This is a genomic window from Promicromonospora thailandica (assembly GCF_024171955.1).
Classification (GTDB): Bacteria; Actinomycetota; Actinomycetes; order Actinomycetales; family Cellulomonadaceae; genus Promicromonospora; species Promicromonospora thailandica.
In genome coordinates, this window is record NZ_JAMTCS010000018.1 from 1 (window position 1) to 55,904 (window position 55,904).

50 protein-coding genes and 1 riboswitch (1 of these 51 running past the window's edge) are annotated in these 55,904 nt (G+C 72.3%); of the genes, 29 read left to right on the top strand and 21 right to left on the bottom strand.

Annotated elements, in window-relative coordinates; translation table 11 throughout:
* A partial coding sequence (locus APR03_RS23900) for an RNA polymerase sigma factor (RefSeq protein ID WP_253839812.1) occupies window positions 1-426 on the bottom strand: 426 nt, incomplete at its 3' end.
* A gap of 117 nt (window positions 427-543) precedes the next feature.
* A complete protein-coding gene (locus APR03_RS23905; protein ID WP_253839814.1) occupies window positions 544-765 on the bottom strand; it encodes a hypothetical protein in 222 nt (73 codons plus the stop codon).
* Window positions 766-1,357: 592 nt separating this feature from the next.
* Between APR03_RS23905 and APR03_RS23910 the strand changes: the two genes are divergently transcribed.
* Window positions 1,358-3,244 (top strand): leucine--tRNA ligase, encoded by a 1,887-nt coding sequence (locus tag APR03_RS23910; protein WP_253839815.1) that lies wholly within the window; start codon window positions 1,358-1,360, stop codon window positions 3,242-3,244.
* 6 nt (window positions 3,245-3,250) lie between these two features.
* On the opposite strand, the gene APR03_RS23915 is transcribed toward APR03_RS23910, so the two are convergent.
* Window positions 3,251-4,090: an ion transporter gene (locus tag APR03_RS23915; protein WP_253839816.1), complete on the bottom strand. Its 840-nt coding sequence runs from the start codon at window positions 4,088-4,090 to the stop codon at window positions 3,251-3,253.
* A gap of 205 nt (window positions 4,091-4,295) precedes the next feature.
* Here APR03_RS23915 and APR03_RS23920 point away from each other — a divergent pair, with 205 nt between their 5' ends.
* Together APR03_RS23920 and APR03_RS23925 are read left to right on the top strand one after the other, a co-directional pair.
* Window positions 4,296-4,562: a GlsB/YeaQ/YmgE family stress response membrane protein gene (locus APR03_RS23920; protein ID WP_253839817.1), complete on the top strand. Its 267-nt coding sequence runs from the start codon at window positions 4,296-4,298 to the stop codon at window positions 4,560-4,562.
* Complete coding sequence (locus APR03_RS23925) at window positions 4,559-5,482, top strand: hypothetical protein (protein WP_253839818.1); 924 nt, start codon at window positions 4,559-4,561, stop codon at window positions 5,480-5,482. The genes APR03_RS23920 and APR03_RS23925 overlap by 4 nt, the downstream gene beginning before the upstream one ends.
* Window positions 5,483-5,516: 34 nt before the next feature.
* On the opposite strand, the gene APR03_RS25385 is transcribed toward APR03_RS23925, so the two are convergent.
* On the bottom strand, window positions 5,517-6,251 hold the full coding sequence (locus APR03_RS25385; protein WP_308216540.1) for a C40 family peptidase: 735 nt from the start codon (window positions 6,249-6,251) through the stop codon (window positions 5,517-5,519).
* Between the two features lies 1 nt (window position 6,252).
* Window positions 6,253-6,417: riboswitch (cyclic di-AMP (ydaO/yuaA leader) on the bottom strand.
* Window positions 6,418-6,613: 196 nt separating this feature from the next.
* Between APR03_RS25385 and APR03_RS23935 the strand changes: the two genes are divergently transcribed.
* The gene (locus APR03_RS23935) at window positions 6,614-7,507 is read left to right on the top strand and encodes a hypothetical protein (RefSeq protein WP_253839819.1); all 894 of its coding nucleotides are present in this window, start codon (window positions 6,614-6,616) and stop codon (window positions 7,505-7,507) included.
* 136 nt (window positions 7,508-7,643) lie between these two features.
* Window positions 7,644-8,705 (top strand): S8 family serine peptidase, encoded by a 1,062-nt coding sequence (locus APR03_RS23940; RefSeq protein WP_253839820.1) that lies wholly within the window; start codon window positions 7,644-7,646, stop codon window positions 8,703-8,705.
* Window positions 8,706-8,774: 69 nt separating this feature from the next.
* Here the strand turns inward: APR03_RS23940 and APR03_RS23945 are convergent, their stop codons facing one another.
* Together APR03_RS23945 and APR03_RS23950 are read right to left on the bottom strand one after the other, a co-directional pair.
* Window positions 8,775-9,461: a C40 family peptidase gene (locus APR03_RS23945; RefSeq protein WP_253839822.1), complete on the bottom strand. Its 687-nt coding sequence runs from the start codon at window positions 9,459-9,461 to the stop codon at window positions 8,775-8,777.
* A 347-nt stretch (window positions 9,462-9,808) separates the two neighbouring features.
* Window positions 9,809-10,270, bottom strand: coding sequence for an SRPBCC family protein (locus APR03_RS23950; RefSeq protein ID WP_253839824.1), 462 nt, complete (start codon window positions 10,268-10,270; stop codon window positions 9,809-9,811).
* Window positions 10,271-10,318: 48 nt separating this feature from the next.
* Here APR03_RS23950 and APR03_RS23955 point away from each other — a divergent pair, with 48 nt between their 5' ends.
* The 3 genes from APR03_RS23955 to APR03_RS23965 all read left to right on the top strand — a co-directional run bounded on the left by APR03_RS23955 (window position 10,319) and on the right by APR03_RS23965 (window position 13,284).
* Window positions 10,319-11,428 carry a DNA glycosylase AlkZ-like family protein gene (locus APR03_RS23955; RefSeq protein ID WP_253839826.1) on the top strand — a complete coding sequence of 370 codons (1,110 nt, stop codon included), beginning with the start codon at window positions 10,319-10,321 and terminating at the stop codon, window positions 11,426-11,428.
* An 83-nt stretch (window positions 11,429-11,511) separates the two neighbouring features.
* On the top strand, window positions 11,512-12,006 hold the full coding sequence (locus APR03_RS23960; RefSeq protein WP_253839886.1) for a GNAT family N-acetyltransferase: 495 nt from the start codon (window positions 11,512-11,514) through the stop codon (window positions 12,004-12,006).
* 87 nt (window positions 12,007-12,093) lie between these two features.
* Window positions 12,094-13,284 carry a cytochrome P450 family protein gene (locus tag APR03_RS23965; protein WP_253839827.1) on the top strand — a complete coding sequence of 397 codons (1,191 nt, stop codon included), beginning with the start codon at window positions 12,094-12,096 and terminating at the stop codon, window positions 13,282-13,284.
* 47 nt (window positions 13,285-13,331) lie between these two features.
* On the opposite strand, the gene APR03_RS23970 is transcribed toward APR03_RS23965, so the two are convergent.
* Window positions 13,332-14,615 (bottom strand): cytochrome P450 family protein, encoded by a 1,284-nt coding sequence (locus APR03_RS23970; RefSeq protein ID WP_253839828.1) that lies wholly within the window; start codon window positions 14,613-14,615, stop codon window positions 13,332-13,334.
* A 109-nt stretch (window positions 14,616-14,724) separates the two neighbouring features.
* Between APR03_RS23970 and APR03_RS23975 the strand changes: the two genes are divergently transcribed.
* Window positions 14,725-14,976 carry a hypothetical protein gene (locus APR03_RS23975; RefSeq protein ID WP_253839830.1) on the top strand — a complete coding sequence of 84 codons (252 nt, stop codon included), beginning with the start codon at window positions 14,725-14,727 and terminating at the stop codon, window positions 14,974-14,976.
* Between the two features lie 93 nt (window positions 14,977-15,069).
* Here the strand turns inward: APR03_RS23975 and APR03_RS23980 are convergent, their stop codons facing one another.
* The 4 genes from APR03_RS23980 to APR03_RS23995 all read right to left on the bottom strand — a co-directional run bounded on the left by APR03_RS23980 (window position 15,070) and on the right by APR03_RS23995 (window position 17,707).
* Entirely contained in the window at window positions 15,070-15,576 is a 507-nt protein-coding gene (locus tag APR03_RS23980; RefSeq protein WP_253839832.1) for an FBP domain-containing protein, read from the bottom strand.
* 381 nt (window positions 15,577-15,957) lie between these two features.
* Window positions 15,958-16,218: a TipAS antibiotic-recognition domain-containing protein gene (locus APR03_RS23985; RefSeq protein ID WP_253839833.1), complete on the bottom strand. Its 261-nt coding sequence runs from the start codon at window positions 16,216-16,218 to the stop codon at window positions 15,958-15,960.
* A 100-nt stretch (window positions 16,219-16,318) separates the two neighbouring features.
* Window positions 16,319-16,702, bottom strand: a complete 384-nt coding sequence (locus APR03_RS23990; RefSeq protein ID WP_253839834.1) for a DUF3817 domain-containing protein — start codon at window positions 16,700-16,702, stop codon at window positions 16,319-16,321.
* A gap of 63 nt (window positions 16,703-16,765) precedes the next feature.
* Complete coding sequence (locus tag APR03_RS23995; protein WP_253839835.1) at window positions 16,766-17,707, bottom strand: DMT family transporter; 942 nt, start codon at window positions 17,705-17,707, stop codon at window positions 16,766-16,768.
* Between APR03_RS23995 and APR03_RS24000 the strand changes: the two genes are divergently transcribed.
* Window positions 17,706-19,118 carry an aminotransferase-like domain-containing protein gene (locus APR03_RS24000; RefSeq protein WP_253839836.1) on the top strand — a complete coding sequence of 471 codons (1,413 nt, stop codon included), beginning with the start codon at window positions 17,706-17,708 and terminating at the stop codon, window positions 19,116-19,118. The two genes, APR03_RS23995 and APR03_RS24000, sit on opposite strands and share 2 nt — an antisense overlap.
* Window positions 19,119-19,120: 2 nt before the next feature.
* Here APR03_RS24000 and APR03_RS24005 read toward each other — a convergent pair whose 3' ends face one another.
* Window positions 19,121-19,612: a nitroreductase family deazaflavin-dependent oxidoreductase gene (locus APR03_RS24005; protein ID WP_253839837.1), complete on the bottom strand. Its 492-nt coding sequence runs from the start codon at window positions 19,610-19,612 to the stop codon at window positions 19,121-19,123.
* A 143-nt stretch (window positions 19,613-19,755) separates the two neighbouring features.
* Between APR03_RS24005 and APR03_RS24010 the strand changes: the two genes are divergently transcribed.
* From APR03_RS24010 to APR03_RS24025, 4 genes are all read left to right on the top strand, one after another.
* Window positions 19,756-22,737: a glycoside hydrolase family 2 TIM barrel-domain containing protein gene (locus APR03_RS24010; protein ID WP_253839839.1), complete on the top strand. Its 2,982-nt coding sequence runs from the start codon at window positions 19,756-19,758 to the stop codon at window positions 22,735-22,737.
* Between the two features lie 114 nt (window positions 22,738-22,851).
* A complete protein-coding gene (locus APR03_RS24015; RefSeq protein ID WP_253839887.1) occupies window positions 22,852-23,967 on the top strand; it encodes a mannonate dehydratase in 1,116 nt (371 codons plus the stop codon).
* A gap of 78 nt (window positions 23,968-24,045) precedes the next feature.
* Window positions 24,046-24,654: a DinB family protein gene (locus APR03_RS24020; RefSeq protein ID WP_253839840.1), complete on the top strand. Its 609-nt coding sequence runs from the start codon at window positions 24,046-24,048 to the stop codon at window positions 24,652-24,654.
* Between the two features lie 78 nt (window positions 24,655-24,732).
* On the top strand, window positions 24,733-25,815 hold the full coding sequence (locus APR03_RS24025) for an RDD family protein (RefSeq protein ID WP_253839841.1): 1,083 nt from the start codon (window positions 24,733-24,735) through the stop codon (window positions 25,813-25,815).
* Between the two features lie 15 nt (window positions 25,816-25,830).
* Here the strand turns inward: APR03_RS24025 and APR03_RS24030 are convergent, their stop codons facing one another.
* Both APR03_RS24030 and APR03_RS24035 read right to left on the bottom strand, forming a co-directional pair.
* On the bottom strand, window positions 25,831-26,742 hold the full coding sequence (locus APR03_RS24030) for an NADP-dependent oxidoreductase (RefSeq protein ID WP_253839842.1): 912 nt from the start codon (window positions 26,740-26,742) through the stop codon (window positions 25,831-25,833).
* A gap of 49 nt (window positions 26,743-26,791) precedes the next feature.
* On the bottom strand, window positions 26,792-27,877 hold the full coding sequence (locus tag APR03_RS24035) for an alkene reductase (RefSeq protein ID WP_253839843.1): 1,086 nt from the start codon (window positions 27,875-27,877) through the stop codon (window positions 26,792-26,794).
* Window positions 27,878-27,979: 102 nt separating this feature from the next.
* Here APR03_RS24035 and APR03_RS24040 point away from each other — a divergent pair, with 102 nt between their 5' ends.
* Window positions 27,980-28,417: a MarR family winged helix-turn-helix transcriptional regulator gene (locus tag APR03_RS24040; RefSeq protein ID WP_253839844.1), complete on the top strand. Its 438-nt coding sequence runs from the start codon at window positions 27,980-27,982 to the stop codon at window positions 28,415-28,417.
* A gap of 91 nt (window positions 28,418-28,508) precedes the next feature.
* Window positions 28,509-29,330: a DUF1206 domain-containing protein gene (locus tag APR03_RS24045; protein WP_253839846.1), complete on the top strand. Its 822-nt coding sequence runs from the start codon at window positions 28,509-28,511 to the stop codon at window positions 29,328-29,330.
* A 421-nt stretch (window positions 29,331-29,751) separates the two neighbouring features.
* Here APR03_RS24045 and APR03_RS24050 read toward each other — a convergent pair whose 3' ends face one another.
* Both APR03_RS24050 and APR03_RS24055 read right to left on the bottom strand, forming a co-directional pair.
* On the bottom strand, window positions 29,752-30,912 hold the full coding sequence (locus tag APR03_RS24050; protein ID WP_253839848.1) for an AI-2E family transporter: 1,161 nt from the start codon (window positions 30,910-30,912) through the stop codon (window positions 29,752-29,754).
* 183 nt (window positions 30,913-31,095) lie between these two features.
* The gene (locus tag APR03_RS24055) at window positions 31,096-31,524 is read right to left on the bottom strand and encodes an ester cyclase (protein WP_253839850.1); all 429 of its coding nucleotides are present in this window, start codon (window positions 31,522-31,524) and stop codon (window positions 31,096-31,098) included.
* 102 nt (window positions 31,525-31,626) lie between these two features.
* On the opposite strand from APR03_RS24055, the gene APR03_RS24060 reads away from it, so the two are divergent.
* Both APR03_RS24060 and APR03_RS24065 read left to right on the top strand, forming a co-directional pair.
* Window positions 31,627-32,469, top strand: a complete 843-nt coding sequence (locus APR03_RS24060) for a helix-turn-helix transcriptional regulator (RefSeq protein WP_253839852.1) — start codon at window positions 31,627-31,629, stop codon at window positions 32,467-32,469.
* A gap of 72 nt (window positions 32,470-32,541) precedes the next feature.
* Entirely contained in the window at window positions 32,542-33,327 is a 786-nt protein-coding gene (locus tag APR03_RS24065) for an alpha/beta hydrolase fold domain-containing protein (RefSeq protein WP_253839854.1), read from the top strand.
* A gap of 23 nt (window positions 33,328-33,350) precedes the next feature.
* Here APR03_RS24065 and dnaB read toward each other — a convergent pair whose 3' ends face one another.
* Window positions 33,351-34,715, bottom strand: coding sequence for a replicative DNA helicase (dnaB, locus tag APR03_RS24070; RefSeq protein ID WP_253839856.1), 1,365 nt, complete (start codon window positions 34,713-34,715; stop codon window positions 33,351-33,353).
* Between the two features lie 384 nt (window positions 34,716-35,099).
* Between dnaB and APR03_RS24075 the strand changes: the two genes are divergently transcribed.
* Entirely contained in the window at window positions 35,100-36,443 is a 1,344-nt protein-coding gene (locus APR03_RS24075; RefSeq protein WP_253839858.1) for an MATE family efflux transporter, read from the top strand.
* A gap of 18 nt (window positions 36,444-36,461) precedes the next feature.
* Here the strand turns inward: APR03_RS24075 and APR03_RS25390 are convergent, their stop codons facing one another.
* Window positions 36,462-37,298, bottom strand: a complete 837-nt coding sequence (locus APR03_RS25390; RefSeq protein WP_253839860.1) for a winged helix-turn-helix domain-containing protein — start codon at window positions 37,296-37,298, stop codon at window positions 36,462-36,464.
* Window positions 37,299-37,701: 403 nt separating this feature from the next.
* On the opposite strand from APR03_RS25390, the gene APR03_RS24085 reads away from it, so the two are divergent.
* Entirely contained in the window at window positions 37,702-41,790 is a 4,089-nt protein-coding gene (locus APR03_RS24085; RefSeq protein ID WP_253839861.1) for a carboxypeptidase regulatory-like domain-containing protein, read from the top strand.
* Between the two features lie 129 nt (window positions 41,791-41,919).
* Here APR03_RS24085 and APR03_RS24090 read toward each other — a convergent pair whose 3' ends face one another.
* Window positions 41,920-43,011: an inositol-3-phosphate synthase gene (locus tag APR03_RS24090; RefSeq protein WP_253839862.1), complete on the bottom strand. Its 1,092-nt coding sequence runs from the start codon at window positions 43,009-43,011 to the stop codon at window positions 41,920-41,922.
* A complete protein-coding gene (locus APR03_RS24095; RefSeq protein WP_253839863.1) occupies window positions 43,008-43,652 on the bottom strand; it encodes a PadR family transcriptional regulator in 645 nt (214 codons plus the stop codon). Before APR03_RS24095 ends, APR03_RS24090 begins: the two co-directional genes overlap by 4 nt.
* 240 nt (window positions 43,653-43,892) lie before the next feature.
* Between APR03_RS24095 and APR03_RS24100 the strand changes: the two genes are divergently transcribed.
* From APR03_RS24100 to rplI, 6 genes are all read left to right on the top strand, one after another.
* On the top strand, window positions 43,893-46,466 hold the full coding sequence (locus APR03_RS24100; RefSeq protein ID WP_253839864.1) for a transglycosylase domain-containing protein: 2,574 nt from the start codon (window positions 43,893-43,895) through the stop codon (window positions 46,464-46,466).
* A 185-nt stretch (window positions 46,467-46,651) separates the two neighbouring features.
* Window positions 46,652-49,231, top strand: a complete 2,580-nt coding sequence (locus APR03_RS24105) for a transglycosylase domain-containing protein (RefSeq protein WP_308216541.1) — start codon at window positions 46,652-46,654, stop codon at window positions 49,229-49,231.
* A gap of 188 nt (window positions 49,232-49,419) precedes the next feature.
* The gene (rpsF, locus tag APR03_RS24110; protein ID WP_253839865.1) at window positions 49,420-49,710 is read left to right on the top strand and encodes a 30S ribosomal protein S6; all 291 of its coding nucleotides are present in this window, start codon (window positions 49,420-49,422) and stop codon (window positions 49,708-49,710) included.
* A 110-nt stretch (window positions 49,711-49,820) separates the two neighbouring features.
* Entirely contained in the window at window positions 49,821-50,366 is a 546-nt protein-coding gene (locus APR03_RS24115; RefSeq protein WP_253839867.1) for a single-stranded DNA-binding protein, read from the top strand.
* Window positions 50,367-50,445: 79 nt separating this feature from the next.
* Window positions 50,446-50,682, top strand: a complete 237-nt coding sequence (rpsR, locus tag APR03_RS24120) for a 30S ribosomal protein S18 (RefSeq protein ID WP_020013532.1) — start codon at window positions 50,446-50,448, stop codon at window positions 50,680-50,682.
* A gap of 17 nt (window positions 50,683-50,699) precedes the next feature.
* Complete coding sequence (rplI, locus tag APR03_RS24125; protein ID WP_253839869.1) at window positions 50,700-51,149, top strand: 50S ribosomal protein L9; 450 nt, start codon at window positions 50,700-50,702, stop codon at window positions 51,147-51,149.
* Between the two features lie 187 nt (window positions 51,150-51,336).
* Here rplI and APR03_RS24130 read toward each other — a convergent pair whose 3' ends face one another.
* Window positions 51,337-52,662: an MGH1-like glycoside hydrolase domain-containing protein gene (locus tag APR03_RS24130; protein WP_253839870.1), complete on the bottom strand. Its 1,326-nt coding sequence runs from the start codon at window positions 52,660-52,662 to the stop codon at window positions 51,337-51,339.
* 62 nt (window positions 52,663-52,724) lie between these two features.
* Between APR03_RS24130 and APR03_RS24135 the strand changes: the two genes are divergently transcribed.
* The 3 genes in view from APR03_RS24135 to APR03_RS24145 are tightly spaced (at most 47 nt apart) and all read left to right on the top strand, a layout consistent with a single transcriptional unit that may run on beyond the window.
* The gene (locus tag APR03_RS24135; RefSeq protein WP_253839873.1) at window positions 52,725-54,143 is read left to right on the top strand and encodes an ABC transporter substrate-binding protein; all 1,419 of its coding nucleotides are present in this window, start codon (window positions 52,725-52,727) and stop codon (window positions 54,141-54,143) included.
* 47 nt (window positions 54,144-54,190) lie between these two features.
* The gene (locus tag APR03_RS24140) at window positions 54,191-55,087 is read left to right on the top strand and encodes a carbohydrate ABC transporter permease (protein ID WP_253839875.1); all 897 of its coding nucleotides are present in this window, start codon (window positions 54,191-54,193) and stop codon (window positions 55,085-55,087) included.
* Window positions 55,084-55,904: the 5' portion of a carbohydrate ABC transporter permease gene (locus APR03_RS24145; protein WP_253839877.1), read on the top strand. Its footprint extends 46 nt past the window's final position; 821 of the gene's 867 nt are visible here — the first part of the coding sequence; its start codon is at window positions 55,084-55,086; its stop codon lies beyond the right edge, outside the window. Before APR03_RS24140 ends, APR03_RS24145 begins: the two co-directional genes overlap by 4 nt.

A 55,904-nucleotide genomic window follows, 5' to 3' on the forward strand; every position in this document is an offset into this window, starting at 1 on the left:
GCCCAGGCCGGTGGCGATGTCGGTGACGGCCTTGTCGTGCACGTGGCGGTCGAACAGGAGCTGGCGGTCCTCGTCGGCCAGGTCGGCCAGGGCGGTGCGCAGCATGGTGACGTCGGCCTGGCGTTCGGTGTCCAGCTCGGCGCCGTGGGCCGGTGGGGTCAGGTCCTCGAGGGTGTCGTCCTGGACGGGGGTGGTGCGGCCGGCTTCGCGGGTCATGGAGATGGCTTCGTTGACCGCGGCGCGTCGCCAGTAGGGGGCGGGGTCGGTGATGGTGGCGCCGGTGGTGTGCAGGCGGACCATCTTCTCCAGGGCGCGGCTGGTGGCTTCCTCGGCGTCGATGCCGGGTACGCGGGCGGCGACCGAGCGCACGACGTTCCGGCGATGCACCACCCAGTCGTCGATGCGGAGGTCACCGGTGGTCGTCACGCGGCCTTGCCCCTCTCTGCGCATAGTGTCCCGTTTTGACTCGCTGGCCAATGATCGCACCAGGTCTCCGCTTTCGCACATGTCGTCGGAATTGGACATCGGTCGTTTCACCGGCGCTCACCTGCGGCCGCTCGAGAACGCGGTGGACACGGCGTCGAGGCCCTCCGGGCCGGCCGTCGCGTGGATCACCGCGAGGGCGACCTCGCAGGTCGCGGCGATGAGATCGCTCGCTCCCCAGGCGTCGGCGAGCCGGTACAGCTTCACGGCATCGCCCTCGGCATACGCACGCAGATATTGGGCGCCCAGACGAACGAGTTCGGGGTGCTCGGTGTGTTCCATGCCCCCCTGACGCGCGAGCTCTCCGGATGTCACAGCACTTGAGGAAATTTCTTCGATTGCTCCCGTCCTGTCCGGTTGGGCCCCGTCTGACGGCCTGTTGGGGACGGTAGATGCCTCGGGCAGCAGTTCGCCGTGCATCCGGATCCCGTTTCCGGTAAGCCTGTGAACAGGCCGTATGAATCTGCATCGAGAAGTGCTGTGACTTCCGGGACGTGCGCGCGTCTGAGCTGTGACGCGGACGAAGTTCGGACCTCGCTGGGGGCGGGCCGAGCTCCGGCGCGTCGGCGGGACCCGTGGTTCGGAGTGCGCTGGGGGCACGCCGAGCCACGGGCTCCCGTCCACCGGCGCGGGCGCCGGCTCGGACCTCGCTGGCGGCGGACCGAGCCGGTGCTCGCCGTCGGGCCGCCCACCCCGCCCGGACCTTTACCCGGCTGCCCGGCCCCCGTATCGTGGTGCCATGCGCACCGCACGCTCGCTCCTTACCTAGCCGTACCGGTCCCGCCCCTCGATCGGGCACACCCGGTACGGCCGCCCCTCCCTGCGAGGGGCTTTTTCGTGCCCGGACCCGATCGACGCACCGGAGCGAGAACCCATGAGCGACATCCACGCCACCACTCAGGCCACTGCCGCCGACCCCACCGGGCCGGGCGCGTTCGAGGCCGCCGACGACGGCACCCGCCCCCGCCGCTACCTGCTGACGATGTTCCCGTACCCCTCGGGGGACCTGCACATGGGTCACGCCGAGGTGTTCGCGATCACCGACGTCGTGGCCCGCCACTGGCGGGCCAAGGGCTTCGACGTGCTCAACCCCGTGGGCTGGGACTCGTTCGGCCTGCCGGCCGAGAACGCAGCGATCCGTCGCGGCGAGCACCCTGCCGTGTTCACCGAGGCGAACATCGCCACCCAGGCGGCGTCGATCCGGCGCTACGGCGTCTCGTTCGACTGGTCGCGGCGCCTGCACACCCACGAGCCCGGGTACTACCGGTGGACGCAGTGGCTGTTCGCGCGGCTGCACGAGCGTGGCCTGGCCTACCGGGCCGAGGCGGACGTCAACTGGTGCCCCGCCGACCGCACGGTGCTGGCCAACGAGCAGGTGGTCGACGGCGCGTGCGAGCGCTGCGGCACCACCGTCGTGTCCCGCAGCCTGACGCAGTGGTTCTTCCGGATCACGGCGTACGCGGACCGGCTGCTGGACGACATGTCCCTGCTGGAGGACGGCTGGCCGCCGCACGTGCTGACCATGCAGCGGAACTGGATCGGCCGCGAGCCGGGTCCGCACGGCCCGACCTACCGCCTGCACGACTGGCTGGTGTCGCGGCAGCGCTACTGGGGTGCGCCGATCCCTGTCGTGCACTGCCCGGCCTGCGGGGAGGTGCTGGTGCCGGACGACCAGCTGCCCGTGGAGCTGCCCCACCTGGAGGGTGCGGCGCTGGTGCCGGGGGACGTCTCGCCCCTGGCCGGGGCCCGGGACTGGGTGCGGACGACGTGTCCCCGCTGCGGCGGGCCGGCCGAGCGGGACACGGACACCATGGACACGTTCGTGGACTCGTCCTGGTACTTCCTGCGCTACCTGTCGCCCGGGTACGACGGCGGCCCCTTCCGCCGCGAGGACGCCGCCCGCTGGATGCCCGCCGCGCTGTACGTGGGCGGCGTGGAGCACGCCACCATGCACCTGCTGTACGCGCGGTTCGTCACCAAGGTGCTGTACGACATGGGCCTGGTGCCGTCGCCCGAGCCCTACGCCCGGCTGCTGAACCAGGGGCAGGTCATCAACCGGGGCAAGGCGATGAGCAAGTCGCTGGGCAACGGCGTCGACCTGGCGACGGAGCTGGACGCGCACGGCGTGGACGCCGTCCGCCTGGCGATCCTGTTCTCGGGGCCGCCGCAGGACGACGTCGACTGGGCCGACGTCTCGCCCGAGGCGATGCGCCGGTTCCTGACCCGGGCCCTGCGGCTGGCGGAGACGCCCGGCCGGGCCGGAGCCGCCGGCGCGGCGGGCGACCCGGCCGCCCTGCGCCGCGCGGTGCACCGCGCCGTGCACGAGGTCGACGAGCTGGTCGAGGACGGGCGGTTCAACGTGGCGATCGCCCGCCTGATGGAGCTGGTGGGGGAGGTCCGCCGGTCGGCGGTGGCGGGGCCGGAGCGCGCGGAGGCGGTCGCGGCGGTCGCCGTGCTGCTGAGCCTGTTCGCCCCGCACGCCGCGCAGGAGCTGTGGGAACGCCTGGGCCGGACGACGCCGGTCGCGGACCGGCCGTGGCCCGAGGTCGACCCGGCACTGCTGGTGGTGTCCGACGTCGAGGCCGTGGTCCAGGTGGGCGGCAAGGTCCGGGACCGGCTGACGGTGGGCGCCGACGTCACCGCCGAGGCGCTGGAACGGGCGGCGCTGGCACGGCCCGCCGTCGCCCGCGCGGTCGGGGACCGGGTGGTGCGGCGGGTCGTGGTGCGGCCGCCGCACCTGGTCAGCGTGGTGCTGGGCTGAGGGGGCCTAGCCGGCCGTGGGGCCGCCGTCCTCGTCGAGCCTCGTGCGCAGCGCGCGGAGCTCGTCGAGGATCTCCCGGTTCTGCGCCGCGAGGGCGTCGAGGCGCTCGTCCTTCTGCGCGTCGTCCTGGCGCTCCTCCTCGGAGATCTCCTCCATGCCGCTCACGATCACCGCGATGAAGAGGTTCAGCACCGCGAAGCTGACCACCAGGATGTAGAGCACGAAGAAGATCCAGGCGGAGGGGTGCTCGGTCATCACGGCGCGCGCGATGTCGGGCCAGGCCTCGCCCGTCATGGCCTGGAACAGCGTGAACAGCGTGGTCCACAGGTCGCCGAAGTACTCGGGGGCCGTCCTGCCGAACAGGCCGGTCGCGATCACCGCGGACACGTACATGACCAGCACGAGCAGCGCGCCGACGGCGCCCATGCCCGGCACCGCGCGCAGGAGGCCGTCGACCACCCGGCGCAGCGCCGGTACCGCCGAGACCACCCGCAGCACCCGGAGCACGCGCAGCGCACGCAGCGCGGACAGGGACTCCGTGGCCGGCAGCAGCGCGACGCCGACCACGGCCAGGTCGAAGACGGCCCACGGGTCGCGGAAGAACCGCCAGCCCGTGGCCACGAGCCGCAGCAGGAGCTCGACCACGAAGAAGGCGAGCATGACGTGGTCGACGGTGCGCAGCACCTCCAGTGCCGCTCCGGTCACCATCGTCTCGGCGCCGAGCACGAGGGCGTTGGCGAGGATCACGCCGAGCACGAGCCGGGTGAACCAGCGCTGCTCGAGGAACGCCCGGAGCCGGTCCCGCCAGGTTCGCCGCCCTGCGAGCGCGCCGATCTCCTGGTCCATGCGTCGTCATCTCCTCACGTGCCCGGGACCGCCCGGCCCCGGTCTCCCCCACTCGTGCCCGGGCGAACTATAGCCCGTGGACGTCATGACCCTCTTGTACGCAATGTCCCGATATAACCGTGATTCGGCGGGTCCGGTGGCAAGTCGGAACGATCAGTGCTGGAGTAGAGGTCAAGCAAGCCGAACAACTCTGGAGGAAAACGCCATGGGCTTCTGGGCCTTTCTCATCCTCGGACTGATCGCGGGCGTCATCGCCCGAATCATCCTCCCGGGCAAGCAGCCGGGCGGGTTCTGGGTCACGCTGCTCCTGGGCGTGCTCGGCGCCATGCTCGGTGGCTGGCTCGGCGGGCTTCTCTTCAACGTCAGCTTCGACGAGTTCTGGTCGTGGCAGAGCTGGCTGTTCTCGGTGATCGGCGCGATCATCGTCATCCTGATCGTGCAGGCGATCTTCGGCCGGCGTCAGAAGGCTTGATCGCAGCATCCGGCGGCCGCGCCGTCACCGTCGTCCTCGTGACGGCGGTGATCGGCGCGGCCGCCGTCGCGTGCACGGCGGGCGGCCCGGCGACGTCGTCCACCGCCGGCCCGGTGCCCGACGACGTCGTCGCGCACCTCTCCGTCGACGTGGCCCAGGGACGCGAGCAGTACGCCGCGCGGGAGGTCCGGCTCGAGGTGGCCAACGACTCCGCCGAGACGCTGACGCTGCTGTCGGGAGCGCTGGACGCCGACGGCTTCGGGCCGTCGCACCCGGCCAAGGAGGGGCGCGAGCTGGTGCTGCGGCCGGGGACGACGCGCGCCGTGTACGTCGGGCTGGGCGATCCCGTGTGCACGGGGGCGACGCGGCGTCCGGCGTCCGCCACCGTGACGCTCGCCCTCGGTGCGGGCGACGGCCGGGGTCCGGCCACCGACGTCGTCGTCGACGAGGTGGGCGATCCCGTGGGGCATCTCGCGCGCAACCACGAGGCCGACTGCGCCCGGGCCGCCGTCGCGGCGGGAGCGCACCTGTCCGTGGACCGCGAGGTCCGCGTGGAGACGCGCGACGGGGTGCCGACCGCGCTGGTCACCCTGCGTGTCGAGCCGGTGGACGGCGGTCCGCGGGTGACGATCGACCGGATCGCCGGGACGACCCTCATGAGCAACCCCGAGCCGGCGGACGGAGCCTCCGGCTGGACGGGCCGGGACCTGGCGGGGCAGAGCTCCGGCGTCGTGGTGCTCGCCGTCGTGCCGGCCCGGTGCGACGTGCACGCCGTGGCCGAGGACAAGCGCGGCACGTTCCTGCCCGTGTCGGCGACGGTCGACGGCGATCCCCAGCCCACGGTCCACGTGCCGATGCCTGATGCCGCGCGCTCCGCGTTCTACGACTTCGTCGGAGACCACTGCGCCTGGCCGGAGTGATCCGACCAGGCGCAGCGAGGGAGTGCGGGGTGCGTCAGGCGACGCGGACGAACGTCGGGCTGTTCTGCCACATCTCGGTGTAGCGGACGGGCATGCCGGCGGCCCAGGCCTCGATGATCATGCCGTCGCCGGCGTAGATGGCCACGTGGCCCGGCGTCCAGACGATGTCGCCGGGCTCGGGGTAGGTCACCTGGTAGCCGGCGCCGAGCAGCGCACCGGACGAGTGCGGGAGCGAGTAGCCGAGCTGCGCGTACACGTACTGGACCAGGCCCGAGCAGTCGAAGCCCGCGGACGGCGAGGCGCCGCCCAGCACGTACGTGATGCCGAGGTAGTTGAGCGCGATGTTGACGGCCTGCGTGCCGACCGGGACCGGGTCCGGCGCGTCGACCGAGACGACGGCGGGGCCGTCGCCCTTCTCGCCCTCGGCGCCTGCCGAGGCCCCGAGGACCTCCATCTCCATCGGCATCTTCGCGTCGACGGGGACGGTCACGGTGGGGGCGGCGGCGAGGGACTGCTTGGCCACGGCGGTGAGGGACTGCAGGTCCGTCGCGTTGAGCTTGGCGGTCTTGACGTCCGTCTTGAGGTCCATCGCGGGCGCCGCGTGGGCGGTGGTGGCGATGGTCGAGATGAGGACGCCGCCTGCGGCGGCGGCGAGGGCGCCACGGCGGGCCACGGTGCCTGCGTTCTCGGTGGCGGTACGAGCGAGGATGGTCAGCGGAGTCTGAGCGGGCCGGCTGTCGCGATGCCGGCCGCGGGTGGAGTTCGTCACCTAATGTCTCCTGTACCGCCTACGAGGTCAGCTGTCGGGTTCGGGTAGGAGTACTCACCCGGCCGCACGGCTACTGGGGGGTTCCGTCCGGCTTCACCCCGAGGACGACGATCCTGCTGTCGCCCGGAAGTGGGTCCCCCGCTCCTGTCTTGAACGTCTGGTCATGAGCCGGTGACAGGACTCGGCGTCCGACTCACGACTCCACCGATGCGGTGGAGCAGAAGTCAAAGTACACACCTTCACCGAAAAAGTCACGATCGGGTTACGCATTACGGTCTGACCCAACGAAGGCGCAGATTTACGCCCTTCCGGTCTTCTTGCGTTATGACCGACTTCACGTAAATCCGCTACGGTGCGGCGGCATGGGCGACAGCGAGCATCGGATCTCCGCCTGGTGGGTGGTTCCCCTCAGTGCACTCGCCTGGTGGGCGGGAGGCTTCCTCCCGTGGATCGCGCAGGTGTCGTACGAGGTCACAGGCCTGGCCGAGGGCGCGACGGCGGGAGTGCGCGGATTCCTCCCGCTGCCCTTCACCGGTGACGACGCCGTGGTCGGCCTCGTCGTGATGGCGCTCGTCGGCGGTCTTCTCGCGGGTGCGCTGGCGCGCGTCCCGGCGTCGGCCGGTGCGGGCGCGGGTGCCGCGATCGGCGGCGCGCTCCTCGCCATGGCGGCCACCGGCGGCTCGTCCTGGTGGCTCGTGACGCGCGGCGGCCTGCCGGACGACGGGGCCCCGCTCGGCATGCTCGTCGTCACGGGCGTCGCCGGCCTGGTCGGCCTCGGCGCGGGCCTCCTGGCCGGGCTCGGCCCCGCCCCGCTGCGCGGGCTCGCGCTCGCGCTGCCCGTGGTGCTCCTCGACGCCTGGTTCTGGGGCTTCGTGCCAGGGCATCCCGTGGCACCCGTCGGCACCTGGTGGGTCTTCGCCGTCGCGCTGGGCATCGCGTTCGGTCTTGCCGTGGACAGCAGGCCCATCGAGCTGCTCGGGTGGCTGCCCACCGCGGGTGCGGTGTGGGTGCTCCAGGCCGCCGGACCGGCGCTGCTGGCCGTCCAGGAGAACATCTGGCCCGGGTCGCCGCTGTCCGAGGACCCGCTGTCCGCGGTGGGTGTCGTCTGGAGCGAGATGGCCCCGGCGGCGATCGCCTCCGAGGGGCACCAGCTCGGCGCCTGGGTGGTGGCCCTCCTGCTGGGCGCCGCCGTCGCGGCACTGCGCCTCTCCCGGGAGGCGTCGGACGAGGCCGAGCTCTCCGAGGCGTGGGCCTGAGGGTCGCAGCTGATTGCGATTGGGTAAATTTTCACCCCCGCGGCTCCCTCGAGTCTGTCCGGGCCTAGTCCGATACTCCTAGGTTTGCCCCAGTTCGGGGGCAATCCAGCCCTCGTGCGACCACTGGGGGCTTGATATGAGAAGGAAGAAACTCGTCGACGCCGCGGGCACCGCGGCGCTCGCCGTGGCCGTGCTGCTGGCGATGGCGCCGGGCGCGCACGCCGCCACCAGCGACCCGCTCCGGGGCAAGCAGTGGGGCCTGGACCAGGTCGACGCGGAGGCCGCCTGGCCCGTCACCACCGGCAAGGGTGCGGTGGTGGCGGTGGTCGACACCGGTGTCGATCTCGAGCAGCCCGACCTCGCGGGGCAGCTGTTGCCGGGTGCCACCTTCACGGGGTGCGCGGACGTCCGCCCGTGCGGCAACGGGGACTTCCGGGGGCCGGACGGCAGGAACGACGGCGACGAGCACGGGACGCACGTGGCAGGCATCGTCGCCGCCGCGGCGGACAACGGCATCGGTGTCGCGGGGGTGGCGCCGGGCGCCAAGATCCTCCCGGTCAAGGTGCTCGAGGCGGGCTCCGGCTCGTCGCAGGACATCGCGGACGGCATCCGGTGGGCCGCGGACCACGGCGCCGACGTCATCAACCTCTCGCTCGGCACCGCGCCGGGCGGGCAGCTGCTGACGATCATCGGCATCGACACGCTGATGCGGGACGCCATCACGTACGCGCGGCAGCAGGGCGCGCTCACCGTGGCGGCGGCCGGCAACTCCTCGACGCCGCTGTGCAGCGACCCGGCGTTCACCAGCGTCGCGATCTGCGTGGGGGCCACCGACTCGGCGCGCATCCACTCCTACTACTCGGAGCTGCCGATCAAGCTCGACCTGAAGAGCGTCTCGGCGCCCGGCGGTTCGGGCGGCCTGACGGGCTGCGACGGCGACGTCTGGTCCACCGTGCCGGTCGGTACCGGGTCCGACACGTGCGGCGGCGGCAGCTACGACTCCTACGCGGGCACGTCCATGGCCACGCCGCACGTGGCCGGCGTGGCCGCGCTCCTGTTCAGCCAGGGCCGGAGCGTGACGGAGGTGGAGAGCGCCATCCTCCACACCGCGCGCGACCCGCTGCTGGGCCTGGTCGGGGTCTGGACCCCGCTCTACGGCTACGGCATCGTCGACGCGGCGGCGGCCGTGGCGTACTGACGGCCGGACCGCTCGCGTGTCAGACGCACAGGTCGCCCGAGCGGCCTGTGCGTCTGACAGGTGGAGGGATCAGTAGGGGCGGATATAGACCGCGTAGTCCTGCCACTGGGCGGTGTGGCGCACCGGGGTGCCGTAGTTCGCGGCCTCGACGACCATGCCGTCGCCCGCGTACAGCGAGACGTGGCCCTGGGTCCACACGATGTCGCCGGGGATGGGCGACGCGACCTGGTAGCCCGCCGACACCATCGAGGACGACGAGTGCGGCAGGTGGATGCCGAGCTGGGCGTACACGTACTTGATCAGCCCCGAGCAGTCGAAGCCCGAGGACGGCGACTCGCCGCCGTACGTGTAGGCGATCCCGATGTACTGCATGGCGATCGCGACGGCCTGGGCGCCGATCGAGCCGTCGGACGCGTAGTCCGGCGTCGCGGGCGCCTCGGTCTCCGTGGCCGTCGCGGCCGGCTCGGTGTACGAGGTGGTCTCCACGACAGGCTCGGGCTCGGGCTCCGGAGCGGGGGTGACCTTGACGGCCTTGCTCTCGATCCGCAGCTTCGCGTCGCTCGCGACCTGCACGGCGGGTGCGGTCGGCACCTCGTGACGGGTCTCCTGCGTCAGCGTCGTCTTGTCGACGCTCGCCAGGCGGTGGGAACCGTCTCCCGCGACGGCGTGTGCGCTGGGTGCGAGGGCCGTCGCAAGAAGTCCGGACGATGCCGCGATCAGCGCGCCCGAGCGGGCGGCCGTACGGGTCACGGTCATCAGGGGAGTGCTGGGAGCATGAACGGCGCGGTGTCGGCCGCGTCGGACGGTGGTACTCACCGAAGTTCTCCAAGTCGCCGGTCTCGCGGGCCCGTACCCGTCGGAGGAATGGGGCCCGTGGCTGCGCCTCCGGTGGCGCAACGGATCCGACGCTACATACGGGTCACCACTCTGTCTCGATCAGATAACGGTTGTTGTGAAGTATCGAGGCGCGCAAAGCCCGGGTAACTTTTCTCCCGAATGCGTTTTCGCAGCGTAAGGGTCAATCTTGGGCCAGAAATGACGCTCTGGCGGCCTTGTGGAAAGGTCGCAGGAAATGATGTGACACGCCGGTAGCGAGCGGCGTGTCAGCCCTTTTCCCGGGCCAGGCGCTCCGCCTCGGCCCTGAGACCCGCCAGCTCGGCGTCCACCAGCTCGCGCATCCGGGAGCCGAGCGCGAGGTTGGTCAGCCCGGCCAGCATCCCGCTCTGGGCCACGACGAGCGTCACGTCGCACGCCTCCGCGCCGTCGCTCCCGGCGCCGGGTAGGGGGGAGACGAGGTGGGCCGCCCCTGTGCGGACACCGGGCGTGCTGCTCGACCACGAGAAGCTGCGCCCGTCGGTCAGGCCGTCCACCTCCCACGTCGCGCGCGGCAGGCCGGGCTGCTCGATCTCCACCCGGGCGCCGAGCGCCAGCGCCGAAGCGTCGAGGAGCGTCACGCGCGTCATCGACCGCGTCCAGGAGGGCATGCGCTCGACGTCGGACAGGACCTGCCACACGACGACGGCGGGAGCGTCGACGCGTGCGCTGGTGCGATAGGCGTGGGCCACCGCCCCAGGCTACGGGCTCGTGTCGGTGCCGTTCCGTATCCTCGCCGCATGGCCCCTCACCGGCTCACCGTCCAGCAGGCCCGGCGCGTCATGCTGCGCGCCCAGCTGCTGGAGGCGCACCGCCCGGTGGACCTGGTGCACCTGGTGGAGGACCTCACGTTCCTCGCGGTGGACCCGACGTCGGCGGTGGCGCCCGCCGTGGACCTCGTCGCCTGGTCTCGCCTGGGCGGCTCGTACTGGCCCGGCGCGGTGGACGATGCGGTCGCCGACCGCATGCTGTTCCAGCTTCGCGGCACCGTGCGGTCGATGGGCGACCTGCCCCTCTACCTGGAGCAGATGGCCCGCTGGCCGCAGAACGAGACGATGCGGCAGTGGCTCGCCGACAACGCCGCGTTCGAGCGCGAGGTGCTGGCCCTGGTCGAGGCTGAGGGGCCGGTGCTCGCCAAGGATGTGCCCGATACCGCCCGCGTGCCGTACACGTGGGGCGCCGACGGCTGGAGCAGCCGCCGCAGCGTGGCCGAGATGCTCGAGGCGCTCAACATGCAGGGCAAGCTCGCGGTCGTCGGGCGCAAGGGCCGGCAGCGGCTCTGGGACCTCGGCGAGCGCGTGTACCCGCGCGTCGACCCGGTGCCTCTCGAGCAGGCGCTCGAGGAGCGGACCGGCCGCCGGCTGGCGGCCGAGGGCATCGCGCGGCGCCGGGTGCAGGGCCGGTCGGGGGACGGCGCCTGGTGGGTGGACCTGCCTGGCGAGCCGGTGGAGGTCGAGGGTGTCGACGGCGAGTGGCGCGTGGACCCCGAGCTGCTGGAGCACGCCGACGACCCGTTCGAGCCCCGCACCGCCCTGCTGTCCCCGTTCGACGCGACCGCCGCCGACCGGGCCCGTCTCCTGGACCTCTTCGGCTACGAGTACGTGCTGGAGATGTACAAGCCCCGGGCCGCGCGGCGCTGGGGCTACTTCGCGCTGCCGATCCTGCACGGCGAGCGGTTCGTGGGAAAGCTCGACGCCAAGGCGGACCGGAAGAAGGGCGTGCTGGACGTCTTCGCGGTGCACGAGGACCTGCCGTTCGACGGCGCCACCATGGACGCCGTGCACGCCGAGATCGAGGCGCTCGCGACCTGGCTCGGGCTGGGCCGCGTCGACTACGCCCGGGACGCGTGAGCATCACCCGACCACTATCTGGTTGAAACTTTCACGAATCCCGGGCGCGTCGACAGGCGGCTATCATCCGCGACGTGACATCGATGACGATCGACCTGGTGCCCGTCGACGACGACGTGCTCGAGGCGCTGCTCGCGGTAGCCGTGGCCGAGGCCCGGCCCGACGAGGTGCTGCCCCCGGCGCCCGGTGTGGCAGCGCCCGGGTGGACCGCCCCGCACCACGACGCGTTCCGCGAGTACCACCGGCGGTGCCGGGTGAACCTGCACGCGCCGGTGCCCGAGGTGACCTGGGCGGTCACGGCCGACGGCCGGATCGCGGGCGCCGCGCGCCTGGCCCTGGTCGACGACGACCCGGGGGCCCGGGAGGTCGGCCTCTGGCTCGGCCGGTCGCATCGCGGGCGGGGCATCGCGGGCGAGGTGGCCTACTGGGCCATGGCGGCGGCGCGGACGATGGACGCCGAGCGGCTGGTCGCCCGTCCGGCGCCGGGCGACGCCCCGGCCCGGCGGTCGCTCGAGCGCATCGGCTTCGAGCTCGCGGAGCGCGACGGCACGCTCGTCGGCACCCTCGCTCTGCCCTGAGGTCGCGGCCACGGGACGTCATGGACAAAGCGGGCATCTCAGCAAAGACTGTGCCGGTTCGTCCGGTCGTCGTCGTGAGGAGAGCTCGTGGAAACCCTGGTGCTGGATGCTGCCGGCAGGGCGCCGTTGGAGGAGGTCGCGCGGCTGCGTGCGCGGGGTCCCGTGACCCGGGTGGGGCTGCCGGGCGGCGTGGAGGCGTGGGCCGTCACGGACCTGGCGCTGCTGCGCCCGATGCTGGTGGACCCGCGGATCTCCAAGGACTCGCACCAGCACTGGACCGCGCTCGTCGACGGTGAGATCACGCGGGAGTGGCCCCTGTTCACGTGGGTCACCAGCAAGTCCATGTTCAACTCGTACGGTGCCGAGCACCGGCGGCTGCGCAAGGTGGCCGCACGCGCGTTCACGGCGCGCCGCACGCGGGCCATGCAGCCGAAGATCGAGGCGGCGACGGCGGGTGCGCTGGACCGGCTCGCGGACGCGGGGGCCGACGGCGCGGTGGTGGACCTGCGCGAGCAGTTCGCCTACCCGATCCCGATCGAGGTCATCTGCGACCTGCTCGGCGTGCCGGACGAGCACCGCGACGACATGCGGCACTACGCCGACGTGCTCATGGACACGAGCGCGACGGCGGAGGACGCCCTGGCGACCCAGATGGCTCTGCGCGCGCTGATCGTCCAGCTCGTCGAGGCCAAGCGCGACGCGCCGGGCGAGGACCTGACCAGCGTGCTGGCCGCGGAGCTCCCGGCCCTGGAGGCGGCGGGCACCGCCCAGCTCGGCCTGATCGCCGGGCACGAGACCACGGTGAACCTGCTGGCCTCGGCCGTGCGGCTGCTGCTCACCCACCCGGACGCGCTGGCCGCGGCACGGGCGGGCGAGGTCACGTGGGCGGCGGTGGTCGACGAGACGCTGCGCGTCGCCCCGCCCGTGGTCTACATCCCGCTGCGCTTCGCCGTGGAGGACCTCGAGCTCGGCGGCGTGCGGATCGCCCAGGGCGACCCGATCATCGCGGTGTTCGGCGCACCCGGGCGGGATCCCGGCCTGCACGACCGGCCGGAGGTCTTCGACCCGGCCCGTGCGGACCACACCCATCTCGCGTTCGGCGCGGGGGCCCACCACTGCCCGGGGGAGCCCCTCGCCCGGCTGGAGGCCGAGATCGCCCTGCCCGCCCTGTTCGAGCGCTTCCCCGGCCTCCGGCTCGCCGACCCGGACGGCGACCACGGCGCGGTGCCCGGCTTCGTCGCGAACGGTCCGGTCCACCTCCCGGCACTGCTGTCCTAGTCGACGAACGAGCCGACGAACGAGCCGGGCCGACGGCCCGGCCCGGCTCACTCGTCGATCTCGCCGTTCACCGTCGCGCGCCGGTAGCTGACGGGCATCCGCGCCGGGTGCCGTACCCAGGGCGACGGCGCCCACGGCAGCCCCTCGTCCGGCACGTGGAGCGTCACGTCCATGTTGCGCAGCAGCTCGTCGACCGCGACCCCGGCGATGAGCCGGGCCTGGCGCGGGGCCGGGCACCGGTGCAGGCCGGTGCCCCACGACAGGTGGGCGCGGTTGTCCACCTGGTCCCACGGGTCGTCGGTGTGCACGGACGGGTCGGCGTTGGCCGCGGCGATCGACAGCACGAGGGCGTCGCCCTTGCGGATGAGCCGCCCGCCCAGCTCGACGTCGTTGCGCGCGAACCGCAGCGCCGGGGACTGCGCGATGGGCGACTCGCGCCAGAGCACCTCGTCGAGCGCGCCGTCCAACGTGATCCGGCCGCCGGCCACACGGGCGCCGAGCGTCGGGTCGGACAGCACGAGGTGCACCGTCTGCGTGATCCACGCCGTCAAGAAGATCGCGGCCGCGTGCATGGGCACCACCGCGCTGGCCGCGATCTCGCCGTCGTGCGCGAAGTTGGGATGCACCGCCATGTGGGCGATCAGGTCCCTGCCGCCGTGCGCGCGCCGCTCGGTGATGTGCTCGAGGATGGTCCCGGCGACCCGCCCCTGCGCGGCGGCCACCTCGTCCCCGTCGCCGACGACGACCTTCGCCGAGTCGGTCATGAGCCGGCCGCCGGTCTCGAGGTCGAACCCGAGCAGCGTCGTCATCGCGAGGAACCCGGCGGGCTGGCAGTAGGCGCGCACGAGGTCGGTGGTCCCGGAATCGCCCATCCGGTCGATGATCCGCTCGCACATGTCCTTGGTCTGCTCGCGGACGCGGCGCTCGTCCAGCGCGGACAGGGCGTCGTCCAGCGGCTCGCGCAGCCGACGCCGCTCCTCGCCGTCGTGGTGGAAGGACGCCGGACGGGGCTCGGCGGGCGCGAAGGTGGAGATCGCGGTGCCCGGCGGCAGCAGGTCCTCCTCGTTCCAGCGCCAGGTGCGCGGGTCCTTGGCGAACTGCGCCTCGGAGCGCATCACGTGGCACATCTCCTGGTGGCCCATGACCAGCCAGCCGGGCACGACGTCGTCGCCCACGCTCTCGATCTCGACCGGTGCCACCGGGCCCCACTGGGCGTGCAGGGCGGCGTAGGCCGCCTCCTGGTCGGGGCTGCTGGTCAGCGCCGTCAGGGAGACCAGCCCCGAGAGATCCTCCAGCGCGACCGATTCGTCCTGAATTATCCGCTGAGCCATGGCTGCATCCGACCACACCGACCCCGTGCACGGGAAGGGTTCCCGGTATCGACTCGAACTCGGACCTCGAAGTGGTGTGACATCGGGGCGGTCCGCGCGTCCTGAGGGCATGACACAGACGACGCAGACCAGGCGCACGACCTACGGCCTCGCCTCCAACCCGTCGGAGTGGGCCGCGCACCGCCGCGCGGTCGTCTTCTCCGTGCACCGCCTGTACCCCGGTGTGGACGCCGAGCGGGCCGCGACCGAGGGGCTCGGCGAGCTGTGCCGCCAGATCGTGGTGCACGGTGCGGTCGACCGGCCCGCCGTGGTGTGGTGCGAGGCCGCCGTCGCGGCGGCCGCCCGGATGCGCGCCGCATGAACCGGCGGTGGTGCGTCCCCGCCCCGGCCCTGCGGCCGCACCCGCGGCTGTCGGACGCACAGGCCTCAGGGACCTGTGCGCCCGACGCGAAGGTCAGCGCGTGCTGCCGACCTCTGCCACGAACCGCGCGGCGCGTTCGCGCAGACCGGCGATGCGCCGGTCGGTGATCAGCTCACGCATCGCGGGGTCGTTGCCGGCCTCCGTGAAGGTGGGCGTGCGCCGCACGTTGCGCGAGCACGTGAACTCGGTGCAGATCAGCGTGCCGATCGTGTTGCCGTTGCGGCCCGCCGCGCCGCCACGGCGGGCGACGTACAGCGACACCTGGTCGGTCACGACCACGTCCTCGCACCACGCGCAGACGCCCTTGCCGCGGGCGCGGCCCGTCTTGGCGTCGGAGGAGCGCAGCAGCACCCCGGTCGGCGCACCGTCGAGCTCGAGCACCACGTACGAGGACAGCGGCGCCTTGCGGTCGTGCCAGCCCAGGTAGTCCAGGCGCTCCCAGTCGAGGGCGTCGAGGTCGGGCAGGGTGGCCTGGGCGGCCTCCCGCTTGCTCGCGTTGAGGAAGGACGCGCGGATCTGCTTCTCGGTCAGGGGATTCATCAGGTTTCGGCTTCCGGTCGTTCGGAGGCCGCCGCCGGCGCTCGCCGTCGGCACGTTCGTGCACGACGACGCCACGGTCACCTCGGCAGGGAGGGCACCGGTCCGGCGGGCGGCAGGGCAGGGGACGACGCCGCGCCCGCCCTCCGACACACGACCGGCGCACGCACGACGGCGTGGCTGCCGGGCCGGTCTCAGGGAGTCGCGACGCGGGTACGGGTGCTGCCCGAGCAGGCCTGGACGGCCGCCCCGCATCCCGCGGTGAGTTCCCGCATCTCTCGCTCCTGTGTCCGGTGGAGACGGCCGGGGTGATTCGCCACCCGGCCGACCTCTCGATGCTATGCCACGGAGGGCGAGAAGGGCACGTGCATTAGCCCACACCCGCTACTCCCACACCGCCGCCTCCGGGTCGACGCCGTGCGCCCGGGCGTTGGCGTCGACCACGTCGCGGAGCCACACGGCCAGGCCGGGCGCGACGCCGTCGTAGAACGCGCGGTAGCCCGGGTCGGTCACGAACGGGCGACCCAGGCAGACCTGCATCGAGTGCGCGCAGTCGAAGTACGCGCCGACCGAGGCCCGGTGCCGCTCGGCGAGCTCGTTCGCCGCCGCGCTGCCCGGCCGCACCCCGGCCCGCGCGTCCGTCATCCCGCCCGGCGCTCCTGCAGGGTCATGACGTGGGCCCCTCGATGCCCAGCTCCGCAGGTGCTGCGCCTCGGCACTCGCGGGGTAGATGTCTGTCATACCGTCAGCGTGCGGCCTCACGCGACGTGAGGTTCAAGTCCGCGTCGTCCGCCGGGCGCGTGGAGTCCGTCCGGTGCGCCGGGTCGGCGAGGTGACCCGAGCGCTCGAGCCACCGCTCGGCGAGCAGCGTCGTGAGCGGCGGCACGGACGAGGCCAGCGCCACGAGCGTGCGGAACCAGCCCCACCGGAGCCGGACCGCCACGACCAGCGTCACCACGCCGAAGAGCACGAACGCCCCGCCGTGCAGCCGCCCGAACAGCCACACCCCCGCCTCGGTGGTCTCCGTGACGTACTTGAGGAACATCCCCACGAGCAGCCCGGCCCAGGTGAACGCCTCGATCCAGGCGACGACGGCGAACAGGCGGCCCAGGCGGGACTTCGGGGGCATGCGGGATCCTTCCGGAGGCAGGTCGGGTGTGTGCCCAGTCTGCCCGACGCCGGGCCGCGCACGTCAGCGCGGCGGCCGCAGGCGGGTGCGGACCGCACCGGCCGCGCAGAGCACCACGGCCGCCCCGCCGAGCACCGTGACCCCGCCGACCTGCTCGTGCAGGAGCAGCGCGGCCCACCCGACGCCCAGGACGGGCTGGACCAGCTGCACCTGGCTGACCTGGGCCATGGGGCCGATCGCGAGGCCGCGGTACCAGGCCACGAAGCCCAGGAACATGCTCACCACGCCGAGGTAGCCGAACAGCGCCCAGTCCAGCGGTCCGCCCGACGGCGGCTGGCGCACCAGCGAGACGCCCGTGAGCACCGCCATCGGCGCCGCGGCGAGCACGAGCGCCCAGGAGATGGTCTGCCACGCCCCCAGCTCGCGCGCCAGCAGACCACCCTCCGCGTAGCCGACGCCGCACGCCAGGACCGCGCCGAGCAGCAGCAGGTCCGCGGCGTGCAGGCCGCTCTGTCCGCCGCTCGGCCCGCCGCCCTGCACGACGGCGAAGGTGACGGCCGCCGTCGCGCCCAGCGCGGCCGTCGCCCAGAACGAGACCGGCGGGCGCTCCCGCACCCGCAGCACGGCGAGCACCGCCGTGGCCGCGGGGAGCAGCGCGACGACGACGACGCCGTGGCTCGCGGACGCGGTCGTCAAGGCGTACGACGTCAGCACGGGGAAGCCCACCACCACACCGGCCGCGACCACCGCGAGCCGCGCCCACTGGGTGCCCCGCGGACGGCGCTGGCGGGTGGCCGTGAGCGCGACGGCCGCGAGCAGGGCGGCGACGACCGCGCGTCCGCAGGACACGAACAGGGGCGACATGCCGGCGTCGTCCACCACGAGGCGGGTGAAGGGGATCGTGAACGAGAAGGCCGCGACCCCGAGCAGGCCCCAGCCGAGGCCGGCGCGGACGGTGGGTAGCGGGGCGGGCGCGGAGAGGGTAGCGCTACTGTCTGGTCTCATGAATGACGATAGCAGTGCCCGCATCGTCGACGACCTCCGCGACTGGCTGGCCACGGCGGCGCCGGGTGCGCGGCTGCCGTCCAGCCGCGCCCTCGTGGAGCGGTACGCGGCCAGTCCCGTCACCGTGCAGAAGGCGCTGCGCACCCTCGTGGCTCAGGGTGCGGTCGAGACGCGGCCGGGCGTGGGCACGTTCGTCCGCGCGGTGCGCACGGCCCGGCCGCACGACTACGGCTGGCAGACGGCGGCGCTCGGCCCGCGCCCGGCACCCGGCCGGCCGCTGCCCCGGGCGCAGCACCCTGCGCCGAACGACGCCGTCGCCCTGCACTCCGGATACCCGGACCGTGAGCTGCTGCCCGAGCGCCTGGTCCGGGCGGCCCTCGCCCGGGCCGCCCGGGGTGACGCCGCCGTCACGCGGTCCCCCGCGGCGGGCCTGCCGGGGCTGCAGGCGTGGTTCGCGGCCGAGCTCGGCGCCGCCACGCCCGTCGGCGTCGCGCCGCCCGCGCCCGGGGACGTCGTGGTCTTCCCCGGCAGCCAGAGCAGCCTCGGCATCACCTTCCGCGCCCTGGTCGGTGCGGGCCGGCCGCTGCTCGTGGAGTCGCCCACGTACTGGGGCGCGCTCCTCGCCGCCGAACGCGTGGGTGTCGAGGTGGTGCCCGTGCCCAGCGGCCCGCACGGGCCCGATCCCGCTGCGCTCGCCCGCGCGTTCGAGCAGACCGGCGCCCGAGCCTTCTACGCCCAGCCGCACTTCGCCAACCCGACCGGCGCCCGCTGGTCGACCGGGCTCGCCGACGAGGTGCTGCGCCTGGTGCGCCGGCACGGCGCCTACCTGATCGAGGACGACTGGGCGCACGACTTCGGCATCGACCAGGACGTGGTGCCCCTCGCCGCGCGCGACGACGCGGGGCACGTGGTCTACCTGCGCTCCCTGACCAAGAGTGTCTCGCCGGCGCTGCGGGTGGCGGGGCTGGTCGCGCGCGGCCCGGCCCGGGAGCGCATCCTCGCCGGGGCGCAGGCCGAGTCGATGTACGTGAGCGGCCTGCTGCAGGTGGCGGCGCTCGACGTGGTGACCCAGCCCGCCTGGCGCACGCACGTGCGCGGGCTGCGCCAGCAGCTCGCGGCCCGCCGCGACCTGCTGGCGGGGGCGCTCCGCGAGCACGTGCCGCAGGCGCGGGTCGAGGTGCCGCCCGGCGGGCTGAACCTGTGGGTGCGGCTGCCCGACACCACGGACCTGCCGCGGCTGGTCCGCGACTGCGAGAAGGCCGGCGTGGTCGTGGCGGCGGGTGACGAGTGGTTCCCCGCCGAGCCCACGGGCGCGTACCTGCGGCTCGGCTACGCGGGTCCGGACCCCGGCGCGTTCCCGGCCGGTGCGCGGGTGCTGGCGGAGGCGCTGGGGCGGCAGGAGGTCCGGTAGGCCTACGTGCCGGGTCGGCGTTCGAGGCGGAACAGCCGGACCGTGCGGCCGGACGTGCGCTCGTAGCCGCGGTACCCGGGCCACTGGCGCTCGATCCGTGCCCAGACCGCGTCCCGCTCGTCGTCGCCCACGAGTGTCGCGCGCACGGGGATGCGGCGTCCCCCGACGCTGATGCTCGCGTCGGGGTGGGCCAGCAGGTTGTAGGTCCACGCGGGGTGCCGGTCCTGCGCGAACGCGGAGCCCGCGACGATCGCCCGGCCCGGGCCGTCGGGCGTGTACATGAGGTAGGTGGAGCGGGGTTCGCCGGACCGCGCCCCGGTCGTGTGCAGCACGAGGGACGGCACCAGGAGCGCGCTGACCTGCAGCCGCCCGCCGGAGACCCGCGCGAGCGCCCGCTCGGCCGGCGGCAGCAGCACGGGGCCGACGGCGCGGAAGAGCCGCGTCCGCGTCAGGGGCGCCACCGCGGAGCGGACGGCGCGCAGCAGGCCGGTCATCTGCCCATGGTCCGTCGGGCTGCGGCGGGTCGCCTCCCGGGCGGGCACGTCGGCGGCAGGCACTTCAACGTTGAACGGGTCCCGGTGTAGCGTCGCGACGGGCGTCCGCCCGCGTCCCCCGACCGCTGCCGCCTGGAGGAGCCATGACCCTTGCCCACGAGTCCGTCGCCACGCCGGACGGCGTCGTCCCGCCGCGGTTCCGCCCGCCGGCCGGCTCGGGTGACGCACCGGTCGTGTCGCTGGACGGCGAGTGGCGGTTCCGGCTGTTCCCGCGGGCCGACACCGGCGTGGACCGTGCCGACCCGGGTACGGACTGGGACCGTCTGGCGGTGCCCGGCCACTGGCAGCTCGCGGGGGCCCCGCACACGTGGCCGTACGGCACGCCGGCGTACACGAACGTCGTCTTCCCGTTCCCGGTCGACCCGCCGCACGTGCCCGACGAGAACCCGACCGGCGAGTACCGCACCACGGTCCGGCTGCCCGCGGACTGGCCGGCCGACGGCCGCACGGTGCTGCGGTTCGAGGGCGTGGACTCCTGGTTCCAGGTGGCTCTCGACGGTGAGCTGCTCGCGACGTCGCACGGTTCCCGCCTGCCCACCGAGGTGGACCTGACCGGCCACCTGCGCCCGGGCGCGGACCACGTGCTCGCGGTCCGCGTGACCCAGTGGTCGGCCCTGTCGTACGTCGAGGACCAGGACCAGTGGTGGCTCTCGGGCATCTTCCGTGGCGTCAGCCTGGAGCACCGCCCCGACGGAGGGCTCGACGACGTGCGGGTGCACGCGGCCTACGACCACACCTCGGGCACGGGCACGCTGCGGGTGGACGCGGCCGCCGTGGTCGGCGCGGAGGGGGTCGTGGACGCGCGGGTGACGGTGCCCGAGCTCGGCCTGGAGGGCCGGTCCGGCGAGGAGCTGACGGCCCTGGTCGAGCCCTGGAGCGCCGAGAGGCCGCGGCTGTACGACGTGGTCGTCGCGACGGACACCGAGACCGTCACGCTCGCGGCCGGCTTCCGTACCGTGGCGATCGAGGACGGCGTGTTCCTCGTCAACGGGCGCCCCGTGAAGCTGCGCGGCGTCAACCGGCACGAGTTCGACCCGCTGCGCGGCCGTGCGGTGACCCCCGAGCGGATGCTGGAGGACGTGCTGCTCATGAAGCGGCACCACGTGAACGCCGTGCGCACGAGCCACTACCCGCCGCACCCCCGCTTCCTCGACCTGTGCGACCGGTACGGCCTGTACGTGGTGGACGAGAACGACCTGGAGACGCACGGGTTCGAGGTGGACGGCTGGGTCGCGAACCCGACCGACGACCCGGCCTGGACCGACGTGCTCGTCGACCGCGTGACCCGGATGGTGCGCCGCGACGCGCACCACCCCAGCGTGATCATGTGGTCGCTCGGCAACGAGGCGGGGACCGGCCAGAACGTCGCGCGGATGGCGCAGGCCGTGCGCGAGCTCGACCCGACGCGGCCGATCCACTACGAGGGCGACTGGTCCAGCGAGCACGTGGACGTCTACTCGCGGATGTACGCCCCTACCGAGGAGGTCGAGCTCATCGGCCAGGGCATCGAGCCCCCGTTCGAGCGCGCCGACGCCGACGGCCGCCGCCGGGGCCTGCCGTTCGTGCAGTGCGAGTACGCGCACGCGATGGGCAACGGGCCGGGCGGCCTGTCGGAGTACGACGCGCTCTTCGACCGCTACCCGCGCCTCATGGGCGGGTTCGTCTGGGAGTGGATCGACCACGGGCTCACGCGTACCGACGACGCCGGCCGCGAGTTCGCCGCGTACGGCGGTGACTTCGGCGAGGCGCTGCACGACGGCACGTTCATCGCCGACGGCCTGCTCCTGCCCGACCGCACGCCGTCGCCGGGCCTGGTCGAGCTGGCGGCGGTGTACGCGCCGGTCCGCGTCGACGCGCGGGACGACGGCTCGCTGCTGGTGCGTAACCGTTACGCGTTCCGCGACACCGGCCACGTGGAGCTGCGCTGGACGCTGCACCGGGGCGCGGACGAGCTCGCGGCGGGCGCGCTGGACCTGGTGCTGGAGCCCGGGACCGAGGCGGTCGTGCGGCCACCCGCGGACCTGATGCTGCCGGACCCCGGCCCGGAGCCGGTGTGGTGGACCGTGCGCGCGGTGCAGGACAAGGCCGACGCGCTCGACGAGGGCTGGGTGGAGCCGGGCCTGGTGCTCGGCGCGGGCCAGCTCCTGCTCGTGGACCGGGCGCCGCTCGCGGCGCCGTCGGGCCGCGTGACGGCGACGGACGAGGGCGGGTTCCGCGCCGGTCCGGCCCTGCTCGGGGCCCGCGGCGAGCTGCTCGAGCTCGCGGGCCGCACGGTGCACGCCTTCCGGGTGGACGCCTGGCGCGCGCCCACCGACAACGACCGCCGGCCGGGCCGCGGCCAGGGGCAGTCCGACGAGCAGACCTGGTACCGGGCGGGCCTGACGCTGCTCGGTGAGCGGGTCTCGGGTGTGGAGACGCTCCCGGACGGGGCGCTCCAGGTGGCCTCGCGGGTGTCCGGGCCGGCGGTCCGCACCGGGTTCGACGTCCGCACCCGCTGGCAGCCGTCCGGCGCGGGGGACGACGCCGTCGACCTGGTGGTCGACGTCCGCCCGGAGGGTCCTGCACCGGAGAACGTCGCCCGCCTGGGTCTGCTGCTCGCGCTCGACGTGCCGGAGGCGGCCGGGACGGGCGTGCGGTGGGCCGGCCTGGGGCCGGAGGAGTCGTACGCGGACTCGACGCGGGCGGCGCTCGGCGGTGCGTGGCAGCACACCGTCACCGACTGGCAGACGCCGTACACCCATCCGCAGGAGAACGGCGCGCGGCGCGGTGTCACGAGCGCCGTCCTGACGTTCGCCGACGGTTCCGGCCTGCGGATCGACGCCGGCGACACGACGGTGGGTGCGTCGACCCGGCAGGGGATCGAGCTGTCGCTGCGCCCCTGGTCCGACCAGGCGCTGGACCGGGCGGCCCACCCGCACGAGCTGGTGCCCGACGGCCGCCTCTGGCTGCACCTGGACGCCGCGCAGCACGGCGTGGGCAGCGCGGCCTGCGGACCGGGCGTGCTGCCCGACGCCCGGCTGCGTGCGACGCCCTTCCGGCTGCGGCTGCGGTTTACCGCCGTCTGAACCCGTCCGGTCCCCGAACACCGTGCCCGCCCCGCCCGCCGGGGCGGGCATGATGTATACAAGAACGCCCGGGCGACGACGACCGGGACGACGACGAGGAGAACCGCTGTGAAGATGGGCTTCCGCTGGTACGGCGAGGGCAACGACACCGTGACCCTGGACCAGGTGCGCCAGATACCCGGCGTGGAGACCATCGTGTGGAGCCTGCACCACAAGCAGGCCGGCGAGGTGTGGGAGCAGGAGGAGATCGACGCGGAGGTCGCGCGCATCACCGGCCTGTCGGACGAAGCGCGCGCCCGCGGCGTCACCCGGACGTTCGACGCCGAGGTCGTGGAGTCCGTCAACGTCCACGAGTCGATCAAGCTGGGCCGCACCGTGCTCGGGCTGAGCCGCGACGAGGCCATCGAGAACTACGTGACGACGATCCGCCGGCTGGGGCGGGCCGGCGTCAAGGTGGTCTGCTACAACTTCATGCCCGTCTTCGACTGGCTGCGCACCGACCTGTGGCACCCGCTGCCGGACGGCTCCACCGCGCTGTACTACGAGAAGGCCGTCGTGGACCGGATGTCGCCCGAGAGCCTCATCGCCGACATGGAGGCCAACACCCACGGCCTCACCCTCCCGGGCTGGGAGCCCGAGCGGCTGGCGAGCTTCCAGGAGCTGAACGCGGCGTACGAGGGCGTGACGCACGAGGACATGTACGCGAACTACAGGTACTTCCTCGACGCCGTGGTCCCCGCGTGCGAGGAGGCCGACGTGAAGCTCGGCGTGCACCCGGACGACCCGCCGTTCGACGTCTTCGGCTGGCCGCGCGTGGTCTCGAGCAAGGAGCGCCTCGCGCGCGTCCTCGACCTGCACCCCAGCCCGTACCACGGCCTCACGCTGTGCCTGGGCAGCTTCTCGGCCAACCCGGAGCACGATGCCGTCGACGCGGTGCGCACGTTCATGGACCGGATCCACTTCACGCACGTGCGCAACATCAAGCACTTCGACAACGGCGACTTCACCGAGGTCGGGCACCGGGCGGCGGAGGGCAGCGTCGACACCACGGGCATCATGAAGGCGTACGCCGAGGCCGACTACCAGGGCTACGTGCGCCCCGACCACGGTCGCCACCTCTGGGACGAGAACACCACCAACAAGCCCCGCCCCGGCTACGGCCTGTACGACCGGGCGCTCGGCATCCAGTACCTGCTCGGCGCGTGGGACGCGTTCCGCTACCAGGGGTGACGAATACCAGGGGTGACGAATACCAGGGGTGACGAAATCACGTGGCGTCCCGGCTGTGACCGGGGTCACCCTGGGCGCATGGAGCCACGAGAACAGGCCGAGGAGCCCGAGACCAGCCGCTGGACGAGCGCGACCGTCTTCCCCGACATGTGGACGGACCCGGACGACGACCCGCGCGAGACCGCCCAGACGCCCACGGACGAGCGCGGGATGCTGCTCGAGTACCTGCGGTACTACCGGCTGACCCTCGAGATGAAGTGCGCGGGGCTCGACGCCGAGCAGCTCGCCCGCCGTTCGGCGCCGCCGTCCACCATGTCCCTGCTGGGCCTGCTGCGGCACCTGACCGACGGCGAGCGGCACCTGCGGCGCGTCATGGCGGGCGAGGACGCACCGCCGCTGTACCGCACCGAGGACGACCGGGAGGCGGAGTGGACCGGCGCCGTCGCGGACCAGGCGGTGGTGGACGACGCGTGGCGGCAGTGGCGCGCCGAGACGGCCGCCACCGACCGGTACCTGGCCGGCATCACCGACCTCTCGGCGTGGAACACCGGCGTCTCCGACCTCGGTCCCGAGGGCGGCGACCTCCAGGTGCGGGACGGCATCATGTCGCAGATCGTCGAGTACGCGCGGCACTGCGGCCACGCCGACCTCCTCCGCGAGCGCGTCGACGGCCGGGTGGGCCAGTGACCGTGGGCGCGCGGTAGGGCGGGCCCGGCATCCGCGGACTTCCTGGTCAACGGAGGTCTCCGCTGGCATGATCCGGTCATGTCGACGAGCGAGGGGACCCGGCCGGCCGACGCCCCGCCGGCCGGTGAGGTCACCGCGGACGACGCCGTCGGCGGCGTCGAGCCCGGGTACGCATCGTGGCTCCACCGGGTCGTCGCCGCCGTGCTCGACGACGCGATCCTCGCCGGCGTCGTCTGGCTCGTGCTCGGCACGGGCTTCGTACAGCCCACCCTGACGCCTGTCCTCGGGGCCGACGGCGCGAGCTGGCCCAGTGACCCGCTCGTCCTCGTGCCCGTCGGAGTCGCCCTGGTCCTGCTGGTGCTGCAGGGCACGACCGGATGGACGCCGGGCAAGCTCGTGGCGGGCATCCGGGTGGTCGACGCGGCGACGCGGGAACCGATCGGCGTCGGGCGCACGATCGGACGCTGGCTGCTGCACCTGCTCGACGCCATGCTGTTCATCGGGTACCTGCGCCCCCTGTGGCACCGGCGGCGGCAGACGTTCGCCGACTCGATCACAGGCACCGTGGTGGTGCCGGCCGTACCCGACCTGCCGCGCCGGCCCCGGATCGTCCTGTACTCGGCGGCCCTGGTGGTCTGCGTGCTCGGCCTCGGCTACGGATGCGTGCCCCTCGGCAGCGAGGGCACGTCGAGCCTGGAGATCGGCGCGACCTGCGAGATCGACGGCACGGGCCCGGCCCTGACCACAGGGACCATCACGCTGAGCGGATCCGTGTGGACGAGCGGGGAGCGCCGGCTGTGGACCGTGCGCGAGACGCGCACGGTCCAGCCGGTGGCCCGCCTCACCTGGACGAGCGCCGCGTCCGCGCGCGACGTCGGGTACCGCGTCGAGCTCGACGCTCGCCCGCCCGAGGGCGGGCCCTCCCGCGGGTTCACGGAGTCCTGGGACATCGGGACCGGCTCCACCGACGGGACGGTGGAGGGCGAGGACACCCTGCACACCCGGAGCCTCGGCCCGGACGGCGACCGCCACGACGTCGAGGTGCAGGCGTCGCAGGACGACGCCCTCGGTGACCTCCGGGGCGTACGCCTCACGGCCCGTCTGCTCGCCGACGGCGAGCCGGTGGCGGTCTGCGAGACCGTCACCGACCACGGCGCCTGACGGCGCCCCGCCGCCTCAGGCGGTCGGTCTCGACAGGACGACCTTGCCCGCGGGGTGGCCCTGCTCGCTGCGGGCCAGCGCCCGGTCGACGTCCTCGAACGGGTGCACCGAGTCGATCCGGACCGCGAAGCTCCCCTGCGCCGCCAGCGCGAGCACCGGGCCGATGGCCTCGGCGGTCAGCCGCGCCGGGTCGCCCGCCGTCACGATCGCCCCGGCCTGCGCCGCGGCGAAGTCGGTGATCGTCACGACACGCCGCGCCGGGACCAGGTCCGCCACGCGGGCCACGAAGTCCCGGCCCGCCGTGTCCACCGCGGCGTCGACGCCACCGGGCGCCGCCGCGCGCAGCTCCTCCACCATCGTCTCGCCGTAGGTCACCGGCGTGGCACCCCACGACCGGACCACGTCGTGGTTGGCGGCGCTCGCGGTCCCGACCACGTGGTGCCCGGCCGCCGCGAGGAGCTGCACCGCGGCGCTGCCCACCGAGCCCGCCGCGCCGTTGACCACGACGGTCGACCCGGGAGCCAGGTCCAGCAGGTCGATCGCGCGCCGGGCCGTCTCCGCCGCGGTCACCAGGGCGGCCGCGGACACCAGGTCGAGCCCGTCGGGTACGCGGGTGACGCGCTCGCGGCGCGTCACCGCCAGGGCGGCGTACGCCCCGGAGTCGACGAAGCCGGCCACGCGGTCACCCACCGTGAGGTCGTCGACGCCGGGTCCGGTCTCGACGACGGTGCCCGCGACGTCGGTGCCGAGCACCAGCGGGAGGGTGACCATCTGGGGCACGTAGCCCTTGCGGATCTTCCACTCGAGCGGGTTGACGCCGATCTGCTCCACGCGGACCTTGACCTGTCCGGGTCCGGTCGCGGGCTCGGGCACGTCGGTGAGGGCGAACCCGTCGGGCTCGTAGGAGGTGAGTCGGTATGCGCGCATGGTGGTGCTCCTTCCGGATCGGTCGGTGTCCTGCGGTGGCCGTCGGGGCTCAGACGAGCTGCGGCTGGAGGGCCGGGTAGTCGGTGTAGCCGGTGTGGTCCCCGCCGTAGGCCTTGGTCAGGTCGGGCTCGGCCAGCGGGGCACCGGTGGCCAGCCGGTGCGCCAGGTCGGGGTTCGCGATGAAGAGGCGGCCGAACGAGACGGCGTCGGCCACGCCGTCGGCCACCAGGCCCACGCGCGCGGGGTGTGCCGCGGTGTCGGCGTCGGCGGGGTTGAGGATCAGCGTCCCGGACCACAGGTCGCGCACCACGGGCGTCAGGCCCGGGTCGCCGGCCTCGACGAGGTGCAGGTAGGCGAGGCCCAGCGTGTCCAGCTCGCGGACCAGCAGCGGGTAGACCACCCGGTGGTCGTCCTCCACCGTGTCGCCGAGCCCGTTCGCGGGCGAGATCCGCAGCCCGGTGCGGTCGGCTCCGATCGCGGCCGACACGGCCCGGGCGACCTCGACGGCGAACCGGATGCGGTTCTCGGGGGAGCCGCCCCAGCGGTCGGTGCGCTGGTTGGTGTTGGTGGCGAGGAACTGGTGCAGCAGGTAGCCGTTCGCCCCGTGGATCTCGACGCCGTCGAAGCCGGCCACGATCGCCTTGCGCGCGGCGTCGGTGAAGTCGGCGATCGTCCGCTCGATGTCCTCGGCCGTGAGCGCCTTCGGCACCACGGGGTCCCGGTGGCCGTCCGGGGTGTGGACGCGACCCGCCGCCGGGACGGCCGACGGCGCGACCGGCGTGAGCGGGCCGTGCCCCACGGCCTCCGTGATGGCGGGGTGCCCGATGCGCCCGGTGTGCATGAGCTGCGCGACGATCGTGCCGCCCGCCTCGTGCACCGCGTCGGTCACCCGGCGCCACGCCGCGACCTGCTCGTCGGTGTGCAGCCCTGGCGTGTCCACGTACCCCTGGCCGATCGCGGACGGCTGGATGCCCTCCGTGACGACGAGGCCGGCCCCGGCCCGCTGGGCGTAGTAGTCGGCGGTGTCCGTCGTCGGGAGGGTGCCGTAGGCCCGCCGGCGCGTCATCGGCGCCATCACCACCCGGTTGCGCAGTGCGAGGCGGCCGGCGGCGAGCGGTTCGAAAGCGGTGGTCATCTGTGTCTCTTCCAGGTCGTGCGGTCAGATACTTGGCCGAACAACAAAGGGCCGGACCGTATTCCTTGTCCGGCCAACTTTCGCGGCGCGTAGGCTGACGCGATGAGCGTCTCCTCGATCGGCCCGCTGAGCCACGCGGTCTTCCGGGTCGCCCGTCTGCACAAGGCTCTGGCTGGGCGGTTGCTGCGCGAGACCGGCCTCCACCCGGGCCAGGAGCTGGTGCTGATGACGCTGTGGGCGGACGGTCCGCAGCGGCAGGTCGACCTCGGCGAGACGATCGACTGGGATGCGCCGACCGTCGCACGCAGCCTGAGCCGGCTCGAACGGAACGGCCTGGTCCGGCGCTCGCCGTCGCCGTCCGACCGGCGTGTGCTGATCGTCGAGGCCACCGAGGCGAGCCTCGCCCTGCGTCCCCAGGTCGAGCGCGCGTGGACGGAGCTGGAGCGGCTCACCGTCGGAGCCCTGAGCGGCCCGCAGCAGGCGGAGATCCGCGAGGCCCTCGATCTCCTGGAACGGACGCTGCAGCGCACCGACGGCTGACGCCGTCCGCCCCGCGCATGCGAATTCAGGTGAAATGCGCGAATGTGGAGGTCGCCGCAGTCCCCCGTGCGGCCAGACGGAGGTGTCCCCCATGTCCCCCCAGTCCTCGCCTCCCGCAGGTGCCGCCCGGCGCGCCCGGAACAACGGCGCGGTCCGCGCCCTGGCCCGGAGCGGGTACGCCGCCTCGGGCGTGCTGCACCTGCTCATCGGCTGGCTCGCCGTCCAGCTCACGCTGGGCCGGTCGTCCGGCCAGGCCGACCAGTCCGGAGCCTTCGGCACGCTGGCGCAGATGCCCGGCGGCGACGCGGTGCTCTGGGCGGTCGCTGTGGGGTTCGGCGCGCTCGCGCTCTGGCAGCTCACCACCGCCGTCGTCGGCGTGCCGAACGCGGACAACCAGGCCGCGGAACGGGCCGAGAGCGTGGCCAAGGCCGTGCTCTACGGCGTGCTCGCCGTGAGCAGCGCGCGGTACGCGCAGGGCGGCGGTGGTTCAGGCGGCAGCTCGGGCAGCGAGGAGAGCCTGACGGGACGCGTGCTGGCCCTGCCCGGTGGCCCCTGGATCGTGGGTGTCGCGGGCGCGGTGATCGTGGGTGTCGGCGTCTACCACGTGGTCAAGGGCGCCCGGAAGAAGTTCCTCGAGGACCTCAAGGGCACGGGCGGTGGCGCGGTCGGGCAGGCGGTGGTGCGGCTCGGACAGGTGGGCTACGTGGCCAAGGGGATCGCGCTCGGCGTGGTCGGCGGCCTCGTGATCGCGTCGGCGGTCACCACCGACCCGGAGCGGGCCGGCGGCCTCGACGAGGCACTGCACACGCTTCGCGACCAGCCGTTCGGCGTCGTCCTGCTGCTGGTCGTCGGGCTCGGCATCGCGGCGTACGGGGCCTACTCGTTCGCCCGCGCCCGCTACGCGCGGCTCTGAGACCGCCGGCGGAACGGCGCACCCCTGGCCGGCCGCGCCCAGTCGCGGTCGGTGGGGACTCTCCGTGCGGCGGTTCGGTCGGTTGCGTATTGCCCGGGCGTGGGTTCGGTCAGTTGCCCTGAGATCGGTCCTTTGAAGGACCGATCTCGAGACAACCGACCGAGCTCACTGCCGCACGGGTGCAGAGGACCGACGTCGGCGTGGGTGGGGCCAGTCGTGGGTGGGGCGTGAGGGTTGGCGGTAGGGCTCCCCGTGCGGCGGTTCGGTCGGTTGCATATTGCCCGGGCGCGGGTTCGGTCGGTTGCCCTGAGATCGGTCCCTTGAAGTACCGATCTCGAGACAACCGACCGAGCTCACTGCCGCACGGGTGCAGAGGACCGACGTCGGCCGCCAGCACGCGCCCCGCACCGGTGCGGGCGGCTCAGACGGTCTCGGCGCGCTTCTGGCGGGCGAACCTCGCCGGCAGGTCCGGGCCGTCCCACACCTGGATCGCCCGCCAGATCGACGCGGCGATCGGCACGGCGAGCACGGCACCCGTGATACCCACCAGCACGGTCCCCGCGGTCAGGGCGAACAGGATCACCAGCGGGTGCAGGCGCAGGGTGCGGCCCATGACGACGGGCTGCAGGAAGTCCCCCTCGAGCTGGTTCACGACGATCACGATCGCGACCACGATCAGTGCCTCCACGGGGCCGACGGCGACCAGGGTCACCAGGGCGGCGAGGATGCCGGCGACGGTGGCGCCCACCAGGGGGATGAAGGCCAGCAGGAAGACCAGCACCGACAGCGGGATCACCAGCGGCACGCCGACGATCGCGAGGCCGATACCGATGCCCACCGCGTCGACCAGCGCCACGATCGCCGTGCCCCGGACGTAGCCGCCCAGCGTGCTGATGGTCGCCGCGCCGACGCGCCGGCCGCGCTCGTACCGGTGCCCCTCGAAGGGCCGCAGCAGGAACTCCCACATCGCCGGGCCGTCCTTCAGGAAGAAGAACAGCACGACGATCATGATGAAGAAGCCCGCCACGAAGTCGGCGGTCTGGGAGACGCCGGCCAGCGCGCCGGACCCCACGGCGTCCGACTGCAGCAGGCCCACGGCCGCGTCGCGGACCGACGCGATCTGCTCGTCCGAGATGTCGAACGGCAGGTCCTGGACGTACGTCTGCAGGGAGTCGAACCCGTCGAGCGCCTGGGCCTGCAGCTCGTCCCACTGGTTCACCACGGCCCGCACGACCAGCCACACGATCGCCGACAGCAGCGCGACCAGCGCCAGCAGGGCGATCCAGGTGGCGAGCATCGAGGGCAGGCCACGGCGGCGCAGCAGGGAGACGAGCGGGGAGATGGCAGCGGCCAGCACGAGCGCGATGAGCACGGGGATGACGACGAGCGTCAGGCGCGTGCCCACGTACCCGGCGACGGCGACGACGGCGACCACGGCGAGGATCTGCAGCGACCGCGTGCCCACGCGGCCGAACCCGTCGGACCACAGCCGCGCAGACGCGCTCTCGGCCGGTTCGGTCGGAGTTGGCTGCTGCACGGTGTCCGGCAGGGTGCGGGGTGCGCGCCGGCCGAAGAGACCCATCGCTCGTCCTCCTCGTGCTGCCCTGATGGGCGGCCCTGATGGTGCGGCCCGGCGGGTGCCTGACCTGCCCCGACGTTAGCCCGCCACCCACTCACCCGCCCCCGGAGACGCCGAGATCTGGTGTCCGCGCCGAGATCTGGTCGTGCATGACCAGATCTCGGCGGGTGTGTCGGGGTGTGTCGGTCAGGAGGCGAGCTGGGTCTGCAGCGCGACGCCGTCCATGAGGTACCACATGTGCTTGAACCGGCCGTCGACGACCTCGTAGAACGCGGTCTCGGCGAAGGTGACGGTCGCACCGGTCGGCGCGAGGCCGTTCCACTCGGCCACCGGCGTGCCGGTATCGATCAGGCGAGCCGCCACGTGGGTGCCGTCGACCAGCAGCTCCTGGACCTCCCAGTGCAGGTCGGGGACGGCGTCCGTGTGCCGCCGGAACTCGGCCACCATGTCGTCCCGGGCCACCGGGGTGCCGTTCATGATGACCTCGTCGTGCGCGAACTCCGACATGCGGTCGAAGTCACGGGTGTTCGCCAGCTCGATGTAGCGGCGGTAGAAGTCGCGCAGCTCCTCCGCGGTCATGCCGGCGGTCTGCGTTCCTGTCGTGTCAGTGCTCATGCCGACGAGTCTTGCTCCGCGCCCGCCGCGGCAGAAGAGACCGCTCAAGGGGCGTACTGGCAGGGCCACCTTCCGGGCCGTGGCGCGTGGTACCACTGGTACATGGTCGTGAACTCCCGTGAGCTGGCAGGCAGCCTGCGCGTCTGGCGCGACAGGGTGTCGCCTGCCGACGCCGGGTTGTCCGCCGGCCCGCGCCGGCGGGTGCCGGGTCTGCGCCGTCAGGAGGTCGCCGAGCTCGCCGGACTCTCCGTCGAGTACCTCGCCCGCCTGGAGCAGGGCCGTGCCGGGCAGCCCTCGGGTCCGGTGCTGATGTCGCTGGCCCGGGTGCTGCGGCTGTCCGACCAGGAGCGCGCCCACCTCTTCCGGCTCGCCGACCAGGCCGAGCCGTTGCCGGGGCAGATCAAGCGCCACATCACGGCCAGCGTGCAGCGCATCCTGGACCGCCTGACCGACACGCCCGTCACCGTGGTCGACGCGTCGTGGCAGTGCGTGGTCTCCAACGGCATGGGCTACGCGCTGACGGGCGACACGACGGTGCTGCCGCACCGTGAGCAGAACCTCGCCTGGACCACGTTCATGAACACGCCCACGCGCTACGTGCGGACCGACGAGGAGGAGCGCCTGCTGCGCCTCGAGGTCGTGGCCGACCTCCGCGAGGCGTGGGTGCGCTACCCGCAGGACTCGTTGCTGCGCGGCCTCATCGCGGACCTCCAGCAGGTCAGCCCCGAGTTCGTCACGTTGTGGGAGCAGCGGGTGCCGCCGCAGCCCGCGCCGGTCACCCGGACGTTCCTGCACCCCGACCTCGGCCCGATCACGCTGGAGTGCAACATCCTCACGGTCCGTGACAGCGACCTGCGCCTGCTCGTCTACACCGCAGCGCCCGGCAGCGAGGCCGCGGGGCAGCTCGACCTGCTGGCGACGATCGGCCTGGAACAGTTCAGCTGACGCGCGCCGGCTGATCCCGGCGGGCTGGGTTGGGGCAGGGCGGGTGGTGGTGCACGTGGGTATCGTCGCGGCATGAGCGGGGTGGATGTGGCGCGGCTGCGCCGCGAGGCACACGAGCGGGCAGTGGGCCGCCCGCGGCGGCCGTTCGCGGGCACGGTGACCGACGAGCGGCACGACGGCGTGCCGATGCGCCGGTACGCACCGACGACGACGGCGGCGGACGGCACCGGCCTCGTGTTCCTGCACGGCGGCTTCGGGCTGTTCGGTGACCTGGACCTGCAGGACGGGTATTGCCGGCAGGCCGCTCAGACCCTCGGCGTCGTCGTGCTGGCGGTGGACTACCGCCTCACGCCCGAGGCGTCCCTGGACGACTCCGTCGCCGACGCCCTGGCTGGGCTGGAAGCGCTCGCCGCGACGGGCTGCTCCCGGATCGTCCTCGCCGGTGACTCCGCGGGCGGTGCGGTCGCCCGGCTCGCGGCCGGACGTGCGGCCCACCGGCCGGCCGGCCTGCTGCTCACCAACCCGAACCTCGACCTCACGCTCGGTGCCTATGACGACACCCTGCCCGGCGGTCCGGGCCGTGAGCTCTCCGAGTACGCCTTCCGGTCCTGGGCGCGTGTCACCGACCTCGCGGACGCTCCGCACCTGGAGGGGTCGGCCACGGGTCTGCCGCCCACGCTGGTCGTCGTCGGCAGCCTCGACTCGCTGCTGCCGGAGGCGCGAACCTTCGCGGCGGTGTGCGAGCGCGACGGTGTCGAGTGCCGCCTCGAGGTGCTCGACGGGGCGGCGCACGGGTTCGTCGGCACCGAGCGCGCGGACGAGGTGCTGGCTACCGCGGCGGGGTACTTCAACCTCTGAGCCACCGAGCCAGGGTGATGGTGTCACACCTGCATGTCGACGAAGCGCTGGTAGTGGCCCTGGAACGCCACGGTGATCACGTCGGTGGGGCCGTTACGGTGCTTGGCCACGATCAGGTCGGCCTCGCCGGCGCGCGGTGACTCCTTCTCGTAGGCGTCCTCACGGTGCAGCAGGATCACGACGTCGGCGTCCTGCTCGATGGAGCCGGACTCACGCAGGTCGGACATCTGCGGCTTCTTGTCGCTGCGCTGCTCGGCGCCACGGTTCAGCTGTGAGATCGCGATCACGGGCACCTCGAGCTCCTTCGCGAGCAGCTTGAGCGACCGCGAGAACTCGGAGACCTCCTGCTGACGCGACTCGACGCGCTTGCCCGACGACATGAGCTGGAGGTAGTCGATGACCACCAGCTTGAGGTCGTGCTTCTGCTTGAGACGCCGGCACTTGGCCCGGATCTCCATCAGCGACATGTTCGGCGAGTCGTCGATGAACAGCGGGGCGTCGGACACCTTGCCCATGGTGGCGGCGAGCTTCTGCCAGTCGCCGTCGTCCATGTTGCCGCTGCGCATCTTGGTGAGCGGCACCCGGGCCTCGGCCGCGAGCATTCGCATGACGATCTCGTTGCGGCTCATCTCCAGGGAGAAGATGACAGACGCCATGTTCTGGTGGATCGCCGCGTGAGAAGCGACATTGATACCTAAAACGGACTTTCCGACTGCAGGTCGGGCGGCCACGACGATCATCTGGCCCGAGTGCAGGCCGTTCGTCAGGCGGTCGAAGTCGGAGTATCCCGTCGGCACCCCGGTCAGACCCTCGCCGCGGCCCTGGGCGGCGTCGATCTCGTCGAACGTGGGGCCGATGATGTCCGCGAGCGGCAGGTAGTCCTCGGCCGCGCGGCGCTCGGTCACCGCGTAGACCTCGGCCTGCGCGTTGTTCACCACGTCGTCGACGTCGCCGCCGTCGGTGGCGTAGCCCATCTGGACGATGCGGGTACCCGCCTCGACGAGGCGGCGCATGATGGCGCGCTCGCGCACGATCTTGGCGTAGTACCCGGCGTTGGCCGCGGTGGGCACGCCCGCCATGAGGTCGTGGATGTAGGGCGCGCCGCCGACCCGGCCCAGCTCACCGCGCCGCTGCAGCTCCGCGACCACCGTGATGGCGTCGGCCGGCTCGCCACGTCCGTACAGGTCGATGATCGCGTCGTAGACCGCCTCGTGCGCGGGGCGGTAGAAGTCGTTGCCGCGAATCTGCTCGATGACGTCGGCGATCGCGTCCTTGGACAGCAGCATGCCGCCCAGCACGCTCATCTCCGCCGCGACGTCCTGCGGTGGGGTGCGGTCGAAGCCGGGGCCGCCCCCGGTATAGCTCGACTCGAGCTCCTCGATCGACATCCGCACCTCCTGCTTTCCTCGGCTCACGACACCGCTCACGACGTTCCGACCCACGCTGCGCACGCGCTCGCCGTCCTACACCTGTTCTACCCTCCACCACTGACACCCCCCGGGACGCCAGGCACGACACGCCCTCGTGTCGTGTGCCACCCTTCCCCGCGGATGCCTGACCGGTCTGCAGGCTTCGCTGACGCTAGGCCCCCGCGCAACCGAACGCAACGAGACCTGTGGACAAGCCTGTGTACATCCATGTGGAAAGGTGGCCCAGGGCTGTGCACAGCGGGTGGACAACCCTGTCCCCAGCTGTGGATAACCCCTGTGTAAAACATCACCATCCCCTCTGACCTGCATCGACGTAAATCCCAGCCTGTGGAGGAAAGAAAGTTGGGCGAGTCACGCCACACCCCCGGTTCCGGGCGGTCCATCGACCGCGAGATCCTCGCCCTCGCGATCCCCGCGCTCGGCGCGCTCGTGGCCGAACCCGTCTTCGTCCTCGTGGACAGCGCGGTGGTCGGGCACCTCGGCACCGCCGAGCTCGCGGGCCTCTCCCTGGCGAGCAACGTGCTGCTCACCGTCGTGGGGCTGTGCATCTTCCTCGCGTACACGACGACGGCGTCGGTCGCCCGGCTCACGGGTGCCGGCAAGGAGCGTGCGGCGCTGCAGTCGGGCATCGACGGTCTCTGGCTCGCGCTCGGGATCGGCGCGGTCCTCGCCGTCGGCCTGCTGCTCGCCGCACCGGCGACGGTGACCGCCCTCGGCGCCGACGGCGACGTCGCGCGGCAGGCCGTGACCTACCTGCGCTGGTCCGCCCCCGGCCTCGCCGGGATGCTCCTGGTGCAGGCGGCGACCGGTGTGCTGCGCGGCCTGCGCGACACGCGCACCCCGCTGGTCGTCGCGGTGGCGGGCGCCGTCCTGAACACCGTGCTCAACATCGTGCTCGTCTACGGCGCGGGCCTGGGGATCGCCGGCTCCGGGCTCGGCACCGCCGTCACGCAGGTCCTCATGGCGGTCGCGCTCGGGGTGATCGTCGTGCGCGGTGCCCGGGCCCGCGGTGCGAGCCTGCGCCCCCACCGGGCGGGCATCCTGTCCGGCGCCCGGGCCGGGGTCCCGCTCGTGATCCGGACGCTCAGCCTGCGCGCCGCCATCCTGCTCACGGTGGTCGTGGCCACCGACCTCGGCGCCGTCGCACTCGCCGGCCACCAGGTCGTCAGCTCGCTGTGGGCCCTGGTCGCCTTCGCGCTCGACGCGCTGGCCATCGCGGCCCAGGCCCTGGTGGGGCACGGGCTCGGCGCGGGCGACGTCGCGCGCGTGCGCACCGTGCTGCGCCGCTGCCTGCGGTGGGGCGTCGGGGCCGGCGCGGGGATCGGCGTCGTGCTCGCGGCGACGGGCTGGTGGATCGCGCCGCTCTTCTCCGCCGACCCGGACGTGCGGGTCGCCGTCGCCCTCGCCATGGCGGTGTGCGGGCTGCTGATGCCGATGGCGGCCTGGGTCTTCGTGCTCGACGGTGTGCTGATCGGCGCGGGTGACGGGCGCTACCTCGCGTGGGCCGGGATGGCGACGCTGGTGGTCTACCTGCCCGCCGCGCTCGCGGTCGCCGCCTGGGCACCGGAGGGCGCGCAGGGGCTCGCCTGGCTGTGGTTCGCGTTCGCCGGCGTGTTCACGGCCGCTCGGGCCGTGACGACCGGCTGGCGCGCGCGGGGCGACCGCTGGCTCGTGACGGGTGCGTGAGCTGCCGCCGGGAGACCGTTACACCCGCACCTTGAGCCGGTAACCGATGCCGCGCACGGACTCGACCTCGACCTCGCGCACCGGCGCCAGGCGCTTGCGCAGCCGCTTGACCGCCGACGTCACCGGGTCGGAGTCGCCGAGGTAGGGCAGCTGCCAGACCTGGGCCGTGAGCTCGGCGAACGTCCACACCCGGCCGGTCTCCAGGGCGAGCGTGGCGAGCAGGTCGAACTCCCGGGCGGACAGGTACACGCGCCGGCCGCGCGTGGTGACCTCGCGGCCCGCGAGGTCCACGAGCAGGGGACCGGCCACGAGCGGGCGCGGCGTCGGCGGGGCGACCATCGGGACGGCACCGGTGACCGCGGGCAGCGCGCCCGTCACCGTCCGCACGGCGCCGGCGACGACCGCCAGCGGGCCGGACGCCGGACGGCGCGGCGCGGGCGCGGTCTGTGCCAGGGCCCCCGACGTCGGCCGGAACCGCCGGCCCGGCGGTGCCTCGGACCGCTCTGCCGACAGCGCGCCCGGCAGCAGCTCGAGCGGCGGGCGGGGCGGCAGCTCCGTGAGGTTGTCGGTGCCGGCGGGCTCGTCCGGCTGGTCGGGCACCTGCCGGCCGTACGCGTGGTCCTCCGAGGGCCCGGGGTTGGAGAAGCGTGCGGGCGGCCCGACGTGCCGTCCGCTGCCGCCGGCACGCGGCGGCGCGGGGTTGGCGAGCACGGCGCGGGCGCCCTCGGCGTCCGGCGTGGCGAGCACGGTCGCGCGCCCGCGCAGGAGGTGGGCGATCTCGATGATCTGGTCCGGAGGGAGGCCTACGCAGACGACGAGGCCTGAGGTGGAACCTGGTGCGGGGTCGAGCGTCACGTGCGTCACCCTCCATGGGTCGGCCGTTCGGGCGCGTACCGGGTTAAACCTGGGCAGCGGCGTCAGTTTGCCCCCGGGGCGTACCGGTTGGGTCAATTTTTCGTTACCTGCCCGTTGCGTGCATGAAATGACACATTCCCGCCGAGTTGGCGCTTTTACGCCAGGTAACGACCCCATAGGGTGAATTTCTGGAGGGTTGGGGTGAAATGTAGTCGACGGCATTGACACGGGCAACCCTCGCGGTGCGGCCGTGTTTTGACCCGGAAGTGACCGGGACCTGACCGTGAACCGACCTTGTTCCGTCGCGCCGCTCACCCGACGGTTGGAGGCGGTCCACAGCAAGTGGACTGCCGTCGCGCGCTCCCGTGGCATCGCAACGGGTACGCCCGAGCATGGAGGCCCCATGTACCGTCGCAGGAAAATTGCAGGGAGGGCGACGACTGCCGTCACAACGGCACTCGCGCTCCTCGCAGCCTCAGCGGCGACCGTTGCGCCAGCAGCGGTCGCCCAGACCGTCCCGACGACCACCCTCACCGCCGCCGACGAGCCCGAGGAGAAGTTCAGCAGCAAGGTCCTCGCCCAGCTCGAGAACAAGAAGACCGCTGACTTCTGGATCCAGTTCGCCGACAAGGCGGACCTGGCACCGGCCGAGGACATCGCGGACTGGGACGAGCGCGGCCAGTTCGTCTACGACGCGCTGCGCGCCACGGCGAAGAAGTCGCAGGCCTCCGTGGTCAAGGAGCTGACCGCGGCGGGCGCGAAGTACCAGAGCTACTGGATCAACAACGCGATCTTCGTCGACGACGGCTCGCTCGAGCTCGCGGAGAGCGTCGCGACCAGCACCACGGTCGCGGGGATCCACGAGCAGATCACCATGCAGTACGACAAGCCGGTCGAGAAGAAGGCGTCCGGCGAGAAGTCGGCGGCCGCCGTCGAGTGGGGCCTCGACGCGATCAACGCCCCCGAGGTCTGGGAGCTCGGCTACACGGGTGCCGGCATCACGGTGGCGAACTTCGACACCGGTGTGGACGGCGCGCACCCGGCGCTGCAGAGCAAGTACCGCGGGTTCAACGCGGACGGCACGTACGACAACGACTACAACTACTTCGACATCCCGGGCACCTGTGGTGACGGGGCGCCGTGCGACTCCGACCAGCACGGCACGCACACGATGGGCACCATCGTGGGCGGCACCGGCACGAACCAGATCGGTGTCGCGCCCGACGCCACCTGGATCGCGTCGAACTGCATCGACAACGCGGGCTGCGAGTGGGACGACTACCTCGCGAACGCGCAGTGGTTCCTCGCGCCGACCCGCACGGACGGCAGCGACGCGGACCCGTCGAAGCGGCCGCACGTGGTCAGCAACTCGTGGGGCATCCCGCCGGGCGTCAACCTGCCCCAGGACTGGATGAGCGCCGAGACGCAGGCCTGGAACGCCGCGGGCATCTTCGGTGCCTGGGCCGGTGGCAACGAGGGCCCGGGCTGTGAGACGGGCCGGTTCCCCGGCGAGTTCGAGCACACCTACTCGGTGGGTGCGTTCGACGTGAACGGCGCCATCGCGTCCTTCTCGGCGCGTGGCCCGGGCCGCAACGGCACCCTGCTGCCGAACATCGCGGCGCCCGGCGTGAACGTGCGCTCGTCGATCCCCGGTGGCGGCTACGCCAACTTCAGCGGCACCTCGATGGCGACCCCGCACCTCGCGGGCGCGATCGCGCTGCTGTGGAGCGCTGCTCCGTCCCTGGTCGGTGACATCGAGGGCACCATCGCGCTCCTCGACGAGACCGCCGTGGACACCTCGGACCTCTCGTGCGGCGGCACGCCGGAGCGCAACAACGTCTGGGGCGAGGGCAAGCTCGACGTCGCCGCCCTGGTCGACGCCGCGCCGACGGCCGGCACGGGCACCGTGGCGGGCACCGTCAGCGACGCCTCCGGCGACCCGATCCCGAACGCGTCGGTGGTCATCGACGGTGAGCGCGACCGCACCGTCTCGACCGGCGCGGACGGCACCTTCTCGGCCGCGGTCCTCGCGGGCGACTACACGGTGTCGGCCTCGGCGTTCGGCTACGTCACCTCGCCGGCCGCGGCCGTGACGGTGGACGTGGACGAGACCGAGAACGTGGCCATCACCCTGGAGGCGGCGCCGACGCACGCCGTCACCGGCACGGTGCACTTCGAGGGGTCCAGCGAGCCCGTGGCCGGCACACCGGTCACGCTCCGCGGCTCCCCGTTCGCACCGGCGACCACGGACGCCGACGGCCGGTTCGCCTTCGCCGACGTGCCCGAGGGCACCTACTCGCTCTCCGTCCAGCTGGGTGGCTGCGCCGCCCCGTACGACGGCGAGCTCGTGGTCGACGGCGCGGAGGACGTGGACATCGCGATCGTCCCGAACGTCGACGCCGGCGGGTACTCCTGCTCGGTCACGACCGCCGACTACCGCCAGGGCGACACCCGCGTGAACCTCACGGGTGACGACGCGGCGACGTCCGTGGACCTGCCGTTCGACTTCCCGCTCTACGGTGAGTCGTACTCGCGGGCCTTCCTGACGAGCAACGGCCACATCAACTTCCTGGGCTCGACCACGAACTACTCGAACGTGGCGATCCCCGCGACCGGCCAGCCCAACGCGGCGCTCTACCCGTTCTGGGACGACCTGGTGCTCGACGCCTCCGCGGGTGTGTACTCGGCGACCACCACGGTGGACGGCGTGCCCGCCTACGTGCTCGAGTGGCGCAACGTCCGCAAGTACAGCCCGGACACCGACCGGCTGAACTTCTCGGTCACGCTGCTGGCCAACGGTGACGTGACCTTCGGGTACGGCGCCCTGACCGACAGCTCCTCCGCCAAGGGCGACTCGGCCACCGTCGGTGTCGAGAACGCCGCCGGTACGGTCGCCACGCAGTACTCCTTCAACCAGGCGGTCCTGTCCGAGGGTCTGTCGATCACCTTCGACGCCCCCGCGGTCGCGTCGGTGTCGGGTGTGGTCAAGGACTACAACACCAAGGACGTGATCGAGGGCGCCGACGTGACCCTCACGGCGGCCGACGGTTCGGAGGTCACCGCGACCACCGGCGCCGACGGCTCCTACTCGGCCCTGGTGAGCCTGGGCCGGTACGGCGTGGAGATCGCGGCGGACGGCTACGAGTCGCTCACCAAGAACGCCAACCTGACGGAGGAGGGCGGCACGGTCACCGTGAGCGGGCAGCTCAAGGCCGGCCAGCTGACGCTCTCGAAGACGGAGATCGCCGCGAGCCTGGCGATCGGCGGCTCCGCCTCGCGCAACATCAAGATCACCAACACCGGCTCCGCGCCGGCCGAGGTGAACCTGGGTGCGCGGGACGGCGGGTACGTCGTGCTCGGTGGTGACACCGCGTCCACGACCGGTGTGGTCAAGGGCGTCCAGGGCAAGGCGACGGCGGCCAAGCTGCCGTTCTCCTCGGGTGGCAGCAAGGCCGACGGGCTGCGCAGCACCGCCTCGACCGGTGCCGCCACGGGCAAGGTCGCCGCGGCGTCCTACCCGGAGCTCGCCGCGGACGAGGTGACCCTGTCGCACTCGACCTCGCACGAGATCGTCGCGTCGAGCTCGGTGGCGTGCCCCTCGGGCATCACCAAGCTGCTGCGCACCTACACCCCCGGTGACTTCGGCATCACGGCCGGCTTCCAGCCGACCAGCGTCACCTTCGGGATCCAGGAGGTGGCCACCCCGTCGACGACGGCCACGGTCACCCTCTACACGCTCTCCGGTGCGTTCACGTACGCCAACCTGACCCCGATCGGGTCGGGCCAGGTGACCGTGACGAACGACTTCGGTTCCTGGTACACCGTGCCGATCGACGCCGACGCCGTCATCGCCCCGGACGACATCCTGGTGGTCGAGGTCGCGGGCGCGGCCATCTACGTGGGCGGCAACCCGTCCGCCGAGACGAGCCCGACCTACCTCGCCTCGGACGGCTGCGGCACGCCGGAGCCGACCACCGCCGACAGCCTGGGCTTCCCGGACTCCAACCTGGTCATCGACGTGACCGGTGAGGTGGCGGGTGCCGGTGGCGGCGTCGAGTGGCTGGATGTCCAGCCGCCGTCGTTCACCCTGGCCCCGGGCAAGAGCGTGACCGCGGTGGCCACCATCACGGCGGCCGTGGACCAGCCGGGCACCTACACGGCGTCGATCAACGTCGGGAACAGCACGCCGTACGACGTGTCCCCGATCGCGGCGACGATGACCGTGAAGGCGCCGTCGGGCTGGGGCAAGATCACCGGCACGGTGAGCGGCGCGGGCGCGCCGATCGAGGGCGCGGTCGTGGCCCTCGACGGTGTCTCCTACGACGTCGTGCTGCGGACGGACGCCGACGGTACGTACTCGTACTGGATGCAGAAGTCCAACGCCCCGCTGCAGGTGACCGTCTCGGCCGACGGGTTCGTCCCGCAGACCAAGAAGGCCCAGATCGTCGCGGGCCAGACCACGGTCTACAACTTCGGTCTGACCGCGTTGTAGCCCGCGGGGGTAACAGGGGGGTCCGCGAAAGATGGGCGCCTGTCCGGCGGCCGCCACGTCGAGGTCTGGGACTCGACGAGGTGGTCGCCGGGCAGGCGCCCTGCGGTTCTCTCCCGACGGATCAGCGCGTCAGCGCTCGACCTCACCGCGGATGAACGCCTCCAGCTGCGCACGGCCCGCGGTGTCCTCCATCTGCACGGGCGGCGACTTCATGAAGTACGTGGCGGCCGAGAGGATCGGGCCGCCGACCCCGCGGTCCTTCGCGATCTTGGCCGCGCGCACGGCGTCGATGATGATGCCCGCCGAGTTGGGCGAGTCCCACACCTCGAGCTTGTACTCCAGGTTGAGCGGCACCTCGCCGAACGCACGGCCCTCGAGGCGCACGTAGGCCCACTTGCGGTCGTCCAGCCAGGCCACGTAGTCCGACGGGCCGATGTGGACGTTGCGGTCCTCCTTCTTGCCGGCCAGGGGGCCGGTGAGGTTGGACGTGACCGCCTGCGTCTTCGACAGCTTCTTGGACTCGAGGCGGTCGCGCTGCAGCATGTTCTTGAAGTCCATGTTGCCGCCCACGTTGAGCTGGTAGGTGCGGTCGAGGACGACGCCGCGCTCCTCGAACAGCTTGGCCAGCACGCGGTGCGTGATGGTGGCGCCGACCTGCGACTTGATGTCGTCGCCGACGATCGGCACGCCGGCCTCCTCGAACTTCGCCGCCCACTCGGGGTCGGAGGCGATGAACACGGGCAGGGCGTTGACGAAGGCGACGCCCGCGTCGATGGCGCACTGCGCGTAGAACTTCGCGGCCTCCTCGGAGCCCACGGGCAGGTAGCAGACGAGCACGTCGACCCGGGCCTCGCGCAGCGCGGCGACGACGTCGACGGGCTCCTTGGCGGACTCGTCGATGGTGTCGCGGTAGTAGTCGCCGAGCCCGTCGAGCGTCGGGCCCCGCTGGACCAGCACGCCCGTGGGCGGCACGTCCGCGATGGTGATGGTGTTGTTCTCGGACGCGGTGATGGCCTCGGCCAGGTCGAAACCGACCTTCTTCGCGTCGACGTCGAACGCCGCGACGAACTCGAGGTCCGACACGTGGTAGTCGCCGAACTGCACGTGCATGAGGCCCGGCACGGTGCCCGCCGGGTCGGCGTCACGGTAGTAGTGCACGCCCTGGACCAGGGACGAGGCGCAGTTGCCTACGCCGACGATGCCCACGCGGATGGAGGTCATCCTCGCTCCTTCTTCGGTTGTTCCTGCTGGGGCGAGCGATTCTGCGCCGCGGCGCGTCCCCGCTCGGTGGAGATGAGGCCGTCGAGCCAGTGCACCTCGCGCTCGACCTTCTCGAGCCCGAAGCGCCGCAGCTCCAGCGCATATTCGTCGAGCCGCGAGCGCGGGTGCGCCGTGGACTCACGGAAGGCCTCCAGGCGCTCGGTCAGCCGGGTACGCCGGCCCTCGAGCACGCGGAGGCGGGTCTCGGCGTCGGTCTGCCCGAAGAGCGCGAACCGCACGTCGAAGTTGTCGTCCTCCCAGGCGGCCGGGCCGGCGGTGGCCAGGACGCTCTGGAGGTACTCCTTGCCCTCGGGGGTCAGCTCGTAGACGACGCGCCGTCGTCCGAGGGGGTTGGGCTTGGTGGTGCGGCCCGGGATGCCGGGCTTCGGCTTGCGGGCGGACGGCGGTGGCGCGCTCTCGGCCGTGGCGATGAGGCCCCGCGCGACCAGGCCCTTGAGGGCGGGGTAGAGGGTCCCGTAGGAGAGGGCGCGGAACGAGCCGAGCACCAGGTTGAGGCGTTTACGCAGCTCGTACCCGTGCAAGGGCGACTCGTTGAGCAGGCCGAGGACGGCGGTCTCCAGCACGTCGGACCGGCTGCGCACGGTGGCCTCCTGTTCGATGTATCGAGTCGATACATCGAGAGGATAGGGGAACGTGGACGGAATGTGAAGCAGAGGCAGACGGTATGGGTCAACCCTGGGTGAAATGTCCTAGGGTGCGGTGCGTGCCCTACCCGCGTGACAGAGCGGTCACCGAGATCCCCTATGGTTTCGGGTGGTTTGCCGCCACCAGTGCGCCGACCGCACCGGCAGACCCTGGTACGAACCGAGGAAGAGGCTGACGTGTCGAACTGGAGTCCCCCTCCGATCTGGCCGCAGACGCCCCGGCGTCGGCAGGGGATCTGGAACTACCCGCGCCCGTACCGCACCGGGATCCGCGCCTGGATCCCGTCGTGGCGGTTCGTGGTGGGCGCGATCCTGACGGGGACGTCGCTCGTCGCGGGCGTCGTCGTCTCGGCCTGGATCAACCTGCCCGTGCCGGACGAGCTCGGCAGCGTGCGCTCGGAGACCACGACGGTCTACTACGCCGACGGCAAGGTGATGGGGAAGTTCGCCGCCCAGAACCGCACGATCGTCGCCCTGTCGGACCTGCCCGCGCACGTGCCGGCCGCGATCATCGCGTCCGAGGACCAGTCGTTCATGACCCACATGGGCATCAACCCGCTGGGCATCGTCCGCGCGGCGCTCAACAACGCCTCCGGCGGCGCGCAGCAGGGCGCCTCGACGCTCACCCAGCAGTACGTCGAGAACTACTACATCGGTGTGGGCGAGGCGACCTACGCGGACAAGTTCCGCGAGGCGATCCTCGCGCTCAAGGTGACCAAGGAGCAGTCCAAGGAGCAGGTGCTCGAGGGCTACCTCAACTCCATCTACCTGGGGCGCGGGGCGTACGGCATCGAGGCCGCGTCGCAGGCGTACTTCGGGCACCCGGCGAGCAAGATGACCATCTCCGAGTCGGCCTTCATCGCGGGCATCATCCCCAACCCCACCTACTGGGACCCGCGGCAGGGGGAGGACGCGCAGGCCCAGGCCGAGGGGCGGTGGAACCGCACGCTCGACTTCATGGTGCAGCAGGGCGCCATCACCGCCGACGACCGCGCGGCCGCGCAGTTCCCGAAGCTGAAGAAGTACACCCAGGGCGGCAGCGACCCGCAGAGCGCCTACCTGCTCCAGGAGGTGGCCAAGGAGCTCGCCCGGCAGGACATCACCGAGGACCAGCTCACCAGCGGCGGCCTGACCATCACGACCACCATCGACTCGAAGATGCAGGCCGCGGCGGCCGAGTCGATGAAGCTCCCGGAGGACGCCGACCCGCGCATCCGGGCGTCGCTCACGTCGATCGACCCGGCCACCGGCGCGATCAAGGCGCTCTACGGCGGGCCGGACTACAGCAAGTACCCGACGAACGCAGCCACGCAGGACATCGCCCAGGCCGGCTCGACGTTCAAGCCGTTCACGCTGGTCGCCGCCCTGGAGAAGAACATCTCGCTGTACAGCCGGTGGGACGGCACGTCGCCCCAGGAGATCGAGGGCTACACCAACTGGAACGACCAGACGCAGGAGGAGGAGCAGGCGACCCTCACCAACTTCGGCACCCCGCCGTACGGTGAGAGCTACCCCAACGTCACCCTGCTCGACGCCACCGCCAACTCGGTGAACACCGCCTACGTGCACCTCAACAAGGAGGTGGGTCCCGAGAACACCAAGGACGTGGCGACCCGGGCGGGCATCCCGGAGACCGACTCCAAGGGCAACCAGATCGTCGGGTCCAACCTGGCGAACGTGCTCGGCACGGCCAGCGTGCACAACCTCGACATCGCGCACGCCTACTCGACCTTCGCGGCCCAGGGCCGGCGCACCACGCCGCACCTGGTGCAGGAGGTCAAGGACGGCGAGCTGACGCGGTACGTGTGGAGCGGCACCGCGGAGGAGGAGTTCGACCCCGAGGTCATGGCGGCGACCACCTACGCCCTGCAGGGCGTGGTCAAGAACGGCTCGGGCGAGCCCGCCTCCCACCTCGTGGGCCCCGACGGCTACACCGAGCGGCCCGTCGCCGGCAAGACCGGTACGTCGAACAGCAACCGCTCCGCCTGGTTCGCCGGGTACGTGCCGCAGCTCGCCACCGTCGTCGGCATGTACCAGTACGACCTCGAGTCCGGGCAGTACATGCAGATCGCGCCGTTCGGCGAGTGGAAGGAGATGGGCCTCGCCGGCATCACCGGCGGCAGCTGGCCGGTGACCGCCTGGGCGGACTACATGTCCAGGGCGACCGAGGGCATGGACGTCGTGGAGTTCCCCGACTACCAGCCGCCCGCCCCGCCCGAGCCGACGCACTCGCCCTCGCCGTCGACCAGCCCGTCGACCGAGACCGAGGAGATGGTCATGGTCCCGGCGAACCTCACCGGCCAGTCGATCATCGACGTCGCGTCGGCGCTCGCGGGGCTCGGCCTCGTGACGGAGCAGGTGGACGTGGACAGCGACCAGGAGGTGGGCGTCGTCCTCTCGGTGGCGAACGAGGGCCAGGAGGTGCCGGCCGGCTCCACCATCCGGGTCGAGGTCTCCAACGGCGCGCTCGTCGAGGAGGAGGAAGAGGAGACCACGCAGGTGCCCTGGGGCCTGACCAACCAGGACCAGGGGGACGCGGCGGCCCAGCTCGAGTCGGCCGGGCTGACGCCGGTGGTCCAGGAGGCGCCGTCGGACAGCGTGCCCGAGGGCCGGGTGATCTCCGTCGACCCGGGTGAGGGCTCGGAGGTGCCGGTCGGCAGCGAGGTCGTGCTCGTCGTCTCGACCGGGCCCGAGGAGGGTGACCCCTCCGACGACCCGTCGGACGACGGCGGGGGCGGCATCTTCGGGTAGGCCCGGCGCCGCGGCGGGTTCTGCCGGTAGGGGGTGAATATCACCATCTGCGCTGGTAGAACCCGCCCTCGAACACGGGCCGTACACAGAGAAACCGCGTTTGTGCTACTTGCCGCGAACATCGATCCTCTATCGTTTCGACGGTTCAGTGCCCTCACTGGACGGATTCGAGGAACGAGGAAGACGTGGCGAACTGGAGCCCTTCGCCGATCTGGCCGCAGACTCCCCGGCGCCGGCGGGCCATCTGGAACTACCCCCGGCCGAACCGCACGGGCCTGCGTGCCTGGGTGCCGTCGTGGCGGGTCGTGGTCGGCACGATGCTGACCGGCGTGTCGCTCGCGGTGGGTGTGTTCACCGCGGGGTGGATCGGCTGGCCGGTGCCTCAGGCGCGCCCGGACATCGGTTCGGAGTCGACGACGGTCTACTACGCGAACGACCAGGTCATGGGGAAGTTCGCGGCGATCGACCGCACGATCAGGTCGCTCGACGAGCTGCCCGACTACATCCCGGAGGCCGTGCTGGCGTCCGAGGACCAGAACTTCCGGGACCACATGGGCGTCGACCCGGTGGGCATCGTCCGCGCGTTCGTCAGCAACGTGACCGGCGGCACCCGCCAGGGCGCGTCGACGCTGACGCAGCAATACGTGGAGAACACCTACTTCGAGCCCGGCCAGACGTCGTACGCGGACAAGTTCCGCGAGATCATCCTGGCGCTCAAGGTGGACCAGGAGAAGACCAAGGACGAGATCCTCGAGGGCTACGTCAACAGCATCTACCTCGGCCGCGGGGCCTACGGGTTCGAGGCGGCCGCCAAGGCCTACTTCGACAAGCCCGCGGCCGAGCTCACCGTCTCCGAGACGGCGATGCTGGTGGGGATCATCCCGTCGCCGTCCTACTGGGACCCGCGTTTCGGCGAGGAGTCGCGTGCCGTGGCCGAGGAGAAGTGGGGCCGCGTCCTGCGCAACATGGTCGAGATGGGCACCATCACGGAGGAGGAGCGGGCGGCCGCCACGTTCCCCGAGCCCATCGAGTACAAGCAGCCCTCGCGTGCCGGCCAGGTCGGCTACCTGCTGGAGGAGGTCCGCAAGGAGCTCGCGCAGCACGGGATCGCCGAGGAGGACCTCATGACCAACGGTTACGAGATCCACACGACGATCAACCCGAAGTGGCAGCAGGCGGCGGTGAAGACCGCCGACACGATCCCCTACAAGGGCGAGGGCGCCGCGTCCAAGCGGCTGCGCGTCTCCATCGTGTCCATCGACCCCAAGGACGGGGCGATCCGCGCCCTCTACGGAGGCAAGGACTACGCCGAGGTCCAGTTCAACGCCGCGACCGACGGCAAGGCGCAGGGTGGTTCGACGTTCAAGCCGTTCACGCTCGTCGGCGCGCTCGAGGACGGCCACGAGCTCAACGAGCGGTACCTCGGCAACAGCCCGATGCAGATCCCGGGGTGGACCGAGCTGGTCGACGGCGTCGAGAAGGAGAAGGAGCTCACCAACTTCGGCACCGAGGCGGGCGGTGAGTCGTTCGGCGAGATCGACCTCGTCAAGGCCACCGCGCACTCCGTGAACACGGTCTACGCGCAGCTCAACGTGGAGATCACGCCGAAGAAGTCGCAGGACGTCGCGATCCGGGCGGGCATCCCGAAGGACGCCACGAACGACACGCTGTCGAACGTGCTCGGCACGGGGAACGTGCGTCCCGTCGACCTCGCCGGCGCGTACGCCACGTTCGCGGCCCAGGGCACGCGGACCACGCCGCACATGGTGAAGTCGGTGAAGAACGGCGAGCAGCTGATCTACGAGTTCACCACCCCGCCGCAGCCCGGAGTGATCAGCCCCGAGGTGATGACCAAGGCGACCTACGCGCTGCAGCACGTGGTCACCGAGGGGTCGGGCACGCCGGCTCAGGAGCTGCTCGGTCCGGACGGCAACCCACGGCCGGTCGCGGGCAAGACCGGTTCGACGAACGACAACAAGGCCGCGTGGTTCGCCGGCTACATCCCGCAGCTCACGACCGTGGTGGGCCTGTACCAGGTCGCCGAGAACGGCGGCGAGGAGACCATCACACCGTTCGGCGAGTGGGCGAACTACAGCCTGACGGGTGGTACCTGGCCCGTCACGGCGTGGACGCACTACATGCAGATGGTCACCGAGGGCATGGAGGTCCAGGAGTTCCCGGACTACACGCCGCCCGCTCCGGAGCCGACCTTCTCGCCGTCGCCGTCCACCACGCCGTCGCCGTCGGAGACGCCGGAGGACAAGGTGCTGGTGCCCGGGGGCCTCGTGGGGCAGCAGATCGCGGGTGTCATGGCGATCCTGTCCGGCTCCGGGCTGAGCCCGGTCATCGTCGAGGTCGACAACGAGGCGGACCAGGGAACGGTGGTCTCGGTGCAGCACGAGGGCCAGGAGGTGCCGCGGGGCACGCAGATCCGCGTGGAGGTCTCGAAGGGACCGGGCCAGCAGATGGCGCGCGTGCCGGGTGGCCTGGTCGGCAGCAACGAGGGCAACGCCCGGGCGCGGCTCCAGCAGGCGGGTCTCCAGCCGGCCGTCGAGTACCGGGAGTCGAGCGACGTCGGTCAGGGCGTCGTCATGGAGGTCGACCCGGGCGAGGGCAGCGAGGTGCCCGCTGGTACCCCCGTCCGCGTGATCGTGTCCTCCGGCCCGGGCGACATCGGGATCCCGTCCGGCGAGCCGACCGGCGGTGGTCCCGGCGGCGGTGGTGGTGGCGGTGGCGGCGGAGGTGGAGGTGGCGGGGACGGCTGATCCTCCCTCGCCCTCCGCGACCCCGAGGGGCCGTCTCCGTCGGGAGACGGCCCCTCGGGCCGTGTGAGGGGTCTCTCGCCCGCTCGATTCCGCCGTTTCGCGTGGGGCGGGTAGGCTAGGCCACTGCTGTGAACCCTCCTGTCACGGAACGACCGTGACCGCTGAGACCAGAGGAGGTGGGTATACACATGCGTCAGTACGAACTGATGGTGATCCTGGACCCGGAGGTCGAGGAGCGCACCGTTGCCCCGTCGCTCGACAAGTACCTGTCGGTCATCACGACCGAGGGTGGCACCGTCGACAAGGTGGACATCTGGGGGCGCCGCCGTCTCGCTTTCGACATCGCGAAGAAGTCCGAGGGCATCTACGCCGTCGTCGACTTCACCGCGTCGTCCGCGACCGCCAAGGAGCTGGACCGCCAGCTCGGCCTCAACGAGGTCGTGCTCCGGACCAAGATCCTGCGCACCGGCGACAAGTGAGTCGTCCGGACTGAACCCTCCGCGCCCGCGCGTGTGTCAGTGTCTCGTGGTTGCATTCACCGCGAACCCGGATACCGCATACGGAACGTCGACTGAATCGAGGAATTGGCATGGCTGGTGAAACTGTCATCACAGTGATCGGGAACCTCACCGGGGACCCGGAGCTGCGCTTCACCCCTTCAGGTGCTGCGGTCGCCAACTTCACGGTGGCGTCGACCCCGCGGACCTTCGACCGCCAGAGCAACGAGTGGAAGGACGGGGAGACCCTGTTCATGCGCTGCTCGATCTGGCGCGAGGCCGCGGAGAACGTCGCGGAGTCGCTGACCAAGGGCACGCGCGTGATCGTGCAGGGCCGTCTGGTCCAGCGCTCCTACGAGACCCGCGAGGGCGAGAAGCGCACCGTCGTCGAGCTGCAGGTGGACGAGATCGGTCCGTCCCTGCGCTACGCCTCGGCCAAGGTCACCCGGGCCCAGCGGTCCGGTGGCGGCGGCTTCGGTGGCGGCGGTGGCGGCTTCAACGGTGGCGGCGGCCAGCAGGGCGGCGGCTCCGGCGGAGGATTCAGCTCTTCTGGTGGCGGTCAGAGCAATGACGACCCGTGGGCCACGGCAGGCCCCGCGTCGTCGGGCGGCTCGTTCTCGGACGACCCGCCGTTCTAACCGCTACCACCCAGTTCACCTTTTTTGCTCGTCCGGCCCGCCAGGCCGAGCGGGCAGCACCTGACGAAGGAGCAACACCATGGCGAAGCCTGTGGTGCGCAAGCCCAAGAAGAAGATCAACCCGCTGAAGTCCGCGAAGATCGCCAACATCGACTACAAGGACACGGCGCTGCTGCGGAAGTTCATCTCCGACCGCGGAAAGATCCGTGCCCGTCGTGTCACCGGCGTCTCCGTGCAGGAGCAGCGTCAGATCGCGAAGGCCGTGAAGAACGCCCGCGAGATGGCCCTGCTGCCGTACACGTCGACGGCTCGCTGAGGAAGGGATCGAGAATCATGGCAAAGCTGATCCTGACCCACGAGGTGACCGGCCTGGGCGAGCCCGGCGACGTGGTCGAGGTGAAGGACGGGTACGCCCGTAACTTCCTCATCCCGCGTTCGCTGGCGACCCCGTGGACCAAGGGCGCCGAGTCCGACATCAACGCGATCCGCAAGGCTCGCAAGAGCCGCGAGATCGCCTCGCTGGACGAGGCGAAGGCCCTGGCCGACTCCCTGTCCGCGAAGCCCGTGACCGTCACGGCGAACGCCGGCCCCGGTGGCCGCCTGTTCGGTGCGGTGACGACGGCGGACATCGCCGGCGCGGTCGCCGCTGCCGGTGGCCCGTCGGTCGACAAGCGCAAGATCGAGATCGGCCAGTCGATCAAGTCGACCGGTGACTACACCGTCGCGATCCGCCTGCACCCCGAGGTGTCGGCGAAGATCGGCGTGAAGGTCGTCGCCGGCTGAGCTCCGGCTCGGACCGTCTGATCTGCTGATCGCGAGCGAGGCCCCGACCCCCGACAGGGGGCCGGGGCCTCGCTGCGTCCACCGCAGGGCACAACCCCAGATCGGTCCGTTGCCCCGAGATCGGTCCATCGATGGACCGATCTCGGGGCAACGGACCGATCTCGACGCCTCCGCCTCAGGAGGGGGTTCAGGGGGTGGGGAGTGGCACCGGGTGGTGGTCGCTCGAGAGCAGCACGTCCAGGGTGAGGGCTGCCGTCCAGGAGAACTGGCGGGTGCCGCGGGGCGTGCCGGTGTCGGGGTCCACGTACTCGGGGAAGCCGCCCGGCGCCGCGGCGGCGAACTGCTCGCGCAGGCGCGCCACCAGGTCGTCGCGGCCCAGCGCCCCGACGGCCCGCAGCAGCAGCCACGACATGTTGAACCACGCGGGTCCCCGCCAGTACAGCGCGGGGTCGAACGCGGGATCGTGCCGCGAGGTGCTGGGCAGGTACCGGCCGCCGCCCAGGAACCCCGGGCCGGCGAGCGTCGCGAGGAGGCGCTCGGCACGGCCGGGGGCGAGGCGGTCCGCCAGCAGCAGCGGGACCAGCCCGTTCACGGTCGCCCGGCGTACCCGTTCACCCGTGGTGTCGTCGAGCGCCACGTACAGCCCGAGGTCCTCGTCCCAGAGGTGCTCGTCGAGCGCGGCGACGACCCGGGCCGCGGCCGCCGTGTGCGCGGTCGCCGCACCGTCGTCGGACAGGGTGGTCGCCATGCGGGCCAGCGCGAGCTCGGAGACCGCCAGCAGCGTGCCGAACAGCGGGCAGACCATCGCGAAGCCGACTGGCACGTCGTCGTCGCAGCCGGCGTCGCGGTAGGCCTCGGCCAGCCGGTAGTAGCGGCGGTAGTCGCGGCTCCCGGGGCGCTCGCCGGCTCCGGCGTGCGCCAGGTCCGGCCGGCGGACGGGGGTGCGGGCCAGCGGGGGCACGCGTTCGAGCGCGGCGTCCCACAGCGGGGAGTTGTCCGTGCCGGTCTCCCAGGGGTGCTTGGTCACGGGCAGGCCCACGCTCCCCGTGCGCCGGTTCCGCAGGTACTCGTGCCAGCGCGCGAGGCGCGGATAGGTCCGCGCCAGAAAGCCGGCGCGCACGGAGCCGGCGGGGTCTGCACAGTGCACCAGCCAGGCCGCCCAGGCATGCAGGGGCGGCTGGACCAGCCCGGACGTGGGCCGGCTCCCGGCCGGTGCGCCGCCGCGCGGCCCGCCCCAGAACTCCGGCCCGGGCGCGTAGTCGTCGCCACGCGCCGTGTCGTACACGATCTGCGGCACGCGCCCGTCGGCCCACTGGGCGTCCAGCAGCGTGCGGAGCTCCGTCCGCGCCCGGTGCGGTGCGCGGTGCCGGTTGCCGATGGCCACGAAGGCCGAGTCCCAGCTCCACTGGTGCGGGTACAGCCCCGTCGCGGGAACCGTGTGGCTGCCGGTCCAGCTCGCGTCGAGCACCCGGGAGGCGGCGTCGGCGACGTCTTCCCGCAAGTCCTTGTGCATCTTTCGACAGTAGGTTAGACATAAGTGCCAGATCCACTCACTCGACGGCGAGGAGAGATGCGATGTCCCGGTTCGGCACGTTCCGATACGACAGGGCGGGCGCCGTCCGCCGGACGATCGCCGCGTCGGCGGCCGCCGCGGCGGCCCTGACGGTCACCGCCTGCGGCAGCGGCGGGCCCGAGAGCGACGGGGTGGTCACCGTCTGGACGGTCGAGACCCAGCCGGAGCGCCTCGCCGTCCAGCAGGAGGCCATGGACGCCTGGGCTGCGGACGCCGGCGTCGAGACCGAGCTCGTGCCCGTCGAGGAGGACCAGGTCTCGCAGCTCCTGTCCGCCGCGGCCCTCTCGGGCGACGACATGCCGGACGTGGTCAACGCGATCAGCCCCGGGCTGGTCCGCTCGTTCGACCGCGACGGCTACCTCGACCGGGACGCCGCCGCCGAGGTGGTCGAGGCGCTCGGTGAGGACACGTTCACGTCCGTCGCCCTCGACCTGACCAGCGACGACGGCGAGCTGCTCGCCGTCCCCTCGGACGCCTGGCCCATGATGGTCTACTACCGCACCGACCTCTTCGAGGAGGCGGGCCTGGAGCCGCCCACCACGTACGACGCGCTGCGGACGGCAGCCGAGGAGCTGACGACGGACGGCCGGTACGGCATCACGCTGTCGACCGACGCCGCCGACCCCTTCACCCAGCAGACCCTCGAGTTCCTGGCCCAGGGCAACGGCTGCGAGCTGGTGGACGACGCCGGCGAGGCGACCCTCGACAGCCCCGCGTGCACCGAGACGATCGAGCTGTACGGCGCGCTGGCCGCGGACTTCTCGCCGGACGGGACCGAGGGCGTCGAGTCGACGCGCGCCTCCTACTTCGCGGGGCAGGCGGCGATGACGGTCTGGTCGTCGTTCCTGCTGGACGAGCTGGCCGGGCTGCGCGAGGAGTTCACGCCGTCGTGCGACGAGTGCACCGAGGACCCGGGCTGGCTCGCCGAGCACACGGCGGTGGTGCCCGTCGTCGAGGGGCCGTCCGCGGGCGGCGACGCCGCCGGGTACGTGGAGCTCGTGTCCTGGGGCATCACCGACGGGGCGGACCCGGAGACCACGGACCTCGTCGAGTACATGATGTCGGACGCGTACGTGGACTGGCTCTCCATGGCGCCCGAGGGCAAGGTGCCGGTGCGCACCGGCACGGCCGACGACCCCGCCGAGTACACCGACGCGTGGTCCGGCCTGCAGATCGGCGTCGACCAGCGGGTCACCTTCTCGGACGTGTGGCCCACCGAGGTGACGGACACGCTCGCCGCCGCCCCCGAGTCGGCGAACCGCTGGGCGCTCCCGCAGGGGCAGGGCGCCGTGCTCGGCCCGCTCACGAGCGAGCTGCCGCTCGCGAAGGCGGCCGCCGACCTGGGCTCGGGCAGCACCGACGCCGCCGGGGCGCAGTCAGCGATGCAGGAGGCCGTGTCGGAGATCGTGGGCCGCGACTAGCGCGTCGGCGGGGCATCGGCCCCGTGGCCGGGGGAAGGAGGGGTGGCGTGGGGTCCAGGCTGCGCGGGTACGAGAACCGCGACGGGATCGCGCTCGTCGTACCGGTGACGCTGGTCGTGGCCGCGATCATCGTGCTGCCGATCGTGTGGACCGTGGTGCTGTCGTTCCAGGACGCGCGGTACGTCGACGTGGCGCGCAACGGCCTGTTCAACGAGCTCACGCTCGAGAACTACGCCGACGTGCTCACCTCGGAGGCGTTCTGGCGGTCGCTGCTCACCACCGTCCAGTACTCCGTGGCCACGACCGTGGGCTCCATCGCGGTCGGGCTGGTCGCGGCGCTCGCGTTCCGCGACCGGTTCCGCTTCCGGGCGCCGCTCCGGGCCGTCATGCTGCTGCCGTACGTGGCGCCCGTCGTGGCCACCACGTTCGTCTGGCAGGTGGCGCTGAACCCGCAGTACGGCGTGGTCAACGCCTTCGGCACCCGGGTGCTCGGGTGGGAGCACCCGGTCAACTTCCTGTCGTCGGCGCCCACGGCGCTGCTCACGGTCATCGTCTACGACATCTGGCGGTACTTCCCGTTCGCCTTCATGTTCCTCGGGGCGGCCCTGACGGGCCTCAGCCGCGAGATCGAGGAGGCCGCGGTGGTCGACGGCGCCACACCGCTGCAGAAGTTCTGGTTCGTGGTGCTGCCCCAGCTGCTGCCCACGGTGGCGCTGCTCGTGCTGTTCCGCATGGTCATGGCCTTCAACGAGTTCGACGACGTGTACCTGCTCACCGGCGGTGCCGCGGGGACGCAGGTGGCGTCGGTGCGGGTGTTCGAGCAGCTCACCGGGTCGAGCGACATCGGCGGCGCGAGTGCGACCGCCGCGGTCATGGCCGTGTTCCTGGGGGTCGCGCTCGCGATCTACCTGCGGCTCACGACGCGGCAGAGGGAGACGCCATGAGCGCGGTCACCGTGCAGTCCGGCGTGCTGCGGGTGCTGCGCGTCGTGGTCGTCGTAGGGCTCGTGCTGGCCACCGTGGTGCCGTTCGTCTACATGCTGTCGCTGAGCTTCGTGCGCATCGACGACCTGCTGCGCGACCCGCTGCGCGTGCTGCCCGCCCTCGACCGCCTCACCACCGAGACCTACCGCGAGGTGCTGGCCTCGGAGCAGGACGGCGGGTACGGGTTCGCGCGGTTCATGCGCAACTCGGCGTTCGTGGCCGTCGCGGCGTCGGCGCTGACCGTCGTGCTCGTGGTGCCGGCGTCGTACGCGCTGACCCGCCTGCGGTTCGCGGGGCGCAGGCAGGTCTCGTGGCTGTTCCTCGCCGTCTACCTGTTCCCGACGATCATCATCGCCGTGCCCGTCTTCGTCGGGTTCCAGGTGCTCGGCCTCGGGTCGTCACTGGTGGGGCTGGTGATCGCGTACGTGGCGCTGACGGTGCCCGTCTCGGTGCACATGCTGCGCAACTACCTCGCGGGCATCCCCGAGTCGATCGACGAGGCGGCGGTGATCGACGGCGCCTCCCGCCTGCAGATCCTGACCCGCATCACCGTGCCGCTCGCGATGCCCACGATCATGTCCACGGCGCTGTACTCGTTCATGATCGCGTGGAACGAGTTCCTGTTCGCGCTCCTCTTCCTGTCCGCCAAGCAGGACCTGTGGACCGTCTCGCTCGGCCTCACCCGCCTCGCCGACGGGCAGGAGGTGTCCAAGACCGTCCTCATGGCGGGCAGCGTGCTCCTGACCGTGCCGATCGTGATTCTGTACGGGGTGGCCGA

What these genes read in the sequence shown, in the direction of transcription:
- APR03_RS23905 (WP_253839814.1), bottom strand. Translation starts at nt 765, where the DNA reads ATGGAACACACCGAGCACCCCGAACTCGTTCGTCTGGGCGCCCAATAT.
- APR03_RS23910 (WP_253839815.1), top strand. Translation starts at nt 1,358, where the DNA reads ATGAGCGACATCCACGCCACCACTCAGGCCACTGCCGCCGACCCCACC.
- APR03_RS23915 (WP_253839816.1), bottom strand. Translation starts at nt 4,090, where the DNA reads ATGGACCAGGAGATCGGCGCGCTCGCAGGGCGGCGAACCTGGCGGGAC.
- APR03_RS23920 (WP_253839817.1), top strand. Translation starts at nt 4,296, where the DNA reads ATGGGCTTCTGGGCCTTTCTCATCCTCGGACTGATCGCGGGCGTCATC.
- APR03_RS23935 (WP_253839819.1), top strand. Translation starts at nt 6,614, where the DNA reads ATGGGCGACAGCGAGCATCGGATCTCCGCCTGGTGGGTGGTTCCCCTC.
- APR03_RS23940 (WP_253839820.1), top strand. Translation starts at nt 7,644, where the DNA reads ATGAGAAGGAAGAAACTCGTCGACGCCGCGGGCACCGCGGCGCTCGCC.
- APR03_RS23945 (WP_253839822.1), bottom strand. Translation starts at nt 9,461, where the DNA reads ATGACCGTGACCCGTACGGCCGCCCGCTCGGGCGCGCTGATCGCGGCA.
- APR03_RS23955 (WP_253839826.1), top strand. Translation starts at nt 10,319, where the DNA reads ATGGCCCCTCACCGGCTCACCGTCCAGCAGGCCCGGCGCGTCATGCTG.
- APR03_RS23960 (WP_253839886.1), top strand. Translation starts at nt 11,512, where the DNA reads ATGACGATCGACCTGGTGCCCGTCGACGACGACGTGCTCGAGGCGCTG.
- APR03_RS23970 (WP_253839828.1), bottom strand. Translation starts at nt 14,615, where the DNA reads ATGGCTCAGCGGATAATTCAGGACGAATCGGTCGCGCTGGAGGATCTC.
- APR03_RS23975 (WP_253839830.1), top strand. Translation starts at nt 14,725, where the DNA reads ATGACACAGACGACGCAGACCAGGCGCACGACCTACGGCCTCGCCTCC.
- APR03_RS23980 (WP_253839832.1), bottom strand. Translation starts at nt 15,576, where the DNA reads ATGAATCCCCTGACCGAGAAGCAGATCCGCGCGTCCTTCCTCAACGCG.
- APR03_RS23985 (WP_253839833.1), bottom strand. Translation starts at nt 16,218, where the DNA reads ATGACGGACGCGCGGGCCGGGGTGCGGCCGGGCAGCGCGGCGGCGAAC.
- APR03_RS23990 (WP_253839834.1), bottom strand. Translation starts at nt 16,702, where the DNA reads ATGCCCCCGAAGTCCCGCCTGGGCCGCCTGTTCGCCGTCGTCGCCTGG.
- APR03_RS24000 (WP_253839836.1), top strand. Translation starts at nt 17,706, where the DNA reads ATGAATGACGATAGCAGTGCCCGCATCGTCGACGACCTCCGCGACTGG.
- APR03_RS23995 (WP_253839835.1), bottom strand. Translation starts at nt 17,707, where the DNA reads ATGAGACCAGACAGTAGCGCTACCCTCTCCGCGCCCGCCCCGCTACCC.
- APR03_RS24005 (WP_253839837.1), bottom strand. Translation starts at nt 19,612, where the DNA reads ATGACCGGCCTGCTGCGCGCCGTCCGCTCCGCGGTGGCGCCCCTGACG.
- APR03_RS24010 (WP_253839839.1), top strand. Translation starts at nt 19,756, where the DNA reads ATGACCCTTGCCCACGAGTCCGTCGCCACGCCGGACGGCGTCGTCCCG.
- APR03_RS24015 (WP_253839887.1), top strand. Translation starts at nt 22,852, where the DNA reads ATGGGCTTCCGCTGGTACGGCGAGGGCAACGACACCGTGACCCTGGAC.
- APR03_RS24020 (WP_253839840.1), top strand. Translation starts at nt 24,046, where the DNA reads ATGGAGCCACGAGAACAGGCCGAGGAGCCCGAGACCAGCCGCTGGACG.
- APR03_RS24025 (WP_253839841.1), top strand. Translation starts at nt 24,733, where the DNA reads ATGTCGACGAGCGAGGGGACCCGGCCGGCCGACGCCCCGCCGGCCGGT.
- APR03_RS24030 (WP_253839842.1), bottom strand. Translation starts at nt 26,742, where the DNA reads ATGCGCGCATACCGACTCACCTCCTACGAGCCCGACGGGTTCGCCCTC.
- APR03_RS24035 (WP_253839843.1), bottom strand. Translation starts at nt 27,877, where the DNA reads ATGACCACCGCTTTCGAACCGCTCGCCGCCGGCCGCCTCGCACTGCGC.
- APR03_RS24040 (WP_253839844.1), top strand. Translation starts at nt 27,980, where the DNA reads ATGAGCGTCTCCTCGATCGGCCCGCTGAGCCACGCGGTCTTCCGGGTC.
- APR03_RS24045 (WP_253839846.1), top strand. Translation starts at nt 28,509, where the DNA reads ATGTCCCCCCAGTCCTCGCCTCCCGCAGGTGCCGCCCGGCGCGCCCGG.
- APR03_RS24050 (WP_253839848.1), bottom strand. Translation starts at nt 30,912, where the DNA reads ATGGGTCTCTTCGGCCGGCGCGCACCCCGCACCCTGCCGGACACCGTG.
- APR03_RS24055 (WP_253839850.1), bottom strand. Translation starts at nt 31,524, where the DNA reads ATGAGCACTGACACGACAGGAACGCAGACCGCCGGCATGACCGCGGAG.
- APR03_RS24060 (WP_253839852.1), top strand. Translation starts at nt 31,627, where the DNA reads ATGGTCGTGAACTCCCGTGAGCTGGCAGGCAGCCTGCGCGTCTGGCGC.
- APR03_RS24065 (WP_253839854.1), top strand. Translation starts at nt 32,542, where the DNA reads ATGAGCGGGGTGGATGTGGCGCGGCTGCGCCGCGAGGCACACGAGCGG.
- dnaB (WP_253839856.1), bottom strand. Translation starts at nt 34,715, where the DNA reads ATGTCGATCGAGGAGCTCGAGTCGAGCTATACCGGGGGCGGCCCCGGC.
- APR03_RS24085 (WP_253839861.1), top strand. Translation starts at nt 37,702, where the DNA reads ATGTACCGTCGCAGGAAAATTGCAGGGAGGGCGACGACTGCCGTCACA.
- APR03_RS24090 (WP_253839862.1), bottom strand. Translation starts at nt 43,011, where the DNA reads ATGACCTCCATCCGCGTGGGCATCGTCGGCGTAGGCAACTGCGCCTCG.
- rpsF (WP_253839865.1), top strand. Translation starts at nt 49,420, where the DNA reads ATGCGTCAGTACGAACTGATGGTGATCCTGGACCCGGAGGTCGAGGAG.
- APR03_RS24115 (WP_253839867.1), top strand. Translation starts at nt 49,821, where the DNA reads ATGGCTGGTGAAACTGTCATCACAGTGATCGGGAACCTCACCGGGGAC.
- rpsR (WP_020013532.1), top strand. Translation starts at nt 50,446, where the DNA reads ATGGCGAAGCCTGTGGTGCGCAAGCCCAAGAAGAAGATCAACCCGCTG.
- rplI (WP_253839869.1), top strand. Translation starts at nt 50,700, where the DNA reads ATGGCAAAGCTGATCCTGACCCACGAGGTGACCGGCCTGGGCGAGCCC.
- APR03_RS24130 (WP_253839870.1), bottom strand. Translation starts at nt 52,662, where the DNA reads ATGCACAAGGACTTGCGGGAAGACGTCGCCGACGCCGCCTCCCGGGTG.
- APR03_RS24135 (WP_253839873.1), top strand. Translation starts at nt 52,725, where the DNA reads ATGTCCCGGTTCGGCACGTTCCGATACGACAGGGCGGGCGCCGTCCGC.